Origin of the sequence: Kitasatospora sp. NPDC048540 (assembly GCF_040651175.1) — a bacterium.
Lineage (GTDB): Bacteria > Actinomycetota > Actinomycetes > Streptomycetales > Streptomycetaceae > Kitasatospora.
On the sequence record NZ_JBEZIR010000013.1, the window covers coordinates 57,004 to 101,312 of the forward strand.

Here is a 44,309-nt window from a genome sequence, read left to right on the forward strand (position 1 = left end):
TGCCCCGCTCGTCCCCGAGCGCCGGGAGTGCGCCGGGCAGACCGGGGACGGCGGCGACCGCGCTCGGCCCGCCGCCGGCCAGCGCCTGCAGCTCGGCCAGTGCCTCACCCGGGCGGCTGTCGGCCTCCGCGGCGGACGGCACCACCAGGCCGTGGCCCCGGGCGTCCAGCAGCACCACGCTGCCGCCGGGGGTAACCGTCAGCCCGCGCAGCGGCTCCGGCCCGGGGGCCGGCACCCGGGCCAGCGGACGGCCGGAGGCCGCGTCCACGGTACGGACCGTCCCGCCCGGGTCGGCGAGCAGCAGCTGGCCGGCGTACGAACCCGCGCCGAGCGCCAGCGAGGAGACCGGACCGGGCCAGCCGAAGGCCGAGTTGGGCCACATCGCCCACACGCAGTGCCAGGGGGCGTCCGGCTCCGCCAGCCGGTCGGCCGCCGGCCCGTCCAGACCGATCAGCCGGGTCCGCAGCACCGCGGCCCGTACGGCGGGGTCGCGCTCGCCGACCAGTGCCGCCCCGGTGGCCCGCCACAGTTCCGGGAGGGTGCCCGGCAGCTCGCCCAGCGCGGCGGCGACCGCCACCGGGTCCTCGTGGGCGAGCAGCCGGGGATCGGCGAGCAGCTCGGCGGGGTGCGGGCCGGGCGGCGGGCCGGCCGGCCCGTGCGGACCGCCGAGGGCCGCGCCGGGACTCGGGTACCGGGCCGGGTCGGCGCCGGCCGTGGCGCACCAGGCGGTGAACCGGGCCCGGTCGGTCCACTGCTCCAGCGCGAGGTCGAGCACGGCCGGGTCGGCGACCTCGGTGAACCCGCCGACGGCCTCGGCGCCGCCCTCGACCACCAGCCTGACCTGCGGCGAGCGCAGCAGCGGGTCCAGCAGCCCGGCCACCAGCCGGTCCGGGTCCAAGGCCCGGGCGAGGTCCGGGACGCAGATCACGGTGGGGCGGTCGTCCTCGGCCAGGGCGGCGAGCAGTTCCTCGGGGGTACGGGCGGGCAGTTCCAGCAAGCGCCCCAGCAGCCAGGCGGCGCTGCGCGGGTCCGTCCCGGCGGCGGGCAGCACGGCGTGCACCCCGGCGCCGCTGTCGGCCAGCCAGGACAGCAGGTGGGTCCGGCCCGAACCGGGCGGTCCCACGACCTGGCACAGCCGCGGAGCCCGGGCGTCGCCGAGCCAGCCCAGCAGCGCCAGGCCGGCCGGGCGGCGGCCCGCCCGCAGTGGCGGTATCCGCCGACCCTCTGCACCCACGCCAAGTCCCCCTTCAGAGCCCGCGGCCGGTCCATCGCCATCCGGCCGGCCGTCGGCGCCCCGAGCTTACTGACCGGTGCCCGTCAGGTCTCGGCCCAGCACCCCGCCTCCGCCCGCTGACCGCCCTCCGCCCTCGACCGCGGGCCGGTCAGCCCAGCACCGGCAGGTAGGCGCTCAGGTCACTGCGCTCGCCGCTGGCCGTCACCTCGGCCGCCTCGACGGCGCCCGCCCAGTCCGCCCGGCCGGTGGCGAGCCGGATCCAGACCAGCGGGGCCGCCTCGACCACGTTCGGCGGGGTGCCCCGGGTGTGCCGGGGGCCCTCGACGGCCTGCACCACCGCGTACGGCGGCACCCGCAGCTCGACGGCGCCGCCCGGCACCTGCGCGGCGAAGGAGTCGGCGAGCAGTCGGGTGACGGCGGCCAGCGCCTGCCGGTCGTGCCGGAAGCCGGTGATGCCCAGCGCGTGGGCCAGGTCGTCGGCGTGCACCACGCTCTCCACCAGCCGGGTCACCAGCATGTCGGTGAGCGTCATCGAGCCGAGCCGGATCTCGAACCGCCGGCCCGCCAGTGCGTCGGCCGGGCCCGCCAGCAGGGCCAGCAGCAGGTCGGCCTCCCGGTCGAACGCCTCGGCGACCTTCGCCGGGCAACCGTCGAAGTCGGCGGCGGCGTGCGCCCGGGCCGCCTCGTCGAGGGACGGTGCCAGCGCGGCGACACCGGCGACCCACTGGGTCAGGGCGAGCGGCGCCCGGCCCTGCTGCGGGTCGTCCAGGTGCCGTGGCACCCAGCCGAGTTGCAGGGCCAGGTGGGCCAGCAGCTCGCGCACCCGCCAGCCGCCCAGCCGGGTCGGCCGGGCCAGCAGTTCCTCCGCCGCGGGATCGGCGCACAGCACGCGGACGGCGGCCCGCAGTTCCTCGGTCTGCGCGGCCAGCGCGGCGCGCACCTTCGCGGGGTCGTAGCTACGGGTCCGGTTCGCCATGTCCGGAAGGCTAGCGCGGACCGGCGACACGCCCGGCCCCCGCGGATCCCGGGAGCGGCCCCGAACGCGCGGAGGGCGGCCCGCCGCTCGCGCGGGCCGCCCTCCGTCGGGGTCCGATCAGCTGATCAGGGCCTCGATCACACCGGTGTGCGCGTCCTTCAGCTCGGCCAGCGAGACGGTGAACTGGCCCTGGACGTCCAGGACATCACCGTCGACCACGCCGATCCGGGCGACCGGCAGGCCGCGGGCGCCGCACATGTCGTTGAACCGGAGCTCCTCGCTGCGCGGCACGGACACCACGGCCCGGCCGGCCGACTCGGAGAACAGGAACACGAACGGGTCGAGCTCCGCGGGCACCACGATCCGCGCGCCCTTGCCGCCCTTGAGGCAGCTCTCCACCAGCGCCTGGCCCAGACCGCCGTCGGAGAGGTCGTGCGCCGCGTCGATCATGCCGTCGCGGGAGCCCGCGATCAGGATCTCGGCGAGCAGCCGCTCGCGCTCCAGGTCGACCTTGGGCGGCAGGCCGCCCAGGTGGCCGTGGACGACCTCGGTCCAGGCGGAGCCGCCCAGCTCGTCGGCGGTGTCGCCGAGCAGGTAGAGCAGCTGGCCCTCCTCGGCGAAGCCGATCGGGGTGCGCCGGGTCACGTCGTCGATCACGCCCAGCACCGCGACCACGGGGGTCGGGTGGATGGCGGTCTCGCCGGTCTGGTTGTACAGCGAGACGTTGCCGCCGGTGACCGGGGTGCCGAGGATCTGGCAGGCGTCGGCCAGACCGCGGGTGGCCTCGGCGAACTGCCACATCACGTCCGGGTCCTCGGGGGAGCCGAAGTTGAGGCAGTCGGAGACGGCGAGCGGCTTGGCGCCGCCGGCCGCGACGTTGCGGTACGCCTCGGCCAGTGCCAGCTGGGCGCCGGTGTACGGGTCCAGCTTGGTGAAGCGGCCGTTGCCGTCGGTGGCGACCGAGACGCCGAGGTTGGTCTCCTCGTCGATCCGGATCATGCCGGAGTCCTCGGGGGTGGCCAGCACCGTGTTGCCGAGCACGTAGCGGTCGTACTGGTCGGTGATCCACGCCTTGGAGGCCTGGTTCGGGGAGCCCGCGACGGCCAGCAGGGCCTCCTTGAGCGCCTCGCCGGTCGCCGGGCGCAGCAGCCGCCCGGCGGTCGGGGCGTCCGCCTGCAGCGCGTCCTGCCAGCTCGGGCGGGCGTACGGGCGCTGGTAGACCGGGCCGTCGTGGGCGACGGTGCGCGGCGGCACGTCGACGACCTGCTCGCCGTGCCAGAAGATCTCCAGGCGCTCGCCGTCGGTCACCTCACCGATGACGGTGGCGATGACGTCCCACTTCTCGCAGATCTCCAGGAAGCGGTCGACCTTGCCGGGCTCGACGATGGCGCACATGCGCTCCTGCGACTCGCTCATGAGGATCTCCTCCGGCGAGAGCGTCTTGTCGCGCAGCGGCACGGTGTCCAGCTCGATCCGCATGCCGCCGGAGCCCGCCGAGGCCAGCTCCGAGGTGGCGCAGGAGAGTCCGGCGCCGCCGAGGTCCTGGATGCCGAGCACCAGCTTCTCGGCGAAGATCTCCAGGGTGCACTCGATCAGGAGCTTCTCCTGGAACGGGTCGCCGACCTGGACGGCCGGGCGCTTGGCCGGGCCGGTCGCGTCGAAGGTCTCCGAGGCCAGCACCGAGACGCCGCCGATGCCGTCGCCGCCGGTGCGGGCGCCGTACAGGATGACCTTGTTGCCGGCGCCGGAGGCCTGCGCGAGGTGGATGTCCTCGTGCTTCATCACGCCCACGCACAGCGCGTTGACCAGCGGGTTGCCCTGGTAGCAGGAGTCGAAGACGACCTCGCCGCCGATGTTCGGCAGGCCCAGGCAGTTGCCGTAGCCGCCGATGCCCGCGACGATCCCGGGCAGCACGCGCCGGGTGTCGGGATGGTCGGCCGCGCCGAACCGCAGCGGGTCCATCACGGCGACCGGGCGGGCGCCCATCGCCAGGATGTCGCGGACGATGCCGCCGATGCCGGTGGCCGCGCCCTGGTAGGGCTCGATGTACGACGGGTGGTTGTGCGACTCGACCTTGAAGGTGACCGCGTAGCCCTGGCCGACGTCGACCACACCGGCGTTCTCGCCGATGCCGACGAGCATCGCGTCGCTGGCCGGGGCCTTCTCGCCGAACTGCTTGAGGTGGACCTTGGAGCTCTTGTACGAGCAGTGCTCCGACCACATCACCGAGTACATCGCGAGTTCGGCGCCGGTGGGGCGGCGGCCGAGGATCTCGCGGATCCGCGCGTACTCGTCCTCCTTGAGGCCGAGTTCGGCCCAGGGCTGGACGGAGTCCGGGGTCTGCTCGGCGTTCTTGACGGTATCCAGGGACATCAGGCGTTCACCAGCTGCTTCAGGACGGACGTGAAGAAGCCCAGGCCCTCGGTGGTCGGGCCGGTGAGCGGCTCCACCGCGTGCTCGGGGTGCGGCATCAGGCCGACGACATTGCCGGCGGCGTTGGTGATACCGGCGATGTCGCGGTACGAACCGTTCGGGTTGACCTCGAGGTAACGGGCGACCACCCGGCCTTCGGCCTCCAGCTCGTCGAGGACATGCTCGTGCGCGACGAAGCGGCCCTCGCCGTTCTTCAGCGGGACGACGATTTCCTGGCCCTGGGAGTAATCGCCCGTCCAGGCCGTGGTGGCGTTCTCGATCCGCAGCTTCTGGTCGCGGCAGGCGAAGTGCAGCGAGTAGTTGCGGGTGAGCGCACCGGGCAGCAGGTGGGATTCACAGAGCACCTGGAAGCCGTTGCAGATACCGAGGACCGGCATTCCGAGCCTGGCCTGCTCGATGACCGTCTCCATCACCGGCGAGAAGCGGGAGATGGCGCCGCACCGTAGATAGTCGCCGTAGCTGAATCCGCCCGGCAGGACGACGGCGTCGACCTGATGGAGATCCTTGTCACGGTGCCACAGGGCGACCGGCTCGGCGCCGGCCAGGCGCACCGCGCGCTGGGCATCGCGGTCGTCGAGCGAGCCGGGGAAAGTGACGACGCCTACGCGGGTGGTCACTTGCCCTCCTCCTCGACCCGGACGGTGAAGTCCTCGATCACGGTGTTGGCGAGGAAGGTCTCGGCTGCTTCGCGGATGCGGGCGAGGGCGGCGTCGTCCACCGGCCCTTCCAGCTCCAGCTCGAAACGCTTGCCCTGGCGGACGTCGGCGATCCCGTCGAATCCCAGACGCGGCAGCGCACGCTGCACCGCCTGTCCCTGGGGGTCGAGGATCTCCGGCTTGAGCATGACGTCGACTACGACGCGTGCCACTGGCACTCCCGGTGGTGTCGTGCGTGAAGGCGGGGGGACCTTCAGACTACCTGGGCTTTCGGGCGTGATTGCGGCCCGGACATAGCGACGCGCGTAGACCATCGACCCTTACGCGACAAGGGTTCCGGGCCTCTCCGCACCCCGCGTACCGGCCGGTTTTCCGGCCGGTTAATGCCCCGCGACGGCCCTCGCCGAGAACACCCGAATACCCGCACTCCGGACAGATCGACCACCCCTATCATCCGGGTATCCATCCTCGCGAGCATCACGTGAATTTCCGGAAAAAGGAATCCACAGCCCTTCGTATTCAGCCCCCTTTGGGTGCAGAATAGGGCGACCGGCAGCCGCGGGTGCGGCGTATCGGCATGGCCGTGAGCCTGCCCTCGTACGCCCGCTCCACCGGCCACCGGGGCACCCGGGGCACTTCCGACACCCGGCGGCCGAATTGCCCGAGAGGATTGACACCCATGGCTCAGCGTGTAGTCGTCACGCTCTCCGACGACCTGGACGGCGGCGCCGCCGCGGAAACCGTCCACTTCGGCGTCGACGGGAAGTCGTACGAGATCGACCTGTCTGCGGACAACGCCGAAAAGCTGCGGGAGGCCCTCGCCCCGTTCGTCGCGGCCGGGCGCCGCCAGAGCCGCACCGGAAAGTCCTTCCGGCGCACCGCGCTCACCCCGGACCCGGCCGCGGTCCGCGCCTGGGCCCAGTCCAACGGCATGGAGCTGCCGGCCCGCGGCCGCATCCCGAAGCACGTCTACGAGGCGTTCGCCGACGCCAACTGAGACCGGCCGCCGCCCCACCCTGCCTCCCCGGAGGTAAGGGTGGGGCGAGCACTCCGATCGATGTTGTAGAGTAATTCTCGTCGCCGCAACGGGGAAGACCCGGAGAGGCGACCGGCGCCCAGGCGCCGTGCGGACGTGGCTCAGTTGGTAGAGCATCACCTTGCCAAGGTGAGGGTCGCGAGTTCGAATCTCGTCGTCCGCTCGCAGTGTCCCCGGACACAGCAGCAGTACCCGGTACGCAGTACCGTGCAGGACAAGTTCACAGCATGCGGACGTGGCTCAGTTGGTAGAGCATCACCTTGCCAAGGTGAGGGTCGCGAGTTCGAATCTCGTCGTCCGCTCCAGTACGAAGGGCCCCCTCGACGAGGGGGCCCTTCGGCGTTTCCCCGCCCGGGGCCGCCGGGCCCCCGTCTGACATTTGTCACCGCCGATCCGTGGATCCGCCCCGGCGGCCGGTGACGGGACGCACTGCCCGCGCTGCCCGGCCGGCGGAACGCTGGATGCATGACCGACACCAGTCACCCCGCGCCCGTCATCGAGGCGGCCGGGCTCCGCCGCCGCTACGGACCGGCCGGCGAACGCGGCTTCGACGCCCTGCACGGCCTGGACCTCACCGTCCGCCGGGGCGAGCTGTTCGCGCTGCTCGGCACCAACGGCGCCGGCAAGACCTCCGCCATGGAACTGCTGGAGGGCCTGGCGGCACCGACCGCCGGCCGGGTCCGCGTACTGGGCCTGAACCCGTACCGGGAACGGGCCGCACTGCGCCCGAGGATCGGCATCATGCTGCAGGAGGGCGGGTTCCCCGGTGACCTCACCGTCGCCGAGACCGTCCGCAGCTGGGCCGGCCTGACCAGCGGTGCCCGGCCGGTCGACGAGGCCCTGGACCCGGTCGGTCTGCGGCACCGCCGCGACGTGCGGGTCAAGCAGCTCTCGGGCGGCGAGCGCCGGCGCCTGGACCTGGCGGTGGCCCTGCTGGGCCGGCCCGAGGTGGTGTTCCTGGACGAGCCCGGCAGCGGGCTCGACCCCGAGGCCAGGGCCGCCGTGCGGCAGCTGGTCCGCGGGCTGCGCGAGCGGGGCACCACCGTGCTGCTCACCACCCACCATCTCCAGGAGGCCGAGGAGCTGGCCGACCGGCTGGCGATCATGCACCACGGCCGGATCGTCACCGGCGGCACCGTCGCCGAGGTGATCGCCGGACACCCCGCCCGGATCACCTTCGAGCTCCCGGAGCGCCGCGGACCGTACGGGACGCTCGGGCTGCCCGCGCTGGACGGCGCCGAGGTCACCGCCGAGGGCCGCCGGATCACGGTCCGCACGTCCGCCCTGCAGACCGTCCTCACCGCCCTGCTGGGCTGGGCCGCCCGGCACGGGATCACCCTGGCCGGGCTGGACGCCCGCAGCGCCTCGCTGGAGGAGGCCTTCCTGGCCGTCGCCGCCGGGCCCGCCGATGCCGCCGATGCCGTCTGGTCCGGCGGCGTCCCGGCGACCGCCGTCCGCCCGCCGATCGGAGACTCCCGATGACCACCGTCCAGGCGCCGGACACCACCCCGGCCACCACCGGCACCACCACCACCGGCCGGCTGCTCGCCCTGGGCCGGGCCGAGGCCACCCTGCTGCTGCGCAACCGCACCGCGCTGCTCACCGCGCTCGGGCTGCCGGTCCTGCTGGTCGCCGGCGTGCGCGAGGTGCTGCGGCAGCAGGCCTCCACCACCCCGGGACTGGACCTGAACGCCGCGCTGGTCACCGGCGTCACCGGGATCGTGCTGCTGTTCGTCGTCTACTACAACCTGACCGCCGCGTACGTGGCCCGCCGCGGCGAGCTGGTGCTCAAACGGTTGCGGACCGGCGAGGCCCGGGACCTGGAGATCCTGGCCGGCACCGCGCTGCCGTCGGTGCTGCTGGCGCTGGTCCAGTGCGCGGCGCTCGGGGTCGCGGGGGCCGCGCTGCTCGACCTGCCGGTGCCGGTCAACCCGCTGCTGGCGCTCGCCGGGCTCGGGCTCTCGGTGGTCCTGCTGACCGGGCTGGCGGCCCTGTCCAGCGCGTACACCCGGACCGTGGAGAGCGCGGGCATCACCACCCTGCCGGTGCTGATGACCGCCCAGTTCGGCTCCGGCCTGATGTTCCCGCTGGAGGTGATGCCCGACCAGCTGGCCGGCCTCTGCCGGGCGCTGCCCACCACCCCGGCGTTCCTGCTGCTGCGGATCGGCTGGTTCGGCACGGACGGCTCGGCCCCCGCGACCGGGTTCGCCGGCAGCTGGGGCGCGGGCGCCCCGCAGCTGGGCCTGGCCGTGTGCTGGGCCGCCGCCGTCTGGTGGGCCGCCCGACACCGGTTCCGCTGGGAGCCCCGCCGCTGAACCGCCGGGGCCGGGCCGAACCGGCGGGGCTGGCCCCGCGCGGGCCCGCCGGGATAGGAAGAGGGCCGGACTGTGCGGGTGGGACCGGACCGTGCGGGTGGGAGGGGACGACATGGACCTGCGGCGACCGCTGCAGCGCTGGCGGGCCTGCGGCAAACCGCAGCGCACCGAGATCTACATCCGCTGGTCGCTCTACCTGATGGCGCTGATCCAGCCGCTGGCCGTGCTGGCACTGCTCGGCAGCCCCGAGGGCTCGGCGCTGCCCCGGCCGGTGCTGGCGGCCTCCCTGACGGCCTCGCTGGCGGGCACCGTGATGTCGGTGGCCCTGTTCCGGCCCGCGCTCGCCCACTACCTGGGCCGGTCCGCCCGGCCCACCGGCCGGGTGGCGGCCTCCGCCGTGCTGACGGTCGGCTGCGCGTGGGTGGTGCTGCTGCTCGGCCCGGCCGCCCCGGACGGCGCCCCGCCGCCCCACACCGCCCTGATCGCCACGGCCCTGGTGCTCTGGTTCGCCCCCGTGTCGATCGCCCTGACCGACCGCGGCGCCGCCACCCTGGCGGGCGCCGGCGCCCTGCTGCTCACCGCCCCCGTTCTGCTGCTGTCCGGGACGGCGCCCGCGACCACGCTCGGCCTGCTGGCCGGCACCGGCGCCTCGATGGCCCTGATCGCCGTCACCTGCCGCTGCTCGGCCTGGCTGGCCAAGGTGGTCTGGGAACTCGACGACGCCCGCGAACGGCAGAGCCGGCTGGCGGTCGCCGAGGAGCGGCTGCGGTTCTCCCGCGACCTGCACGACGTGCTCGGCCGCAACCTCACCACCATCGCGCTCAAGAGCGAACTGGCCGTCCAGCTCGCCCGCCGGGGCCGCCCGGAGGCCGCCGACCAGATGACCGAGGTGCAGCGGATCGCCCAGGAGTCCCAGCGCGAGGTGCGCGAGGTGGTCCGCGGCTACCGCACCGCCGATCTCCGGGCCGAGGTGGCCGGCGCCCGGTCGGTGCTGCGCGCCGCCGGGGTCGACTGCACGGTCGACCTCGGTCCCGACCCGGCCGCCCTCCCCGCGGTCGCCCAGTCGGTGCTCGGCTGGGTGGTCCGCGAGGCCACCACCAACGTGCTGCGGCACAGCGAGGCCGGACACTGCACGGTACGGCTGCGGACCACCGGCGGCCTGGCCGTGCTGGAGGTCGAGAACGACGGCGTGCCGCCCGGCCGCAAGGACACCGGGCAGCCCGGCACCGGCCTGGCCGGCCTCGGCGAGCGGCTGGCCGCGCACGGCGGCGGCCTGTCGCTCCCGGCGGCGGCCGCGGGCGGCTTCCGGCTCGCCGCGACGCTTCCGCTCACCAGCCCCGCGTCGGCCCCGGAGGTGGCCGCCCGATGACCGCACCCGTACGTGTCCTGCTCGCCGACGACGAACACCTGATCCGGGGGGCGCTGGCCCTGCTGCTCGGTCTGGAGAGCGACCTGACCGTGGTGGCCGAGGCCGCGTCCGGCCCCGAGGCGCTCGCCATGGCCAGGGCGCACCGGCCGGACGTCGCCGTGCTGGACCTGCAGATGCCGGGGCTGGACGGCATCGAGGTGGCCGCCGAACTGCGGCGGACGGTCCCGGAGTGCCGGGTGATGATCGTCACCGGGCACGGGCGGCCCGGCCATCTCAAGCGGGCGCTGGCGGCCGGGGTGCGCGGTTTCCTGCCGAAGACGGTCTCCGCGGCCGACCTGGCCGGGATCATCCGCACCGTCCGGGCGGGCGGCCGGTACGTCGACCCGGAGCTGGCCGCGGACGCGATCAGTGCGGGCGACAGTCCGCTGACCCCGCGGGAGACCGACGTCCTGGAACTCGCCGCGCACGGCACCTCGATCACCGAGATCGCCGAACGGGCCGCGCTGTCCCCCGGCACGGTCCGCAACTACCTCTCCGCGGCCGCCACCAAGCTCGGCGCGCAGAACCGGCACGCGGCCGTCCGGATCGCCCGCGAACACGGCTGGATCTGACCGGGCGGCGGCGGGAGCGGTCGGCCGCCGTGGCCGCCGGCCGCTCCCGGGGCCGGGCCGGTCAGACCCAGGTGGTGCCGGTGAGGCGCTCGTAGGCCTCGGCGTACTTGGCGCTGACCTGCTCGACGACCTCGGCCGGCAGGACCGGCGGCGGGGTCTCGCCGTGGCGGTCCCAGCCGGAGGCGGGCGAGGCCAGCCAGTCGCGGATGATCTGCTTGTCGAAGGAGGGCTGGGCCTGCCCCGGCCGCCACCGGTCGGCCGGCCAGAAGCGGGAGGAGTCCGGGGTGAGCACCTCGTCGCCGATCACCAGCTCGCCGTCCAGCAGCCCGAACTCGAACTTGGTGTCCGCCAGGATGATCCCGCGCTCGCGGGCGATGTCCCGGGCCCGGCCGTAGACGGCCAGCGTGGTCTGACGCAGGTTGGCGGCCAGCTCGGCGCCGATCCGGCGCGCGGTCTCCTCGTACGAGACGTTCTCGTCGTGCTCGCCGACCTCGGCCTTGAGCGCCGGGGTGTAGATCGGGGCGGGCAGCTCGGAGCCGTCCTCCAGGCCCTCGGGCAGCGCGATGCCGCAGACCGTCCGGTCGGCCCGGTACTCCAGCAGGCCGGAGCCGGTCAGGTAGCCGCGGGCGACGCACTCGACCGGGACCATCTCCAGGCTGCGGCAGATCAGCGTGCGGCCCTTCCAGTCGGCGGGGGCGCCGGCCGGGACCTCGGTGGAGATGACGTGGTTGGGCACGATGTCGGCGATCCGCTCGAACCACCACAGCGAGAGCTGGGTGAGGATCCGGCCCTTGTCGGGGATCTCGTTGGGCAGCACCCAGTCGAACGCCGAGGTCCGGTCGCTGGCCACCATCACCAGATCGCCGGACTCGGCCCGGTAGAGGTCGCGCACCTTGCCGGTGTGCAGGTGGACCAGGCCGGGTACCTGGACCGGCTCGGGCTTGGTGACAAATCCGCTCAAGGTCGTCTCAGTCCTCAGGGGTGGTTCGCGTTTCGGCAGGCCGCGAAGGGGAGGTCACTGCCCCCGAGTCTGTCATGGCCCGCCCCGCGGCCCGGCGGCGTCCCCGTCCGCCCCGGGCCGCCGGGCGCTCAGCCGTCCTTGCAGAGGTGGTCGAGCAGGTTGGCGGTGGCCCGCTGGATCCGCTCGTCGGTGTGGCCGGGCCGGTCCAGCGCGGGCGACCAGGCGAAGGTGCCGGCCGCGAAGACGTACGCACCGCTCGGCGCCCGGTAGAGCGAGGTCTCCTGGTGCGCGGGACGTCCCTCGGAGTCCCGGTACGGCGAGTGGGCGAGCAGGATCCGCTCGGTGTGCTCGGGCAGCGGCACCTTGGGGAAGTACCGGTCCGCCTCGCCCGCGACCAGACCCGGCAGCTCGCCGCCCTCCGCCAGGCCGGTGCCCGCCCAGAGCCAGTGCGTGGTGTTGCGGGCCACCATCGGGACCGGCGCCGGGACGCTGCCCGCGTACTGGACGCCGAGCAGCTGTTGCTCGGGCTCGCCGGCGTCCCGCCACAGCGCGCTGGCGGCCCCGGGCACCCCCGCCACCGGGCCGCCGCCCGGGACCCGCTGCCGCTTGCGGCAGTTGAGCAGCCGGTTGGCCTCGCCGGAGGGCCCCGCCGACAGGTCCACCCGCCAGTACATGGTGTTGGCGGACAGGAAGACCAGCGAGGTGCCACCGTCCCGGGCGCGTTCGACGGCCCTGCGCATCGGCTCGGACCAGTACTCGTCGTGCCCGGGGAAGACCAGCGCCCGGTGCCGGTCCGGGTCGACCAGGCCGGCGTGCAGGTCGGAGGCGGTCGCGTAGGAGAGGTCGTAGCCGTAGCGCTCGGCCCAGCGGATGAAGTCGTAGGCGTGGCCGACGTGCAGCGGCAGCCCGGCCCCGGCGTGCGGGCGGTCGAAGGAGACGGTCACGGCGGCCTCGGACTCGCCGACCAGCCGGCCGGCGCCGTCCCAGGCGTGGTAGAGGCTGGCGCCGGTGCTGCCGTTCTCCGGGAACAGGTTGTACGCCTGCCAGGTCACGTCCGGCAGGATCAGCAGCAGGTCGGCGGCGGTGTCGGCGGTGCCGGCCGCGGGGGCCGGCCGGTCCGCGAAGTCCCGTACGGTGAACGGGATGTGGCTGCGGTGCCGGTTGTCCGCGGTGGTCAGCACCGCGACGTACGCGCCGGGCCGCCAGTGCGGCGGGACCTGCAGCCGCCAGGACTGCCACCAGTGGTGGCACGAGACCGTCCGGCCGACCACCAGCGGTGCGGCCTGCGCCAGTCCGGCGATCAGCGGGCTGGAGGTGACCAGGTGGGCGCCGTCGCCGCCGTAGTGGCCGATCCGGTAGACGTCCACGGTGAACTCCCGCGGCGGGTTGACCGTGACCCGGAAGTCGACCGAGCCGCCGGGGCGGATCACCCCGGCCGAGGCGAAGCCCTTGATCTGCTGGTCGACGTCGTCGGAGTTCTTCGGGGTGCCGACCGGCGGCTTCGGCCGCGGCCCGGCCAGCGGCTCCTGGCCGGGGGCGTCCACGCTGACGTACCAGGGGACGGCGGCCTCGACCCCCGCCAGGTACTCGTCCGGACTGCGCAGCCAGGGCAGCGGCCCCTGCCCGAAGGGGTCGGACACGCTGTGCGCCAGCGTGGCGGACTCCCAGCGGCGGTCGAGTTCTCTCCCCACGCGCCCTCCCCAACCAGCGAGTCGCACACCCCCCCGTGTGGCAATTGCCATGCGGATGTGCGTGCGGTCCAGCACACCACACAATGCTGGCGCTGTGTCACCCAACGGTAGCAATTGGTGGCCGGGAACCCGGCGGGCCGGAGCGTCGCCGGGCGCCCGGGCCGGTCAGCCGGGCAGCCGGACCGGGCGCTCCAGCCGCACCCCGGCCGCCTCCAGCCAGGCGCGCAGCGGCTTGTCCTCGCCCTGCTCGACCGCCCGGGCCACCGCCGCGGCCGGCTCGCCGCGGCGGCCACCCGTCATGACCAGCACCGGACCGTCCAGCCAGTCCAGCCCGGGGGTGGCGACCCCGGTGTCGACGGCGGCGCAGCAGACCATCGCGGTGACGTGCTCGACCAGCAGCTCGCGTCCGCTGCGCACGGGTGGCAGCGGGGGCGCGACCCGGGCGGCGCGCGCCACCTGGCCGGCCAGTGCGGCGGCCAGCGCCTCGCTCCCGCCGGCGGCGAGCCGGGCCAGCAGCCGGGTCAGGGTGGGGGCGGCGGCGGGGCCGGCCGGGCCGGCGCCGTCCAGCGCCGCCTGCAGGGCGACGGCCTGTGCCCGCCAGCCGCGGTCGACCACCTCGGCCGGGTAGTCGGTCCAGTCCAGCGGCTGCCAGCCGCCCTCGGGCGGTTCGTGCAGCAGGCCGGCGGCGACCAGCGAGACCGCCTCGTCCACCAGGCCGGGCTCCTCGAGCAGGTCGCAGGCGGGGCGGTCGCCGAGCCGGCTGCCGTAGCCGTCGGCGAGGCGGTCGCGGCGGGAGAGCTCGGTGAGGGCGGAGACCACGCCGGCGTTCAGGTGGGCGGGGTGGCGGCCGAGCCGCCAGGCGGGCAGGGCGACCCGGGTGAGCAGCCGGTCCCAGCCGGCGTAGGCGAGGCCGACCTGTTCCTGGGCGGCGATCCGCAGGCCGTAGTCGACGGCCTTGGCCTGTTCGGAGGCCCAGCCGGCGACGGCCCGCTCGAGTTCGGCGGAGTGGTGGCGGCAGGCGGCGAGCAGCAGGCGGTTGATCCGGTCGATCAGGGCGGCGGGGCCGCGGTGGCGGGTGCCGAGGGCGGCGTCCAGCCCGCGGACGAAGCGGCGGGCGGCGGCGATCTCCGGGTCGGCGGAGGCCGCGGCCCCGGCCACCACGGGGGCGAGCAGGGCGCGCAGCTCGGCGGCGCGCATCCACCACAGGAAGGGCGAGCCGATCACCAGGACGGGGGCGGGGGGCGTGGCGCGGCGTCCGCCGCGGGGCGGGCGGCCGTCCTCCAGCCAGCTGTCGCAGTCCGGGGTGAGCGAGATTCCGGACGGGGCGGGGACGTCGAGCCGGTCGGCGAGCTCGCCGATCAGGCGGTGGAGCTCTGGGGCGGCCGTCTGCGGCAGCGGGACGGCGGGGGTGACGGGCGGCTCGGCCCGCAGCTGGGAGCGGGCCACCAGGCCGGCCAGCAGCAGGGTGACGGCGGCGACGCCGAGGACGGCCCAGCGGATCGCGTCCCACCAGGGCGCGTCCGGCGAGCCGGGTGCCCCGATCCGGCCGGTGGTCCGGCCGGCGAGCAGCACCGCGCCGAGGGCGGCGGGCAGCACGGCGGCGCCCAGGGCCAGTCCACGGACCCTCAGCACGGCCTGGGCACGTGCGCGGGCAGCGTGAGCAGCGGCCATACGGCGCGACACCCCCTTCGCGGCGCTCGGCTGCCGGGTCGGCCGGTGGTCCGGGGGACCATCGGTCGGGGCACCCGAGACCTCTCGGAAACGATCAATATCCGAACGGGAAACGGCGGAGCCGGCCCCCGGTTGTGCATCTTGCGCGGCACTTCTGACAGTTTTGACGCCCGCGTGCGGTTGCGTGTTCCGGATCGCCTGGGTTTCCACCCGTCCTGGTGACGGCGCCCGCACACCAGCGGCCCCAGCATCCCCCCGGCACGGGGCCGCCACCGGCGGCGTCCGCAGCGGCTCCCAGCAGGTCGCGGCGATCCAGCGCACCCTACGGCGGTCCGCGGCGTCCCGTCAGCCGGATACCCAAGGAGTCACCCGATGGAGGGGAAATCCTGCGCCGGCCGCGCCCGGGGCGGGCCCCGGGAAATCCGCAGGGCGCCGCCGCCGGACGGGTGGCCCGGTGGCGGCGCCCTGGTCGGCGCGGGTGGCGCGGGTCAGCCGGCGGCGGCCTCGCGCGCGATGTCGGTGCGGTGCTGGGCGCCCTTGAAGCCGATCCTGGCCACCCCCCGGTACGCCCGGTCGCGGGCCTCGGCCAGGTCGGTGCCGATCGCCGTGACGGACAGCACCCGGCCGCCCGCGGTGAGCACCCGGCCGTCCTGGTCCGCCCGGGTCCCGGCGTGCAGCACGTACACGGTGCCGTCGGCGGCGTCCGCCTCGTCCAGGCCCTCGATCACGTCACCGGTGCGCGGGTCGGCCGGGTAGCCCTCGGAGGCCAGCACCACGGTGACGGCGGCGCCGTCGTGCCAGCGCAGCGGCTCCAGGGTGTCCAGGGTGCCGGTGGCGGCGGCCAGCAGGACGCCCGCCAGCGGGGTCTCCAGCCGGGCCAGCACCACCTGGGTCTCCGGGTCGCCGAAGCGCGCGTTGAACTCGATCACCCGGGTGCCGCGCGAGGTCAGCGCGAGACCCGCGTAGAGCAGGCCGGAGAAGGGGGTGCCGCGGCGGCGCAGCTCGTCCACGGTCGGCTGCAGGACCGTCTCCAGGACCTCCTGCACCAGGCCCGCGGGGGCCCACGGCAGCGGCGAGTAGGCGCCCATGCCGCCGGTGTTGGGGCCCTCGTCGCCGTCCAGCGCGCGCTTGAAGTCCTGCGCGGGCACCAGCGGCAGCACGGTCTCGCCGTCGGTGATCGCGAACAGCGAGACCTCGGGGCCGTCCAGGAACTCCTCGATGACCACCTGCCCGCAGGCGGCGGCGTGGGCGAGTGCGGCCTCGCGGTCGGAGGTGACCACGACGCCCTTGCCGGCCGCCAGGCCGTCGTCCTTGACCACGTGGGGGGCGCCGAAGGCGTCCAGGGCCTCGGCGGCCTCGGCGGGGGTGGTGCAGACGTAGGCGCGGGCGGTGGGGACCCCCGCGCCGGCCATCACGTCCTTGGCGAAGGCCTTGGAGCCCTCCAGCCGGGCGGCGGCCGCGGAGGGCCCGAAGACCGGGATGCCGGCCGCGCGCACGGCGTCGGCGACGCCCGCGACCAGCGGGGCCTCCGGGCCGACCACGACCAGGTCGGCGGTGAGCTGCCGGGCCAGGGCGGCGACGGCCGCCCCGTCCAGCTGGTCGACCGGGTGGACCGTCGCCACCTGCGCGATCCCGGCGTTGCCCGGGGCGCAGTGCAGCTCGCTGACGGCGGGATCTTGGGACAGGGAGCGGCACAGGGCGTGTTCGCGGGCGCCGCCGCCGATGACGAGGACCTTCACGTCTGGAAGGGTAGTCGGTGGCCGTTCGGCGGCCGCTCCCGGCTCCGTCCGAAGCTCCGAACCGGGCGGGCGATTCCGGCCCAGGTTTTGTGCGAACCTCCAGCCTGCCCGCTCCGGCAGGCCCCCAGGTCAGTGACCGGCGCCGCGCACGCCTCGCTCGGAAGGGTGAAATCTCGCCACCCGCCGCAACCCTCCCACCTCGTGTTCCGGAGGTGAATTCCGATAACGATCACCGCCGAAGCGCCCCCACGGTCAGCCATTTGGCGGTAAGAAGTGCTGTTGGACCGATGCCCGGCCGCGCGCCGGGACACGACACCATGGGCGGCCCGCACCCGCACGCGGCGTCGGACCGGGCCGGACCCGAGCCGGCCGGACCGGCCGTCGGACCGATGCAGCATCAGATCCACACACTGTCGGTCCCGGTACCCTCCGGACCGCCGCAGTCACCCCGCCACAGGGAGCGCCACAGGTGAGCCAGCCGGAAATGCAGCCCGAGGAGAGTGCCTGGGGCAAGGACGTCGGCGAGGAGGACCAGCCCGCCCTGCCCGTCGCCGCGCGGCGCGCCCCCACGCGCCGCCGCGCCGACCTGAGTGCGCGCCAGTTCCCGCTCGGGGACTGGGGCGAGCCCGCCGAGCGGCTGGAGGAGCTCTACCGCTGGTCCGAGGAGCGGGCGGTCGAGGCGATCGACTGGTACCGGCGGGACCGGATCTGGAAGCGCCGCTGGGCCCGGCTGCTGCGCTTCGGCGCGGCGGCCTTCGCGGTCACCGGGGTGAGCGGCCCGCTGGTCGCGCTGACCGGCGTGCTGGACCGGGCGGCCGAGTGGGGGTACGTCGGACTGGCGCTGTCGGCGGCCTGCCTGCTGGCCGACCGCGCCTTCGGGCTGACCTCGGGCTGGATGCGGGACGTCTCCACCGCGCAGGCGCTCCAGCGCCGCCTGGAGGCCTTCCAGTTCGACTGGGCCTCGGAGTGCGTCCGTGAGGTGCTCGGCCCCACCGAGGGCACCGCCGGCGAGGCCGCCGAGCGCTGCCTCGGCGTGCTGCGCCGGTTCTGCGAGGACGTCTCGGACATGGTCCGCAGCGAGACCTCGGAGTGGATGCTGGAGTTCCGGGCCTCGATGACCCAGCTGCCGACCCAGGCACCGGGCCTGTGGGGCGGCCGCAGCGAGATCGGGGTGGGCGCCCAGGTACGGGTGCTGCCGCCGCCGGGCACCCGGCCGACCATGCCGCGCCAGCGGCCGCCGGAGGGCCCGCTGCGCTGAGCCGCGCGCCCCGGCCGGGCCGGGGTGCGCGCCGGCGGGCCCGGAGGGCCGGGCCCGGCCGGTCAGGCGAAGACCACCATGGAGCCCTGGGTGACGCTCCTGGTGGCGGCCGCGTACAGCCCGGCCCAGGCGTGCCGCTCGCGGGCGTACGGGTGCAGGTCGTCCAGCGGCGGCCCGAACGGCTGCTGCAGCTCGGTCGGGCCGAGCGGGCGGGTGGGGGCCGGCGGGTTGAGCACGTCGATGCCCAGCACCGGCGCCACCGCCTGGAGTTCGCGCAGCAGCCCGAACGAGGAGCCGAGCGGGCCGCCGGCCACCAGCAGGCCGTCGTCCACCAGCGGCAGCTGGAAGTCGACCGGCACGTAGGCGCCCGCGTGGTCGAAGTGCCAGACCAGGTGGGACTGTTCGGCGGTGGACTCGAACATCTCCAGCAGCTGCTCGTAGTCGCCGCCGAGCGCGTCCACCGGGGTGATCTCGAAACCGGTGAGGCCCAGCATGTAGGCCCGGCGCAGGAAGTGCAGCGAGTCGTAGTCGAACGCGGCTATCGGCTCGACCTCCCCGCTGATCCCCGGTACGTACTGGTAGACCGGGACTTCGGGCAGTCCGTGGGCGGCGAGCACCGCGTTGTAGCGGACCAGGTCGTCCCGGAACGGGTTCTCCGGGCTGTTGGTCAGGACGTCCACGAGCGGGACGAGCCAGAGGTCGCAGGCCATGGGCCGGCTCACCCTCTCCGGTGGGCGGGCGCCGGTGCGCGGGGCACCGTCGGCGGGCGGACAATGACCGCCCACCCTACCGGCCCGGCGCCGGCTCCCCGTTCTCCGGCTGCGGCAGCCGCAGCGGGCGCCCGAACCGGCCCGGCGGGACGAAGCGCGGCTGCGGCACCCGGCCGAGGCCCGGCCCGGCCCGGCCGACGGACGGCTCCACCCGCTCCACCCGCTCGTCCCGCTCGGATCCGGCCGACGCCGGCGGGAGTCCGGGCGGCCCGGCGTCCGGTGCGTCGCGCAGCAGCGCCAGCACCGAGACCGACTCCAGCGGCTGGCCGGTCAGCCGGGCCAGCAGCTCCACGGTGAAGACGTTGTACTCGTTGACCACGCGCTGGGCGCCGGTCACGTCCCGTTCCTCGATCCGGTCCACCAGTTCGCCGTGGCGGTCCCAGCAGACGCCGCCGAGATCGCCCGCCGCCCGCAGGTACGGCGCCGCGAACATCCACGACTGCACCCGCAGCCAGCCGAGGTACTCGGCGATCCGGGCGTTGCCGAGCAGCGCCGCCGCCTCCTGCCAGAACCGCAGGTCGCACCCGACCAGCACGTCCAGCTGCCCGGCCCGGGAGGCCTGGGTGGCGGCGACGGCCCGGCGGCGCAGCGAGGGCAGCCGGCCCCAGTCGTACCCGGGGGCGCGGACCAGCAGCTGGCGGATCGCGCTGTCGGTGAGCAGGGTCCTGGCCTCGAAGATCTCCAGGAAGTCGGCCCAGCCGAACTCGGGGACGGTGAAGCCGCGGTGGTGCTCGGCCCGGAGCAGTCCCTGGGCGGCCAGGTCGACCAGTGCCTCCCGGGCCGGGGTGGCCGAGACGCCGTACAGGTCGGCGATCTCCTTGACGGTGAAGTTGCGGCCCGCCGGGAGGCGGCCGGCCATCATCTCCTCGCGCAGCGCCTCCGCGATCTGCTCGCGCAGGCTGTTGCGCTTGATCGCGGCCCGGCCGTCCGGGCCGCCGGCCAGGCCGGCCCCGGGCAGGCCGAAGCCCGGTACGCCGAAGCCCTGCAGGGTACGGCCGGGGCCGGACCCGGACATGCTCGACTCGGGCACCCCGACCTCCCCCTCCTCCACCGGCCTGAACGCGACGCAGGCTCACCTTCTCAGAAGTTGCGCACACCCCGGCCGGGCATGTCAAGCACGGTAGGGAGCGGCCCGGGCGCCGGCCGGCGCCCCCGGGCGGGACGGACGGTCGGGGCCGGGCGGGACGGACGGTCGGGGCCGGGCGGGCGGTCAGCGCTGGACCGGTGCCGGGATGCCGAGCAGCCGGTCCCGGTGCACGGGGAATTCCGATCTGGCCTTGGCCACCTCCGCGGGGTCGAACTCCACGGTGATCACCTCCTCCTCGGTGCCGGCCTCCGCCAGCACCCGTCCCCAGGGATCGACCACCAGGCTGTGCCCGGCCTGCTCGACCCCGCCGTGGGTGCCCGCGGTGTTGCAGGCCAGTACGTACGCCTGCTCCTCGACCGCGCGGGCCCGGGCGAGCAGGGTCCAGTGCTCGCGGCGGCGGGCCGGCCAGGCGGCCGGGACCACCAGCAGTTCGGCGCCGGCGTCCAGCAGGGCCCGGAACAGCTCGGGGAAGCGCAGGTCGTAGCAGGTGGCGAGGCCGAGCCGGCCGAGGTCGGTGGCGGCGGTGACGATCTCCTGCCCGGCGCCCATCACCACCGCCTCGCCGCTGTCGAAACCGAAGCGGTGGATCTTCCGGTAGGTGTGCGCCAGCTCGCCGTCGGGGGCGAACAGCAGCGAGGTGTTGTAGATCGGGCCGTCCGGATCGCGCTCGACGATCGAACCCGCGTGCAGCCAGACCCCGGCCGCCGCGGCGGCGGCCGACATGGTCTCCACGGTAGGGCCGTCCAGCGTCTCCGCCCCGGCGCCCCAGGACTCGTAGGCGAACCCGCCCAGCGGCCAGAGCTCGGGCAGGACCACCAGGTCCGCCCCTTCCTGGGCCCGGACCAGAGCAGCGGCCCTGGCCCGCCGTTCGGCGGCCGGCTCGGAGTCGGAGACCGCGAGTTGGATCAAAGAAGCGCGCACAGTACCACCGTCCACGGCAAGAGTCCTACGATCATCACCCGAAAGCGCTGCCCTGCTGTCACCCGGCAGCGTAACGTGCGGGTAGCGCGTGCGCCCGGAAGCTCAGGAGTCTCCCCCTCACTCCCGGGCCGCGCGGGACGGAAGCTGACGGAGGACCGGAGATTCCCGTGACGGAGAACCAGACCGTGCAGGCGTACACCGACGCGTGGCTCCACTCCATCGAGTCGATATCCGAGCTGCTGGCCGCGCTGCCCACCGACGCGTGGAACCGGCCCACCGAGTGCCCCGGCTGGTCGGTCCGGGACGTGGTCTCCCACATCATCGGCGTCGAGTCCGAGCTGCTCGGCGACCCCCGGCCGATCCACTCCCTCCCGCGCGACCTGCGGCACGTCACCGGCGAGTTCGCCCGGTACATGGAGCTGCCGGTCGACAAGCGGCGCTGCCACACGCCCGTCGAGCTGACCGGCGAGCTGGAGTACACCGTCATCCGGCGCAGCCGGGCCCTGCGGGGTGCCAAGCAGGGCCCCGACGACCTGGTCCGCTGGCCGGCCGGGCCGCTCTCCCGGGACGTCCCCTACAGCCAGCTGCTGCGGACCCGGGCGTTCGACGTCTGGGTACACGAGCAGGACCTGCGCCGCGCGCTGGGCACCCCGGGCAACCTGGACTCGCCCGCCGCCGCGGTCACCCGCGACTTCCTGGTCGAGGGCCTGCCCCGGGTGGTGGCCAAGCTGGCCGGGGCGCCGGCCGGCGCAGCGGTCGTCGTCGACGTGACCGGACCGATGGAGTTCCAGCGCACCGTGCGGGTGGACGAGGCCGGCCGCGCCGCCGTCGACGCCTCGGTCACCCTCGCCCCGGACGTCCGGCTCACCCTCGACTGGGAGACCTACGTCCGGCTCGCCTGCGGGCGGGTCCGGCCGCAGGCGGTGGGCGGCGCGGTCCGGGTCAACGGCGACACCGAGCTGGCCGCCCGGGTGCTGGCCAACTTCGCACTGACGCCCTGATCATCCCCACCACCGGCCGTTACATCCGGCCGGATGTAGGCCCCGGGCCGCACGCCGGGGTCCGCGCTCCGCACTCCCGTTCGTCCGCGCGGTGCCGGTACGCCGTCCGTCCGGCCTCGTTGTCCCGGTCGGCCCGTCACCACGAGTGAAGGAGGGGCGGCGGATGAACGACGCCGACATGGTGTTGGTGAGGACGAGCTTCCCGGTCACCGGGCAGCCGATCCGGGTCGTCATGATCGACGGCGAGCCGTGGTTCGTCACGGCGGACGTGTGCAAGGTGCTGGGGAGGAAGAACCCCAGCGACACCGCCGCGGGCCTGCCCACAGGTCTCGCCAGGGTGGTGGACCTGCGGCTGGCAACCCTAGGTGTGACCGAGGGTATGCAGGTTTCCGCAGGTCAGAAACCCTACGAGGGTAGGAACCCGATGATCGGGGTGATCAGCGAGGCGGGTCTCTACCGCCTCGTGCTGCGCTCCGACAAGCCGGCCGCCCGGCCGTTCCAGGACTGGGTCACCGGTGAGCTGCTGCCGTCGATCCGGCGGGGCGACACGGACGTGCCGCAGCAGCAGCGCCGGATGGCGGAGAGCCTCGCCGAGGCGATCGGCCAACGGGTGGAGGTTCTGGCGGAGGTCGACCGGGACGACCACGAGGGCGTCCACCTCCGCTCGGACGGGACGGTGCACTGCCGGCACGGCGAGATGGCGTTCGTGGTCCCCGGCCCCGGCGAGGACAGCGGGCCACCGTTCGGCCCGTACTACGAGTGCCGGAGCGTCGAGCGGGTCGGGATCAGGGGCGGCCGGGCGCTGGTGCGCTGCGGCCGGCTCAAGATGGTGGACCTGGCCCGCCGGCTGGCGTCGCCGCGTCCGCCGAGCCGCGAACCCCGCGGCTCCGGGCCGCTCACCTGTGAGCTCGGCCGGGCCCGGATCCACGGCGATGCCGCCGGGATCGCCGCCCTGCTCCGCGCGGCCGGCGAGCTGTAGCGCGGACCGTAGCGGCGGGCTGCGGCCCGGACCGCGGTCAGGCGGGCCGGCCCGCCCGCCTGACCGCCCGGCGCAGCCGCAGGATCATCAGCGTGCCGCCTGCGAGCGGCAGGAACTGCCAGCAGAACGCCCACCGGTAGGTGTCCGCGGTGTACCCGGCGCCGTCCGAGAACGCGTCGAGCAGGACGCCGATGCCCAGCAGGGTGAGCATGGCGCCGATGAACCCGCCCATGTTGGCGATGCCGGAGGCGGTGCCCAGCCGCTGAGCCGGGTTGTACGAGCGGGCGTAGTCGAGGCCGACCAGCGAGGCGGGGCCGTTGCTGCCCATCACCACCAGCAGGACCACCAGCAGCCACAGCGGCGGGTGTCCGGCCGGCCAGGCCAGCGCGAGCGCCCAGCACAGTGCGGTGGCGGTGATGACGCTGAGGGTGATCGGCATCCGGGTGGCGGGTGTCCGGGAGACCAGCCGGCCGAAGACCAGTGCGAAGGCCATGGTGCTGAACACCAGCAGGGTGAGCAGTCCGCCGGCCTCGCCCCGGCTCATGCCCTGGCCCTCGACCAGGTAGGGGAGCCCCCAGAGCAGGCCGAAGGCCGAGGCGGGGAAGGCGGTGGTGAAGTGGACCCACATGCCGAGCCGGGTGCCCGGTTCCTGCCAGGAGTCGCGGATCTGCCGGCGGACGGACGGGCGCGGCCCGGTGGTGGCGGCAGCGGCGGCCCCGCCTGCGGCCCCGGTCTCCGGGCCCTCCCGCAGCCCGAGCGCGACCAGCGCCGCGACCGCCACGCCGGCCACCGCGATCACCCCGAACGAGAAGGTCCAACCCTCCCGGTGCAGGGCCTCGGCGAGCACCACGGTGGTGACCAGGTTGCCGCCCATCCCGGCGAGTCCGGTCAGCTGGGCGACCAGCGGGTTGCGGGCGGCCGGGAACCAGCGGGCGGCGATCCGCAGCACGCTGATGAAGGTCATCGCGTCGCCGCAGCCGAGCACCGCCCGGGAGCCGAGCGCCGGCCCGAACGAGGTGCTGAGCGCGAATGCCAGCTGGCCGGCGCTCATCAGCAGGACGCCCAGCAGCAGCACCCGGCGCGGTCCGTAGCGGTCGACCAGCAGGCCGACCGGGATCTGCATGGCCGCGTAGACCAGCACCTGGAGGATGGAGAAGGTGGAGAGCGCCGAGGCGCCGATCCCGAACCGCTCGGTGGCGTCCAGTCCGGCGACCCCGAGGCTGGTGCGGTGCACCACCGCCAGCACGTACACCGTGCAGCCGATCGCCCAGGCCAGCCAGGCGGCCCGTCCGCCGGGCGGCCCCGGCAGGGCCGGTGGCGGCGCGGTCGTGGACGCCTCGGCGGGCCCGGGGCCGGGTACGGATACGGAGCGGACGGTGCCCACGGGGTCCACGGTCATAGTGACCCCAGGCTAGTCATCCCATCAAATGATCTATTCCGCAGGGTCGGGCCGGGCGCGCGGGGGCGGCGGGCCGCCGCTCAGCCGGTCACGGTCCAGCTCACCGAACGCGTCATGAACTCGTCCCGGAAGGCCTCGTCGCGCACCCAGTCGGTGGTGTCGGTGACGGTGGCCTTCACGGTGGCCTTCTGACCGGGGGCCAGCGGCAGCATCGCCGTGTCCAGCCAGGTCCGGTCGGGGGCCTGCGGTTCCACCGCCACCCCGTCCACCGTCCAGTCCACCTTCAGCTGCCGCGCCCCGACCAGCTGCAGCGGGTGCACGGTCAGCCTGGTCGGGCCGCTCACCGTGCCGGGCGCCGGGCTGGGCGCGTCCACCGGGCGGACCCGCCGGTAGATCTGCTCCAGGATCGCCTCCCGGGAGGGCAGGTTGTAGGTGCCGCCCAGGGTGCGCATCACCGAGTCCTCGGTGGGCCGGTAGAGCCCGTTGGCGCTGCGGTACGCGCCGACGGTGCCGCCGCCGTCCGGCGACTGCGCGTCCAGCCAGCGCCACCACTTCACCTTGGTGCGCCGCATCTCCTCGGCGTCGACGGTGGAGAGGTTGGGGTAGCCGCCGTCGTCCGGGGCGCTGTCGTACTCGTCGCCGAGCTCGCCCACGGTGTGCCCGATCTCGTGCTGGATGATCCGCCCGGCGTCCGGGCTGCCGCCGGACAGGGTGGTCACCCCGGTGCCGCCCGCGCCGCCGTACTCGCTGGAGTTGGCCAGTGCGATCAGGTACTGCGGCCCGTCGCCCTCGCCCGCGTACCGGGCGGTGGCGGACTCGTCGGCGCACAGCAGCCGGGCGGTGCCCTCGCACCAGAAGTGCATGCCGAGCGGGGTGCTCACGCTCCGGCTGCCGCTCTCGCCCTCGGCGATGCCGGAGGACGGGGACACCACGTCGACCCGCCTTATGTTGAAGTAGCCCTGGTAGCTGCGGAACGGCTCGATCTCCATCAGCGCGTGCCAGGCCCGGTCCGCCTGGTCCCGGAACATCACCTGCTGGTCCTCGGTGTACCCGTCGCCGAGCAGGACCAGGGTGATCCGGTTGGCCGGGTCACCGGAGCGCCTTATGTCGACGGTCGGTGCGGTCCCGGGTGCCCGCAGGTCCGCCTGCTGGGGGCTGCGCGGCGGCGCCGCGTGGTCGGTGAGCGGACCGGCCGGGGGTCCTATCACCGTGGACGGCGAGGGTGCGGCCAGCTCCAGCGCGGCGGGCAGCGCGGCGGCCGAGATCAGCACCAGCGCTGCGGTACTCCGGACGAAGCGGCCATGAGTGCCAGACGGCATACGGGTCGTCCTCGGTGCTCCGGTCACCCGGCGGGGCGCTCGGGTGGGGTGGTCGGGAAGACGTACCCTGCGCGTGTCGCGACCGGTCGGCGGCGGACGGAAGTTCGCCCCATGGGAGCAAGGCCTCACCGGTTCGGCGCACCCCGGCGCGACAGCGGCCGGAGGGCCGGGGTCCGCGGCGCCGTCCGGCCGGGGGCTCAGCCGCTGCGCAACGCCTGCAGCGGGTCGGTGCGGGCGGCCCGGACCGCCGGGTACAGGCCGGCCAGCAGCCCGACCAGGCTGCCGATCAGCGGGGCCGGCAGGGTCGCCAGCGGCTGCAGGACGGCGGTCCACTCCCGTACGGCGGCCACCGCGACGACCACCAGCACACCGAGGCCGGTACCGATCAGTCCGCCGAGCGTGCCCAGGGCGGTGGACTCGGTGAGGAACTGCGCGGCGATGTGGTGGGTGCGGGCGCCCAGCGAGCGGCGCAGGCCGATCTCCTCGGTCCGTTCCAGCACCGCGACCAGGGTGGTGTTGGCGATCCCGACCGCCCCCACCACCAGGCAGATCGCCGCCAGGGCCAGGAAGAGCCCGGTCAGGTCGGAGGTGACGTGGTCCCGGAGGCTGTGCGGGTCCGGCGGCGGGGTGACGGTGAGCCGTTCGGCCGCGTCCGGGCGCAGCGCCACCGCCAGCTGTGCGGCGACGACCGGGGCGGCGCCGGTCCGGGTGGCGGCCAGCAGGTGGGCGGCCTGCTCGTCACCGAGGCCGGGATTGCCGAAGCGGTCCAGCGCGGTGGTGCTGGGGATGATCAGGCCGAGCAGGGTGTCCGGCAGCCGCTGGACGTCCCGGTAGACGCCGACCACGGTGTAGGGCAGGCCGTCGATGAAGACCGCCGGCTGGGCGTCCAGCCGGGTCACCCCGAGCCGGCCGGCGGCCGCCTCGCTGAGCAGCACCACCGGCAGCCTGGCCTGCTCGACGTACCGGTCCAGGGTCACCCCGGAGGCCAGCGTCGGCCCGATCGCGGCGACCGCGCCGGGGGTCGCGGCGAACACCGACAGGCCCTGTCCGGCCGTGCCGTCGGCGGTCGGCGAGGACGAGATCCGCAGGCCGTCCGCGGCCACCCGCCACCAGACGCCCGCCGAACTGACCCCGTCGATCGCGCCCGCCCGGGCGTCGGCGTCGGCGGGGAAGCTGGTCGGCGGCCTGGCCCCGGGGGCGAGGCCGTCCTGCGCCGGGTGGTCGGTGACCGTGACGGTGGTCGCCTTGGTGAGGTCGAACTGGCGGCCGATCTGCCCGGCAGCGGTGGCGGTCAGTCCGAGTACGGCCACGAACGCGCCGATGCCGAGGACCGTGCCGAGCATGGTCAGCACCGACCGGCCGGGCCGCTGGATCACCCCGGCCAGGGCCTCGGCGACCAGGTCGACGGGGCCCAGCCGGGCCGACGCCCCGGGCGGCTCGGACCGGGCCAGCACGGACCGGCCCATCTCAGACCGCCACCGGCTCGCTCAGCCGCCCGTCCGCGATCCGCACCGCCCGGGGCGCCCGGGCGGCCACCGCCGGGTCATGGGTGATCACCACCAGGGTGTAGCCCTCCTGGTGCAGCCGGTCGAAACGCTCCAGCACGGCCGCGGCGTTGGCCGAGTCCAGGTTGCCGGTCGGCTCGTCGCACAGCAGCAGGCTGGGCCGGTTGACCAGCGCCCGGGCGATGGCGACCCGCTGGCGTTCGCCACCGGACAGCGTGGTCGGCAGCGCGTCCGTCCGGTGGCCGAGTCCGACCTGCTCCAGCGCCGCCCGGGCGGCCCGCCGGCGCTGCGCCCGCGGGGTGCGGTTGTAGACCTGGGCCAGCAGCACGTTCTCCTCGGCGGTGCGGTGCGGGAGCAGGTGGAAGGACTGGAAGACGAAGCCGATCCGGCGGCCTCGCAGGGCCGAGCGGTCCCGGTCGCGCAGGCCGGCGGTGTCGATGCCGTCCAGCTCGTAGTGGCCGGTGGTCGGGGTGTCCAGCAGCCCGAGCAGGTGCAGCAGCGTCGACTTGCCGGAGCCGGACGGTCCGGTGACCGCCACGTACTCGCCCTGACGGATCGTCAGATCGCAGGGGTGCAGGGCGGTGACCGGTGGCGGCCCGGGGTGGCTGCGGCCCACCCCGGCCAGCCGGATGACGGGCGGAGCGGCCGCGGGGGCTGATTCGGGGGCTGCTTCGGGAGCCGTACGCGGTGTGCTCACCGGCCGACCGCCACCTGGTCGCCCTCGGCCAACTCCCCGCCGCCGACGGCGTTCACGCCGACGTAGCCGTTGGCGCTGACCCCGGTGGCCACCGGGACGGTGATCCGCCGGCCGGCGGCGGCCACCCTGGTGACGGCGGTCTGCCCGGCCGCGTCGGTGAACACCGCCGCCACCGGCACGCTCAGCACCGGCTCGGGCCGGGCGCCGCGCAGCACGGTGATCCGGACGTTCTGGCCGCTGAACGCCGGGGGCAGCGGTTCGGCCGGGGCGATCTGCACCGGCACGAACGCGGGGGCCTGCGGGCCGCCCTGGGCCGGGGCGCCCGGGTTGGCGCCGGCCGGTCCGGCGGCGGACCCGGCGGCCGGTCCGCCGATCGCGATCACCCGGCCGGCCGGTGGCGTGGTGGTCGGGGAGCCCAGCTCGGCGACGGTCCCCCGGACGGTCCGGCCGGTCGTCTCGGAGAGGATCTCGACCTCCATCCCCGGGGTGATCCCGGCCGCCTGCGCCGGGCCGAGCTGGCCGGTCACCGCCAGCTGCCCGCCGGTGAGCGAGAGCAGCGGGCCGGACACCGGCGATCCGACCGGGGCGTTCACCGCGGTGACCACGGCGGGGAGTTCGGGCAGGAAGACCACCTCGCCGGCGGGCACCATCGGGCCGTTCACCGCCTGGGCCTGCGCCAGCGTCTCGCGGTCCTCGGCCAGTTTCCGCCGGGCGGCGGCGAGTTGCTGCTCCGGGCCGGCGGCGGGCGGGGCCGCCGAGCCGGACGCGCCGGCGGTGCCGGTGCCCGCGGGGGCGGCGCCGGCCGCCTGCTGCGCCTTCAGCGCGTCGACCGCCTGCTGGTCGGCCTCGACCGCCTTGCGGGCGGCGTCGACGGCCTGCTGGGTGGCGGCGCCGGTGGTCGGCGCGCTGTACCCGAGGTGCCGGTAGTGGCCGGTGACGGCCTCGGCGGTCCCGGGGCCGTACGTGCCGCTCGGGTCACCGCCGCGGCCGTACCCGAGCTGCGCCAGCGCGGCCTGCAGCTCGGCCACGTCGGGGCCGGTGCTGCCGGGCTTGATGTCCCGGTAGGCGGGCACCGGGCCGCGCAGGACGAACAGCGGCTGCCCGGAGACCTCCGCGAGCAGCTGCCCGTTGGCGACCTGGTCACCGGACCTGACCGCGAGCCGGGAGACGTACAGCTGGGTGACGTCGGCCGAGGCCGCCACCGGTGACACGTTGTACTGGGTCGGCGGGTAGACCTGGCCGCGGGTGACCGTCGACTGGGCGAGGACCTGCCGGGTGACCGGGGCGGTGAGCAGGGTGAGGGGCGGCGGTGCGGTGTCGGCGGCGCGTTCGGCGGGCGATTTGACCAGCGAGGACGCGGCCAGGCCACCACCGGCCAGCACCGCCGAGACCACGGTCACCGCCAGCAGTGTCCGCCGGCGCCGGGCCATCCGGGAGGCTCCTGCGGTCGGGGCGTCGACGCTGTCCCGGACCTCGTCCGGCTCGCTCGGCTCGCTCAATTTCCAGATCCCCGGTTGCTCGGACGCGCCCCGACAGTGCCGGTCACGGAAGTGCCTTCCGGATACCGTTCGTGTTGCCAATTCGGCATGCGGGTCCGGCAGTTACGCATCCTTCGCGGCCCCCGCATTCGAACGGGCAAAGCCTACCCGCCGGTTGGGCCGAATTCGGTCCGTTCGGCGAACCCGCCGGGCGGGCCGGCCGGGTGCGGACGGCTCAGGCCCGGCGGCGGGCGTGGAGCAGCAGATGGGTGGCCAGTCCGAGCAGCAGGCCCCAGAAGGCGGCGCCGATACCGAACAGGCTCATTCCCGAGGCGGTGGCGAGGAAGGTCACCACGGCGGCGTCGCGGCCCTTCTCGTCCCCGAGGGCGGCCGCCAGGCTGCCCTGGAAGGAGGCGAGCAGGGCGACCCCCGCGATCACCGCGATCAGCGCGTGCGGCAGGCCGGTGAACAGGCTGACCAGCACCCCGCCGAAGCTGCCCACCACCAGGTAGAGGACGCCGGCCGACATCCCCGCGATGTAGCGGCGGCGCGGGTCCGGGTGGCTCTCCGGGCTGGTGCAGATGGCCGCGGTGATCGCCGCCAGGTTGACCCCGGGGGAGCCGAACGGCGCCAGCAGCACGGACAGTCCGCCGGTCGCGCCGATCAGCAGCCGGTCGTCCGGCCGGTAGCCCGAGGCCCGCATGATGCCGAGGCCGGGGGCGTTCTGGGAGGCGAGCGCCACGATGGTGAGCGGCAGGGCCAGGCCGACCGCGGCCGCCCAGGAGAAGCCCGGGACGGTGAGGACCGGCACCGTGGGTCCGCCCGCGCCGAGGTTGAGTGGGAGTCCCACGGTGGCCGCCGCCAGTACCGCGCCGGCCAGCAGTGCGATCGGTACCGCGTACCGCGGCACCAGCCGCTTGGCCAGCAGGAAGGCGGCGAAGCAGCCCAGCACCAGGACCGGGGCGCCCCGGAGTTCGGTGAAGATCCCGGCGCCGAAGGTGAACAGGATGCCCGCCAGCATCGCGTTGACGATCCCGGCCGGGATCGCCCGGATCAGCCGGCCGAACAGCCCGGTCACCCCGAACAGCGCCACCACGGCGCTGCTCAGCAGGAAGGCGCCGACCGCGTCGCGGTACGGGTACGCACCGAGGCTGCCCACCAGCAGGGCCGCCCCCGGGGTGGACCAGGCGGTGATCACGGGCGTCCTGGTCCACCAGGACAGCAGCAGGCAGGTCAGCCCGCTGCCGATCGACACCGCCCAGATCCAGGACGCCGTGCGCGCCTGGTCCAGGTGGCCCGCGGCGGCGGCCGCGAGCACCACCACCAGCGGGCCGGAGAAGGACACCGCGATGCAGACCAGGCCCGCGAGCAGCGCCGGGAGCGAGACGTCCCGGCGCAGCGAGGGCCGTGGGCCGGGCGGTGCCGGGGGCTCGGCGGGTTCGACTGCGGGGCGCTGGACTATCGACGGGTCGGCCACCCGAGCAGTATCCCCGGTGGCCGTCCGAGGTTCCCGGAAAAGGTCAGAACCACCTGCAACCCCCGGCGGGGATGGACGTCTATGAGGGTGAAGGGCACGGAGAGAACGGAACCGGCGGTACGGCCGGGGGGACCGACGCGCCGGACACCTTCAGCCAACACACCGCCGTTTCAGCGCCCTTGGGGACCCCTGTCATGCGTACGCCCGTTATCTCCCGTATTGTCCGCTCCTCCGCCGCCACCGTCGCCGCCCTCGCCCTCGGTACCGGGCTTCCCCTGACCATCGGCGCCGGCACCGCCCACGCCTGCGGCGACCGGCCCGCGAAGGCCGCCCCGAGCGCCACCGCGTTCGGCTTCCGGTCGGCCGACACGGTGACCGGCTTCGTCGCGCCCACCCCCACCACCATCACCGCGGGCGGCCCGAAGATCGAGATCGGCATCGAGGAGGGCAACTTCAGCGGCAAGCCGATCGACCTGGTCGCCCCGGCCTTCTCGCTCTACAACGAGCGGGCGAGCGGCCACGGCATCGGCACCATGCTGAAGATCGAGGAGCTGTCGGTGGAGGTCATGGACCACGGCAGGTGGACCCCGCTGGCGATGCGCTACGGCTGCGACCCGATGATCAGCACCGACACCTCCGCGCTCGCCGAGCCGCTCGCCGACGGCCGGGCCCACCGGTTCGTGTTCCGGGTCGGCCTGTCCGCGGACGCCCCGGCGGACCAGACCCGGATCCAGATCTACGCCGGCCGGACCGAGCAGGGGAAGGCGAACATCCTCGACCTCGACGTCGAGCACCCGGCTCCCGCCCCGGCCCCCGCCGCGCCGGCCGGCACCCCGACCGCGACCCCGACCAAGGCCGCCACCGAGGCCGCCGACAAGCCCGCGGCGGTACCGGCCGCGGTCAAGGACTCCGCACCCCAGTCCCCGGTCGCGCCGACCACCGCACCAGCCGCCGCCCCCGCCGCCGAGCTGGCCTCCACCGGCCCCTCCGCGCCGACCGGCTTCCTGTTCGGCGCGGCCGGCGCCTGCCTCGCGCTCGGCCTCGGCGTGCTGTACACCGTCCGCCGGGCCGCCCGGCGGTAGCCGGACGCGGAAGGGCCCCGCTCCCCTGCCCGGGGAACGGGGCCCTTCGCCGTGCTCCGGGGGCGTCAGCCCCAGGTGATCAGGCGCTTCGGCTGCTCCAGGATGGCCGCGACGTCCGCGAGCACCTTGGAGCCGAGCTCGCCGTCGACCAGCCGGTGGTCGAAGGAGAGCGCCAGCGTGGTGACCTGGCGCGGCACCACCTTGCCCTTGTGCACCCACGGCAGGTCCCGCACCGCGCCGAAGGCCAGGATGGCCGCCTCGCCCGGGTTGAGGATCGGGGTGCCGGTGTCGACGCCGAAGACGCCGACGTTGGTGATGGTCACCGAGCCGCCCTGCATGTCCGCCGGGGAGGTCTTGCCCTGCCGCGCCGTGTCGATCAGATCACCGAGCGAGACGGCGAGCTGCGGCAGCGTCTGGGAGCCGGCGTCCTTGATGTTCGGCACGATCAGACCGCGCGGGGTGGCCGCGGCGATACCGAGGTTGACCTGGCCCTTGAGGACGATCTCCTGAGCCGCCTCGTCCCAGCTGGCGTTGACCTCGGGGTGGCGGCGGATGGCCGTCAGCAGCGCCTTGGCGACCAGCAGCAGCGGGCTGACCCGCACGCCCTGGCCCAGCTCGCCGCTCTCCTTGAGCCTGCGCACCAGCTTCATCGTGCGGGTCACGTCGACCTGCACGAACTCGGTCACGTGCGGCGCGGTGAACGCCGAGGAGACCATCGCCGCGGCGGTCGCCTTGCGGACGCCCTTGACCGGGATCCGCACATCGCCCGCGCCCGGGACCGAGCCCGCGACCGAACCGGCACCCGCGTCGGCGGCCACCGCCACCGGCTGGGGCGCGGCGGCCGGTGCCGGGGCCTCGACCACCGGGATCCCGACCTGCGGGGCCACCGGAACGACGGCGGAGTGCACGTCCTCGCGGGTGATCACCCCGCCGGGACCGGTCGCCACCACGGTCCGCAGGTCGATGCCGAGGTCCTTGGCGAGCTTGCGCACCGGGGGCTTGGCCAGCGGGCGGTCCCCTTCGACGACCGGCGCCTGCGCCGGAACCACCGGCACGGGCACCGGAACCGCGATCGGGGCCACCACGGCGGCGGCCACCGGGGCGGCGGCGGGTGCGGCCGTCGTACGGCGGGCCCGGCGCTGGGTGCCGCCGGTCCGCGGCCCGTACCCGACCAGCACCTCGCGGCGCTCCGGGACCGCCTCGGTCTCGGCCGGGGCCGCGACGGCGGCGACCGGGGCGGGGGCGGCCGGCTCGGCCGGGGCCGCACCCGCGACCGCCACCGAGATGATCGCGGTGCCGACGTCGACCGTGCTGCCCTCGGGGAAGAACAGCTGGTCGACGGTGCCGGTGAACGGGATCGGCAGCTCGACCGCGGCCTTGGCGGTCTCCACCTCGCAGACGACCTGGCCGTCCGTGACGGTGTCACCGGGCTTGACGAACCAGGTGAGGATCTCGGCCTCGGTCAGGCCCTCGCCGACGTCCGGCATCTTGAACTCGCGGAGCGAGCGAACTTCGGTGGTCACGGCTCTCGCTCCTCTCAGAACGCCAGGGCGCGGTCGACGGCGTCCAGCACCCGGTCCAGGTCCGGCAGGTAGGTCTCCTCGACCCGCGACGGCGGGTACGGGGCGTGGTAGCCGCCTACCCGCAGGACCGGGGCCTCCAGGTGGTAGAAGCAGCTCTCGGTGAGCCGGGCGGCCAGCTCGGCGCCCAGGCCCATGAAGACCGGCGCCTCGTGCACCACGATGGCGCGGCCGGTGCGCTTGACCGACTCCTCGACGGTGGCGAAGTCGATCGGCGAGATCGAGCGCAGGTCGACGATCTCCAGCCGGCGGCCGTCCTCCTCGGCGGCCGCGGCGGCCTCCTGGCAGACCTTGACCATCGGGCCGTACGCGATCAGCGTCGCGTCGGTGCCCGGCCGGACGATCCGCGCCGCGTGCAGCGGCAGCGAGGGGGCGTCCTCGACCTCGCCCTTGTCCCAGTAGCGCCGCTTGGGCTCCAGGAAGATCACCGGGTCGTCCGACTCGATGGCCTGGCGCAGCATCCAGTGCGCGTCGTTGGCGTTGGACGGGCTGACCACCCGCAGGCCCGCGGTGTGCGCGAAGTACGCCTCGTGCGACTCGCTGTGGTGCTCGACGGCGCCGATGCCGCCGCCGTACGGGATCCGGACGGTGACCGGCATCTTCACGTGGCCGAGCGCACGGGCGTGCATCTTGGCGAGCTGGGTGACGATCTGGTCGAAGGCCGGGTAGACGAAACCGTCGAACTGGATCTCCACCACCGGGCGGTAGCCGCGCAGCGCGAGGCCGATCGCGGTGCCGACGATGCCGGACTCGGCGAGCGGGGTGTCGATCACCCGGTCCTCGCCGAAGTCCTTCTGCAGGCCGTCGGTGATCCGGAAGACACCGCCGAGCTTGCCGATGTCCTCGCCCATCAGGACGGTCTTCGGGTCGTTCTCGAGCGACTTGCGCAGCGCCTCGTTGAGCGCCTTGGCGATGTTGAGCTGACCTGCCATCAGAGGTTCTCCCCACCCTCGAAGGAGGCCGCGTACGCCTCGTACTCGGCCCGTTCCTCGTCCACCAGTGTGTGCGGCTCGGCATACACATGGTCGAAGATCAGGGTCGGGTCCGGGTCGGGCATGGTTCGGACGCCCTCGCGCACCCGCAGGCCGAGCTGCTCGCTCTGGGCCTCGACCTCGGCGAAGAACGCCTCGTCGGCCAGGCCCTCCTTGTCCAGGTGGGCCTTGAGCCGCAGGATCGGGTCCTTGGCCTTCCAGGCCTCGGTCTCCTCGGTGAGGCGGTAGCGGGTCGGGTCGTCGGAGGTGGTGTGGGCACCCATCCGGTAGGTGAAGGCCTCGATGAGCACCGGGCCGTTGCCGCTGCGGGCGTGGTCCAGCGCCCAGCGGGTCACCGCGAGACAGGCCAGCACGTCGTTGCCGTCCACCCGGACGCCCGGGAAGCCGAAGCCGGAGGCGCGGCGGTACAGCGGGATCTTGGTCTGGGTGGTGGTGGGCTCGGAGATCGCCCACTGGTTGTTCTGGCAGAAGAACACCACCGGCGCGTTGTAGACCGAGGCGAAGGTGAAGGCCTCGTTGACGTCGCCCTGGCTGGAGGCGCCGTCGCCGAAGTAGGCGATCACCGCGTCGTCCGCGCCGTCCTTGGTGATGCCCATCGCGTAGCCGGTCGCGTGCAGCGTCTGCGAGCCGATCACGATGGTGTAGAGGTGGAAGTTCTTCTCGTTCGGGTCCCAGCCGCCGTGGTTCACGCCGCGGAACATGCCGAGCAGGTTCAGCGGGTCCACGTCCCGGCACCAGGCGACGCCGTGCTCCCGGTAGGTCGGGAAGGCGTAGTCGCCCGGGCGCATCGCGCGACCGGAGCCGACCTGGGCGGCCTCCTGGCCGAGCAGCGAGGCCCACAGGCCCAGCTCGCCCTGGCGCTGGAGCGAGGTGGCCTCGGCGTCGAAGCGCCGGACCAGCACCAGGTCGCGGTAGAGGGCGCGGAGCTCCTCGGGGGTGGTCACCAGGGGGAACTCCGGGTGCTCGACCCGCTCGCCCTCGGGCGTGAGCAGCTGTACGAGCTCCGCGGGGGCTCCCGCGCCCGTGCGGAGGTTGTCAGGGACGGCGGGGGCGGCCTTCTTGCGCGCCCTCGTCGTGCTTTTGACGGTCACGTTCACTCCTCGGTCTGTCCGGCCGCCCGGGGTCGCCGGTGACCGGTCCGGTCACCGCCTCGCGCGGCGCGCTTGGGTGTGCGCGCCGGGTGCTCGGCAGGTGGTGATCCTTTTCCGACGGCGTCCCTCTGGCGAGAACGTTACCCAGCGTCGCCCCTTGGCGCCCTTGCGCTTGGACGTCCTAGTTCTTCGCTCCCGGAGAACAGCGGGTGTGGCGCAGCTCTCTTCGGCGGTGCCGTCAGGACACCAGCGCACGCTATCCGGGCAGGCCGCTCGGCGTAAGGGGGTAACGGGAATCGATTCGGTCTCCGCACCCGGTGCATCCGCACGGTCACCGATCCGGTCGGACGGACGCCGGCTGGGCGGTATGGGAGGCTTTGAGCGTGAGCGAAAACGGACAAATCAGAGTTTTTCTCCTCGATGATCATGAGATCGTCCGCCGTGGCGTACACGATCTGCTGTCCACCGAGGAGGACATCGAGGTGGTCGGCGAGGCCGGTACCGCCGCCGAGGCGCTGGCCAGGGTCGCGGCGGTCCAGCCCGACGTGGCCGTGCTCGACGTCCGGCTGCCGGACGGCAACGGGGTCGAGGTCTGCCGCGAGGTCCGCTCGCACCACCCGCAGATCAGGTGCCTGATGTTGACGTCCTTCTCGGACGACGAGGCGCTCTTCGACTCGATCATGGCCGGCGCCTCCGGCTACGTCCTCAAGGCGATCCGCGGCACCGACCTGCTCTCCGCCGTGCGCGACGTGGCGGCCGGAAAGTCACTGCTCGACCCGGTCGCCACCAGCCGGGTGCTGGAGCGGCTGCGCGAAGGGGGCGAGAAGGAGGACCAGCGGCTCGCCCAGCTGACCCGGCAGGAGCGGCGGATCCTGGACCTGATCGGCGAGGGGATGACCAACCGGCAGATCGGCAATGAACTTCACCTGGCGGAGAAGACGGTGAAGAACTACGTCTCCAGCCTGCTGGCCAAGATGGGCATGGAACGGCGCACCCAGGCCGCCGCCTACGTGGCCCGCCACCAGGCCGATCACCACAACTGAGCCGCCCCGGGCATCCCTAATCATATTCCTAACAGTGTGTCAAGTACCTATTGCGCCAGGCATTACGCTCGGGCCGTGACCGCGCAACCGCACTCCTCGGCCCCGTCCGATCCGGCATCGGTGCTGCTCGCACCGGTGTTCCTGCCCCGTCCGTCCGCCCCGGCCGACAACCACGTCCCGCTGCCGGGCCACCGGGCCCCGGCACCGGGCCGGCCGATAGCGCAGGCGCCGGCCCGGCCCGATCCGGCGGCCCCGCCGGTCGGCACCCTGAGCCCGCCGGTCGCCCACACCGCCGTGGCCCGGGTGCTGCGGGAGTTCCGCACCGCGCCGGCGCTGCGGGTGCGCCCGGTCGCCGAAGGCCTGCTCAACCGCGGTTACCGGGTGACCACCGAAGCCGGCACCTACTTCCTCAAGTGCTACGTCGACCAGGCCACCGCGACCCGCCCGGCGATCACCGCCCAGCACCACGCCTCGCTCGCGCTGCACCGCGCCGGACTGCCGGTGGCCCCGCCCCTGGCCGCCCAGGACGGCCGGACGGTGGTCGCCTGCGGCGGCCGGTACTTCGCGCTCTTCCCGTGGGTCGCCGGGGTCCACCGGCACGGCACCGAGCTCGACCAGCAGCAGTGCGGCGACCTCGGCGCGCTGCTCGGCCGGCTGCACGGCGCGCTGGCGAAGGTCTGCGCCCCCGTCCGGCAGCCGCCCGGACGGCTGTCCGCCGACCCGGCCGAGACCGCGCTGCTGGTCGCCCAGCTGCTCCGGCTGGCCCGCCGGGCCGCGCCGCACGGACCATTCGACGTCCTGGCCGAGCAACGGCTGCTGGAGCGGGCCGAGTTGCTCGCCGCCCGGCGCCACCTGCGGCCCTCCCCCGCCGCGGCCCCGCCCACCGGCTGGACCCACGGCGACTTCCACGGGCTCAACCTGCTGCACCGGGGCGGGCGGGTGGTCGCCGTCCTGGACTGGGACAAGCTCGGCCTGCACCCGACCGCCGAGGAGGCGGTCCGCTCGGCCACCCTGATCTTCAACGACCCGGTCACCGGCGTCCTGGACCTCTGCCGGGTCCGCCACTACGCCCGCGGCTACCGCGACAGCGGGGCGGCGGGCGCCCGCGAGATGGCCGCCGCCGTGCACCGGGTCTGGTGGGAGCGGCTGAACGACCTCTGGATGCTGCAGTGGCACTACCAGCGCGGCGACCACCGCGCCGATCCGCTGTTCCCCGGCTCGGCCGGCCAACTCGCCTGGTGGTGCCAGGAGTACGAGCAGGTGCTGGACGCCTTCACCAACTGAGCAGCTGAGCGCCGACGGCCCCCGCCCGGGAAGGGCGGGGGCCGTCGTGCGTCCGGGTCCGTGGCTACTGCGTAGTCGCCGGGGGCGGAGTCGTCTGCGCGGAGGGCGAGGTGGACGGCTTGCTGGACGGGCTCGTCGACGGCGAGGCCGCGCCGGTCGGCGACTTGGACGCGCTGGCCGACGGCGAGGCCGACGGCGACGGCGAGGTCGAGCGGCTCGCGCTCGGCGACGCCGACGGGCTGTTCACCGGGGACTCCGGCTGGCGGGTGACGGGGTTGGTCTGGGTGCGGACCGGCGACGGCGACGGCTGGCCGGTGCTCGGCTCCGCCGTGCTCGGCTGGCTGGCGACCGTCGGCGGCGGCGTCACCACCGGGTTGTCGTTGCCCTTGTGCCCGCCGCCGCTCAGTGCCAGCGCGGTGCCGACGGCGGCCGCGAGCAGCACCGCCACCACGGCGAGCACCCAGCCCCACGGGTTGCGCCGGCGCTGCGGGCCCTCACCGCCGCCACCGTCGTCGTAGCCGTTCCCGCCGCCCTCCCCCGGGCCGCCCGCACCGCGGTACGGCTGCGAGGGGGTCTGGTACGGCGAGGTGACCTGGTACGGCATCGCCTCGGTCTGGCCGGTGCCGGTGACCGCGCCGAACGGCTCGGTCATCGCCGTACCGCCGCTCGGCGGACCGTCGTAGCGCGGCTGGCCGCCGCTGTTGCCGGAGGCCGCGGCGGCGAGCCCGGCGGCCGCGGCGGCACCCGCGGCACCGGCCGCGTAGCCGCTGCCCGCAGCGCCGTGCATCTGCCGCAGCGCGTGCTGCACATGGGCCCGGAACTCGTCCGCGCTCTGGAAGCGGTCGTCCGGGTTCTTCGCCAGCGAGCGCAGCACCAGGTCGTCCAGCTCCGGCGGCACCCGCCGGCTGATCCGGGACGGCGGCACCGCGATGTCCTGGACGTGCTGGTAGACCACCGCGAGGGGGGTCTCGCCGACGAACGGCGGCCGCAGCGCCAGCAGTTCGTACAGCATGCAGCCGGCCGCGTACAGGTCGGAGCGGTGGTCGACGGCCTTGCCGAGCGCCTGCTCCGGCGAGAGGTACTGCGGGGTGCCCATCACCATGCCGGTCTGGGTCATGGTGCTGGCCGCGCCGGTGAGCGCCCGGGCGATGCCGAAGTCCATCACCTTGACCGCGCCGCCGGTCGTGATGATGACGTTGGCGGGCTTGATGTCACGGTGCACGATGCCGTGGCGGTGGCTGTAGGCGAGCGCCTCCAGCACGCCGGCGATGATGATGAGCGCCTGGTCGACCGGCGGCGCCTCCTCGTCCACCAGCAGCTCGCGGACGGTCCGGCCCTCGACCAGCTCCATCACGATGTACGGCGTGGACTCCTCGCCGTGGTGCTCCTCGCCGGTGTCGTAGACCGCGACGATCGAGTGGTGGTTGAGCGCGGCGACGGCGTGAGCCTCACGGGTGAAGCGCAGCCGCGCCACCTCGTCCTGGGCCAGCTCCCCGCGCAGCAGCTTGACCGCGACGGTCCGGCCGAGCCGGACGTCCTGGGCGGAGAAGACCTCGGCCATGCCGCCCCGGCCGAGCCTGCCGGTCAGGCGGTAGCGGCCGTCGCCGAGGGTGCCGAGCGGCAGGTTGGTGCCGCGGGACGGAGTGCCACCGGGTCCGGACAGCATCGCGGTCTCGGCGTCCGGGGACCCGGCGTTCGAGGCCTGGGCGTCGGCGGCCCGGGTGTTCCGGCCGTTCCCGGCGTCCGCCCCTGCGTTCGGCTCCGGCTCGCCCTCACCCGGCTGCTCTGTCTGTGCCATCGCTCCTCGCCCCGGGCCCTCGCTCGGCGCGCAGTCGCCCTGTCGGTTCCGTCCCTGTGCACGCTACCGCTTCACGCGGGCGGCCGGTGTCCAGCTCCTCGGCCGCCGGTCAGATTCGGTCGCCGCCGACGGCGCCGAGGTCCAGCGTCACGGCCGGGCGCCCGGCACCGTACGGGTCGGTGTCGGTGGTGTTGGTCTTGTCCTTGGCCGCGACGATCGCCACGATGACCACGGCCAGCACGATCACGCCCACGATCACGCCGACCACGATCAGCGCGGTCGAGCAGCCGTTGTTCGAGTTGGCCGGCCGCGGCCCGTACGGCCCGGGCTGCATCGGTCCCGGCTGCATCGGTCCCGGCTGCATCGGCATCGGACCCGTCGGCATCGGACCCGTCGGGTGCGCCTGCTGCGGGAACGGGTGCGGGGTCCGGTACCCCGGCTGCGGGAACGGCGGCGGGGTGTGCGCCTGCTGCGGGAACGGCGCGGGCGTCTGCGGGGCCTGTGCGAACGGGTGCGGGGTCTGCGGCGCCTGGTACGGCGACGGCGTCTGCGGGGCCGGCTGGTAGTGCGGCTGGACCTGCGGCGCGGGCGTCCGGATGTCCCCGGTGACCTGCGGGAAGTTGGTCATCGACGGCGCGGCGTGGACCGACCGCGGGCCCTCGCTGATCACCAGCGGGGTGCTCGCCTGCAGCGGGATCCCGCCCTTGTCGCCGCCGGAGATCCGCTCGACCTCCTCGCGCATCGCCTCGGCGGTCGGGAAGCGGTGGGCCGGGTCCTTGCGCAGGGCCCGGGCCACCAGCGCGTCGACCGCCGGCGGCACCGCGGCGTTGACGGTGGACGGGGCCGGCGGCTCCTCCTGCACGTGCTTGTACGCGATGGTGAACGCGGTGTCGCCGTCGAACGGCAGCCGCCCGGTGAGCAGCTCGAACAGCATGCAGCCGACCGAGTAGAGGTCGGCGCGGGCGTCCACGCTCTTGCCGAGCGCCTGCTCCGGCGAGAGGTACTGCGGGGTGCCGACCACCATGCCGGTCTGGGTCATCGAGGTGACGCCGGACTGCAGGGCGCGGGCGATGCCGAAGTCCATCACCTTGATGACGCCCTTGGAACTGACCATCACGTTGCCGGGCTTGATGTCGCGGTGCACCAGGCCCTGGTCGTGCGAGGCCTCCAGCGCGGACAGCACCGACGCGGTGATCTTCAGGGCCTGGTCGGTGGACATCGCGCCCTGCCGGGAGACGGTGTCCTTCAGGACGTCGCCGAGCGCCTGGCCCTCGACGTACTCCATCACGATGTACGGGGTGGTCAGGCCCTCCGCGGTGACGTCCTCGCCGCTGTCGAAGACCGAGACGATGTTGGTGTGCTGGAGCCGCGCCACCGCCTGCGCCTCGCGGCGGAAGCGCTCCTTGAACGCCGCCTGGCCGCCGAGTTCGATGTTCAGGGTCTTCACGGCGACCAGCCGGTCCAGCACCGTGTCGTGGGCCAGGTGGACGGAGGCCATGCCGCCCTGGCCGAGCAGGCGCTGGATCACATAGCGGCCGTTGCCCAGGGAGTGGCCCGCGACCGGGTTGGCGTCCTCGCTCATGGTCCCTGCTTCCCCCTCGGCGCGGCGGCGCCGCAGCCTCATGGTCTGGTCCGGATGCACCGGTCGGGCAGGCCGTGGCCCGCCGACCCCCGCCGCCGGTCGAGTCCGACGGCAGGGGCCAGGGTATCGGCTCGCGCCGACGTGATCGGGTTCAGGGGCGGGAACGTGTCCCAGCTGCTACAGAGCCGGTACAGGGCCGTCGATCAGAGGTACGGACCTGAGCGGATCCCGCGGCCGGGGGCCGGCTCGTCCGGCTCCAGGTCTCCGCCGTTCACCCCGGGCGGCAGCGCCCGCCGCATCTGCTCCAACTGTGCGCGGGCCGCCATCTGCTGGGCGAACAGCGCGGTCTGGATGCCGTGGAACAGGCCCTCCAGCCAGCCCACCAGCTGTGCCTGCGCGATCCGCAGCTCCGCCTCGGTGGGGATCGCGTCATCGGTGAACGGCAGCGACAGCCGCTCCAGTTCCTCGACCAGCTCAGGGGCCAGCCCCAGTTCGAGCTCCTTGATCGAACTGGCGTGGATCTCCTTCAGCCGGACCCGGCTGGCCTCGTCCAGCGGCGCGACCCGGACCTCCTCCAGCAGCTGCTTGATCATGCTGCCGATCCGCATGACCTTGGCCGGCTGCTCGACCATCTCGGTCACCGGCAGCTCACGCGGCTCCCCCGCATGGTCCCCGGCGCCGAAGCCCGATCCGGGCACCGCGCCGATCGGCATCCCGTCCGGGCCCACGATCAGCACCTTGGGGCTGCTCGGGGAATCGTCGTCCGACGCCTGGTAGGGCTCCTGCGGCCGTTCGTTCATCGGCTTGGTCATAGCTCCTTCATATGCTTCGTCGATCGAGCTGGTCAACGAACCGGGGCCGGCCCGCAGCGGTGCCCGCCCCGCCGCCGGACGTCCCCCGTCCCTGGCCCGGGCACTGCTCCGGGCACCCGCCGGCAGCTTTCCGATCGTCCCACACCGGGCCGCGTGCCGATCATCGGTGCCCCAATCATGCTTCCCCGGCGCCGTGTTGATGCGGCGACGGACACCGGTCCGGCCGGGGTGCCAGGGTCAGCCCCGGCGCATCCGCAGGCCGACCAGTCCGAGCCCGCAGCCGATCAGGGCCAGCCCGGCCCCGAGCGGGAACTGCATCCCGGCCGGGTCGCCGTGGCGGGGCGCCGCGGCCTGCGGCTGGAACTGCACCGCCGGGGCCGCCACCGGCGCGGCCGCCTGCACCGACGGCTGGTCCGGCGCGGGGACGGGATCCTCGGCGGGCGTGGGCGTGGGCGCGGTCGGCTCGGGCGCCGCCCAGCTCCGCTGCGGGGCCCGGACCTGGTCCTCGGTGCCGTGACCGGCTCCCGGGAGCTGCCCGGCCACCGGGCCGTCCGCGGGCACGTACACCGGGGCGGGGGCGTGGTGGTACCGGTCGGGCTGATCGGCCGGAGCCGTGGGCTGCGGGTCGGCCTCCGGCGGCAGGCCGGGGCGGTGGTCGGCCGGGTGGTCCGGCGGCGGGCCCTCGGCGACGGTCGGGGTCACCGAGGCCGCCGGGGCGGGCGAGGCCGGGCCGGGGTGCTCCGCGGGCGGCGTCGGCGCGGGGCCGGACGCCGCCACCGGACCCGCCGCCGGGCTCCGGTCGGGAACCTGCGGCACGGCCGGGGGCACGGCGGACGGCTGCGGGGTGGAGCGCTGCGGCCGGGCCGGGGGGCACGCCTCCCGCACCGGCGGGCCGGCCGGTCCCTGCGGCTCGGTGGCGAACGCGGCGGGCAGCGCGGCCGCGGGTACGGCGACCGGCCCGGCCGCCAGGGCCGGGCCCGCCAGCAGCACCGGCAGCACCAGGCCGGTCCCGGTCAGCACGGCACCACGGCGCACGGCCGCGGGAAGGCCGGAGCGGAAGGTCGAGAGCACGTACGCAAGCGCGGCCATGGGAAGCAGGTCCTTCCGACGGCCGACCGCAGCGGGGCGCGATCGGCGGCGGACAGCTCCGCACCAGCCTCACACAAACCGACAATCCGGGCATTTCGGCAGGCTGGGCCCTCGGGACCACCCCCGGCCCGCCGCCGACCCGCGCCGCTCAGACCTGCAGCACCACCTTGCCCACCTGCTCACCGGCCTCCAGCACCCGGTGGGCGGCGGCCGCGTCCGCCATCGGCAGCACCCGGTCCACCACCGGCCGCACCACGCCCGCCTCGACCAGCGGCCAGACGTGCTCGCGCACCGCGGCCACGATCGCCGCCTTCTCCGCCAGCGGCCGCGGGCGCAGCGAGGTGGCCGCGACCGCGGCCCGCTTGGCCAGCAGGGTGGCCAGGTTCAGCTCCCCCTGCACCCCGCCCTGCAGGCCGATGATCACCAGGCGGCCGCTGACCGCCAGCGCGTCCACGTTCCGCTGCAGGTACTTGGCGCCCATGATGTCCAGGATCACGTCGGCGCCCGCCCCGCCGGTGGCCTCCCGGACCGCCGCCACGAAGTCCTGCTCCCGGTAGTTGATGCCGACGTCCGCGCCCAGTTCGGCGCAGCGCGCCAGTTTCTCGGCGCTGCCCGCCGTCACCAGGACCCGCGCGCCGACCGCCTTGGCCAGCTGGATCGCCATCGTGCCGATGCCGCTGCCACCGCCGTGCAGCAGCACCGTCTCGGCGGGCCGCAGGTGGGCCACCATGAAGACATTCGACCAGACCGTGGCGGCCACCTCGGGCAGCGACGCCGCCTCCACCGGGCTCAGGCCCTTCGGGACCGGGAGCAGCTGCCCGGCGGGCACCGCCACCCGCTGCGCGTAGCCGCCGCCGGTCAGCAGCGCGCAGACCTCGTCTCCGACGGCCCACCCGGCGACGCCGGGGCCCAGCTCGACGATCCGGCCCGAGCACTCCAGTCCCGGGTAGGGCGAACTGCCCGCCGGCGGGTCGTAGAAGCCCTGACGCTGCAGCAGATCGGCCCGGTTGACGGCGCTCGCCGCGACCTCGACCAGCACCTCTCCGGCGGCGGGCACCGGGTCGGGCACCTCCGTCCAGGTCAGCACCTCGGGTCCGCCGGACTGGGGAATCGTGATGGCTCGCATGGCGCCACGCTACGCGCGCACCACGGCCCATGTCCGGTCGGCCCGCTGGCGGGTGACGGGGGGACGGCTGCGACACTCCGCGCCCGAGCGCCGGTTCGCGGCCCGCCGGACCCCATGCTTGTCCCTGTGCCGAACACCGAACCCAGCACCGCGGCCCGCGGCCCCATCGCCGACCGCAACGACTGCGTGGTGGCCGACCTGTGGTCGCTGCGCTCGGTCCACGACCGGCGGGCCTGGCACGACGACC

The 44,309-nt window shown here is 74.7% G+C and carries 37 protein-coding genes and 2 tRNA genes (1 of these 39 running past the window's edge); 13 read left to right on the top strand and 26 right to left on the bottom strand.

Annotated elements, in window-relative coordinates; all coding sequences use genetic code 11:
* The 5 genes from AB0D08_RS08150 to purS all read right to left on the bottom strand — a co-directional run.
* On the bottom strand, positions 1-1,234 hold the 5' portion of the coding sequence (locus tag AB0D08_RS08150) for a hypothetical protein (RefSeq protein WP_359886990.1). The gene continues 404 nt to the left of window position 1, outside the view; only the first 1,234 of its 1,638 coding nucleotides appear in the window; it begins with the start codon at positions 1,232-1,234; its stop codon lies off the left edge, out of view.
* A gap of 148 nt (positions 1,235-1,382) precedes the next feature.
* Positions 1,383-2,210 (bottom strand): sterol carrier family protein, encoded by an 828-nt coding sequence (locus tag AB0D08_RS08155; RefSeq protein WP_033817885.1) that lies wholly within the window; start codon positions 2,208-2,210, stop codon positions 1,383-1,385.
* Positions 2,211-2,327: 117 nt separating this feature from the next.
* Positions 2,328-4,583 (bottom strand): phosphoribosylformylglycinamidine synthase subunit PurL, encoded by a 2,256-nt coding sequence (gene purL, locus AB0D08_RS08160; protein WP_033817886.1) that lies wholly within the window; start codon positions 4,581-4,583, stop codon positions 2,328-2,330.
* Positions 4,583-5,260, bottom strand: a complete 678-nt coding sequence (purQ, locus tag AB0D08_RS08165; protein WP_033817887.1) for a phosphoribosylformylglycinamidine synthase subunit PurQ — start codon at positions 5,258-5,260, stop codon at positions 4,583-4,585. Before purQ ends, purL begins: the two co-directional genes overlap by 1 nt.
* On the bottom strand, positions 5,257-5,511 hold the full coding sequence (gene purS, locus AB0D08_RS08170; RefSeq protein WP_033817888.1) for a phosphoribosylformylglycinamidine synthase subunit PurS: 255 nt from the start codon (positions 5,509-5,511) through the stop codon (positions 5,257-5,259). The genes purQ and purS overlap by 4 nt, the downstream gene beginning before the upstream one ends.
* 467 nt (positions 5,512-5,978) lie before the next feature.
* Between purS and AB0D08_RS08175 the strand changes: the two genes are divergently transcribed.
* The 7 genes from AB0D08_RS08175 to AB0D08_RS08205 all read left to right on the top strand — a co-directional run bounded on the left by AB0D08_RS08175 (position 5,979) and on the right by AB0D08_RS08205 (position 10,630).
* Positions 5,979-6,296 carry an Lsr2 family protein gene (locus tag AB0D08_RS08175; RefSeq protein WP_033817889.1) on the top strand — a complete coding sequence of 106 codons (318 nt, stop codon included), beginning with the start codon at positions 5,979-5,981 and terminating at the stop codon, positions 6,294-6,296.
* A gap of 129 nt (positions 6,297-6,425) precedes the next feature.
* A tRNA-Gly gene (locus AB0D08_RS08180) sits at positions 6,426-6,498 on the top strand.
* Positions 6,499-6,564: 66 nt separating this feature from the next.
* A tRNA-Gly gene (locus AB0D08_RS08185) sits at positions 6,565-6,640 on the top strand.
* Between the two features lie 160 nt (positions 6,641-6,800).
* Positions 6,801-7,817 carry an ABC transporter ATP-binding protein gene (locus AB0D08_RS08190; RefSeq protein ID WP_359886996.1) on the top strand — a complete coding sequence of 339 codons (1,017 nt, stop codon included), beginning with the start codon at positions 6,801-6,803 and terminating at the stop codon, positions 7,815-7,817.
* Complete coding sequence (locus tag AB0D08_RS08195) at positions 7,814-8,650, top strand: ABC transporter permease (RefSeq protein WP_359886998.1); 837 nt, start codon at positions 7,814-7,816, stop codon at positions 8,648-8,650. Before AB0D08_RS08190 ends, AB0D08_RS08195 begins: the two co-directional genes overlap by 4 nt.
* A gap of 112 nt (positions 8,651-8,762) precedes the next feature.
* Positions 8,763-10,019, top strand: a complete 1,257-nt coding sequence (locus AB0D08_RS08200; RefSeq protein WP_359887001.1) for a sensor histidine kinase — start codon at positions 8,763-8,765, stop codon at positions 10,017-10,019.
* Entirely contained in the window at positions 10,016-10,630 is a 615-nt protein-coding gene (locus tag AB0D08_RS08205; protein WP_033817892.1) for a response regulator transcription factor, read from the top strand. Before AB0D08_RS08200 ends, AB0D08_RS08205 begins: the two co-directional genes overlap by 4 nt.
* Before the next feature lie 61 nt (positions 10,631-10,691).
* Here AB0D08_RS08205 and AB0D08_RS08210 read toward each other — a convergent pair whose 3' ends face one another.
* The 4 genes from AB0D08_RS08210 to purD form a co-directional block, all read right to left on the bottom strand.
* Entirely contained in the window at positions 10,692-11,591 is a 900-nt protein-coding gene (locus tag AB0D08_RS08210) for a phosphoribosylaminoimidazolesuccinocarboxamide synthase (protein ID WP_033817893.1), read from the bottom strand.
* A gap of 128 nt (positions 11,592-11,719) precedes the next feature.
* Positions 11,720-13,282, bottom strand: coding sequence for a N,N-dimethylformamidase beta subunit family domain-containing protein (locus AB0D08_RS08215; RefSeq protein ID WP_033817894.1), 1,563 nt, complete (start codon positions 13,280-13,282; stop codon positions 11,720-11,722).
* Positions 13,283-13,447: 165 nt separating this feature from the next.
* Positions 13,448-14,953, bottom strand: a complete 1,506-nt coding sequence (locus tag AB0D08_RS08220) for a hypothetical protein (RefSeq protein ID WP_359887005.1) — start codon at positions 14,951-14,953, stop codon at positions 13,448-13,450.
* Between the two features lie 488 nt (positions 14,954-15,441).
* Positions 15,442-16,692, bottom strand: coding sequence for a phosphoribosylamine--glycine ligase (gene purD / locus AB0D08_RS08225; protein ID WP_359887008.1), 1,251 nt, complete (start codon positions 16,690-16,692; stop codon positions 15,442-15,444).
* 484 nt (positions 16,693-17,176) lie between these two features.
* Between purD and AB0D08_RS08230 the strand changes: the two genes are divergently transcribed.
* Positions 17,177-17,950 (top strand): SLATT domain-containing protein, encoded by a 774-nt coding sequence (locus AB0D08_RS08230; protein WP_359887037.1) that lies wholly within the window; start codon positions 17,177-17,179, stop codon positions 17,948-17,950.
* Between the two features lie 62 nt (positions 17,951-18,012).
* On the opposite strand, the gene AB0D08_RS08235 is transcribed toward AB0D08_RS08230, so the two are convergent.
* From AB0D08_RS08235 to AB0D08_RS08245, 3 genes are all read right to left on the bottom strand, one after another.
* On the bottom strand, positions 18,013-18,660 hold the full coding sequence (locus AB0D08_RS08235; RefSeq protein ID WP_033821605.1) for a hypothetical protein: 648 nt from the start codon (positions 18,658-18,660) through the stop codon (positions 18,013-18,015).
* 76 nt (positions 18,661-18,736) lie between these two features.
* Positions 18,737-19,750, bottom strand: coding sequence for a GntR family transcriptional regulator (locus tag AB0D08_RS08240; protein WP_359887011.1), 1,014 nt, complete (start codon positions 19,748-19,750; stop codon positions 18,737-18,739).
* Between the two features lie 180 nt (positions 19,751-19,930).
* A complete protein-coding gene (locus AB0D08_RS08245) occupies positions 19,931-20,728 on the bottom strand; it encodes a carbon-nitrogen family hydrolase (RefSeq protein WP_033821604.1) in 798 nt (265 codons plus the stop codon).
* Between the two features lie 167 nt (positions 20,729-20,895).
* On the opposite strand from AB0D08_RS08245, the gene AB0D08_RS08250 reads away from it, so the two are divergent.
* Together AB0D08_RS08250 and AB0D08_RS08255 are read left to right on the top strand one after the other, a co-directional pair.
* Positions 20,896-21,729, top strand: coding sequence for a maleylpyruvate isomerase family mycothiol-dependent enzyme (locus AB0D08_RS08250; RefSeq protein ID WP_033821603.1), 834 nt, complete (start codon positions 20,896-20,898; stop codon positions 21,727-21,729).
* Between the two features lie 163 nt (positions 21,730-21,892).
* A complete protein-coding gene (locus tag AB0D08_RS08255) occupies positions 21,893-22,708 on the top strand; it encodes a BRO family protein (protein ID WP_051812894.1) in 816 nt (271 codons plus the stop codon).
* A 37-nt stretch (positions 22,709-22,745) separates the two neighbouring features.
* On the opposite strand, the gene AB0D08_RS08260 is transcribed toward AB0D08_RS08255, so the two are convergent.
* The 6 genes from AB0D08_RS08260 to AB0D08_RS08285 all read right to left on the bottom strand — a co-directional run bounded on the left by AB0D08_RS08260 (position 22,746) and on the right by AB0D08_RS08285 (position 30,583).
* Positions 22,746-24,107: an MFS transporter gene (locus AB0D08_RS08260; RefSeq protein ID WP_359887014.1), complete on the bottom strand. Its 1,362-nt coding sequence runs from the start codon at positions 24,105-24,107 to the stop codon at positions 22,746-22,748.
* A gap of 80 nt (positions 24,108-24,187) precedes the next feature.
* Positions 24,188-25,426, bottom strand: a complete 1,239-nt coding sequence (locus tag AB0D08_RS08265; protein WP_359887016.1) for a M64 family metallopeptidase — start codon at positions 25,424-25,426, stop codon at positions 24,188-24,190.
* Between the two features lie 197 nt (positions 25,427-25,623).
* The gene (locus tag AB0D08_RS08270; protein ID WP_359887017.1) at positions 25,624-26,892 is read right to left on the bottom strand and encodes an ABC transporter permease; all 1,269 of its coding nucleotides are present in this window, start codon (positions 26,890-26,892) and stop codon (positions 25,624-25,626) included.
* Position 26,893: 1 nt separating this feature from the next.
* Positions 26,894-27,628, bottom strand: a complete 735-nt coding sequence (locus AB0D08_RS08275; RefSeq protein WP_051812887.1) for an ABC transporter ATP-binding protein — start codon at positions 27,626-27,628, stop codon at positions 26,894-26,896.
* Positions 27,625-29,127, bottom strand: coding sequence for a peptidoglycan-binding protein (locus AB0D08_RS08280; RefSeq protein WP_051812885.1), 1,503 nt, complete (start codon positions 29,125-29,127; stop codon positions 27,625-27,627). Before AB0D08_RS08280 ends, AB0D08_RS08275 begins: the two co-directional genes overlap by 4 nt.
* 214 nt (positions 29,128-29,341) lie before the next feature.
* A complete protein-coding gene (locus AB0D08_RS08285) occupies positions 29,342-30,583 on the bottom strand; it encodes a benzoate/H(+) symporter BenE family transporter (RefSeq protein WP_033821602.1) in 1,242 nt (413 codons plus the stop codon).
* A 194-nt stretch (positions 30,584-30,777) separates the two neighbouring features.
* Here AB0D08_RS08285 and AB0D08_RS08290 point away from each other — a divergent pair, with 194 nt between their 5' ends.
* Positions 30,778-31,665 (top strand): hypothetical protein, encoded by an 888-nt coding sequence (locus AB0D08_RS08290; RefSeq protein ID WP_051812882.1) that lies wholly within the window; start codon positions 30,778-30,780, stop codon positions 31,663-31,665.
* A 65-nt stretch (positions 31,666-31,730) separates the two neighbouring features.
* Here AB0D08_RS08290 and AB0D08_RS08295 read toward each other — a convergent pair whose 3' ends face one another.
* From AB0D08_RS08295 to pdhA, 3 genes are read right to left on the bottom strand one after another with little or no spacing between them, the layout of a single operon-like run.
* Positions 31,731-33,188, bottom strand: coding sequence for a dihydrolipoamide acetyltransferase family protein (locus AB0D08_RS08295; RefSeq protein WP_359887022.1), 1,458 nt, complete (start codon positions 33,186-33,188; stop codon positions 31,731-31,733).
* A 14-nt stretch (positions 33,189-33,202) separates the two neighbouring features.
* Positions 33,203-34,180: an alpha-ketoacid dehydrogenase subunit beta gene (locus tag AB0D08_RS08300; protein ID WP_149038276.1), complete on the bottom strand. Its 978-nt coding sequence runs from the start codon at positions 34,178-34,180 to the stop codon at positions 33,203-33,205.
* Complete coding sequence (pdhA, locus tag AB0D08_RS08305; RefSeq protein WP_149038275.1) at positions 34,177-35,334, bottom strand: pyruvate dehydrogenase (acetyl-transferring) E1 component subunit alpha; 1,158 nt, start codon at positions 35,332-35,334, stop codon at positions 34,177-34,179. Before pdhA ends, AB0D08_RS08300 begins: the two co-directional genes overlap by 4 nt.
* A 377-nt stretch (positions 35,335-35,711) precedes the next feature.
* Between pdhA and AB0D08_RS08310 the strand changes: the two genes are divergently transcribed.
* Both AB0D08_RS08310 and AB0D08_RS08315 read left to right on the top strand, forming a co-directional pair.
* Positions 35,712-36,371 carry a response regulator transcription factor gene (locus AB0D08_RS08310; RefSeq protein ID WP_359887025.1) on the top strand — a complete coding sequence of 220 codons (660 nt, stop codon included), beginning with the start codon at positions 35,712-35,714 and terminating at the stop codon, positions 36,369-36,371.
* A 75-nt stretch (positions 36,372-36,446) separates the two neighbouring features.
* Entirely contained in the window at positions 36,447-37,655 is a 1,209-nt protein-coding gene (locus AB0D08_RS08315) for a phosphotransferase (RefSeq protein WP_233289115.1), read from the top strand.
* A 64-nt stretch (positions 37,656-37,719) separates the two neighbouring features.
* Here AB0D08_RS08315 and AB0D08_RS08320 read toward each other — a convergent pair whose 3' ends face one another.
* From AB0D08_RS08320 to AB0D08_RS08340, 5 genes are all read right to left on the bottom strand, one after another.
* Positions 37,720-39,321, bottom strand: coding sequence for a protein kinase (locus tag AB0D08_RS08320; protein ID WP_359887040.1), 1,602 nt, complete (start codon positions 39,319-39,321; stop codon positions 37,720-37,722).
* Between the two features lie 241 nt (positions 39,322-39,562).
* A complete protein-coding gene (locus AB0D08_RS08325) occupies positions 39,563-41,035 on the bottom strand; it encodes a protein kinase (protein ID WP_359887028.1) in 1,473 nt (490 codons plus the stop codon).
* A gap of 203 nt (positions 41,036-41,238) precedes the next feature.
* Positions 41,239-41,847, bottom strand: coding sequence for a bacterial proteasome activator family protein (locus AB0D08_RS08330; protein WP_082526395.1), 609 nt, complete (start codon positions 41,845-41,847; stop codon positions 41,239-41,241).
* Positions 41,848-42,084: 237 nt separating this feature from the next.
* Positions 42,085-42,936 carry a hypothetical protein gene (locus AB0D08_RS08335; protein ID WP_359887031.1) on the bottom strand — a complete coding sequence of 284 codons (852 nt, stop codon included), beginning with the start codon at positions 42,934-42,936 and terminating at the stop codon, positions 42,085-42,087.
* A gap of 148 nt (positions 42,937-43,084) precedes the next feature.
* Positions 43,085-44,062: an NAD(P)H-quinone oxidoreductase gene (locus tag AB0D08_RS08340; RefSeq protein WP_033825376.1), complete on the bottom strand. Its 978-nt coding sequence runs from the start codon at positions 44,060-44,062 to the stop codon at positions 43,085-43,087.
* Positions 44,063-44,309: the final 247 nt, after the last annotated feature.

Coding starts and splice junctions, on each gene's coding strand:
- AB0D08_RS08265 (WP_359887016.1), bottom strand. CDS start 25,426: ATGCCGTCTGGCACTCATGGCCGCTTCGTCCGGAGTACCGCAGCGCTG.
- AB0D08_RS08175 (WP_033817889.1), top strand. CDS start 5,979: ATGGCTCAGCGTGTAGTCGTCACGCTCTCCGACGACCTGGACGGCGGC.
- AB0D08_RS08270 (WP_359887017.1), bottom strand. CDS start 26,892: ATGGGCCGGTCCGTGCTGGCCCGGTCCGAGCCGCCCGGGGCGTCGGCC.
- AB0D08_RS08325 (WP_359887028.1), bottom strand. CDS start 41,035: ATGAGCGAGGACGCCAACCCGGTCGCGGGCCACTCCCTGGGCAACGGC.
- AB0D08_RS08195 (WP_359886998.1), top strand. CDS start 7,814: ATGACCACCGTCCAGGCGCCGGACACCACCCCGGCCACCACCGGCACC.
- AB0D08_RS08220 (WP_359887005.1), bottom strand. CDS start 14,953: ATGGCCGCTGCTCACGCTGCCCGCGCACGTGCCCAGGCCGTGCTGAGG.
- AB0D08_RS08230 (WP_359887037.1), top strand. CDS start 17,177: ATGCAGCCCGAGGAGAGTGCCTGGGGCAAGGACGTCGGCGAGGAGGAC.
- AB0D08_RS08260 (WP_359887014.1), bottom strand. CDS start 24,107: ATGACCGTGGACCCCGTGGGCACCGTCCGCTCCGTATCCGTACCCGGC.
- AB0D08_RS08335 (WP_359887031.1), bottom strand. CDS start 42,936: ATGGCCGCGCTTGCGTACGTGCTCTCGACCTTCCGCTCCGGCCTTCCC.
- AB0D08_RS08290 (WP_051812882.1), top strand. CDS start 30,778: ATGCGTACGCCCGTTATCTCCCGTATTGTCCGCTCCTCCGCCGCCACC.
- AB0D08_RS08235 (WP_033821605.1), bottom strand. CDS start 18,660: ATGGCCTGCGACCTCTGGCTCGTCCCGCTCGTGGACGTCCTGACCAAC.
- purL (WP_033817886.1), bottom strand. CDS start 4,583: ATGTCCCTGGATACCGTCAAGAACGCCGAGCAGACCCCGGACTCCGTC.
- AB0D08_RS08320 (WP_359887040.1), bottom strand. CDS start 39,321: ATGCTGTCCGGACCCGGTGGCACTCCGTCCCGCGGCACCAACCTGCCG.
- AB0D08_RS08155 (WP_033817885.1), bottom strand. CDS start 2,210: ATGGCGAACCGGACCCGTAGCTACGACCCCGCGAAGGTGCGCGCCGCG.
- AB0D08_RS08330 (WP_082526395.1), bottom strand. CDS start 41,847: ATGACCAAGCCGATGAACGAACGGCCGCAGGAGCCCTACCAGGCGTCG.
- AB0D08_RS08255 (WP_051812894.1), top strand. CDS start 21,893: ATGAACGACGCCGACATGGTGTTGGTGAGGACGAGCTTCCCGGTCACC.
- AB0D08_RS08205 (WP_033817892.1), top strand. CDS start 10,016: ATGACCGCACCCGTACGTGTCCTGCTCGCCGACGACGAACACCTGATC.
- AB0D08_RS08190 (WP_359886996.1), top strand. CDS start 6,801: ATGACCGACACCAGTCACCCCGCGCCCGTCATCGAGGCGGCCGGGCTC.
- AB0D08_RS08200 (WP_359887001.1), top strand. CDS start 8,763: ATGGACCTGCGGCGACCGCTGCAGCGCTGGCGGGCCTGCGGCAAACCG.
- AB0D08_RS08340 (WP_033825376.1), bottom strand. CDS start 44,062: ATGCGAGCCATCACGATTCCCCAGTCCGGCGGACCCGAGGTGCTGACC.